Consider the following 57,671-nt stretch of genomic DNA (forward strand, 5'->3'; position numbering starts at 1 on the left):
ACCCCCCCCCCCCCCCGCCCGCCCCCCCGCCCCCCCCCCCCCCCCCCCCCCGGGGCCCCCCCCCCCCCACGCTCCTACGAACGGCGAAGTGATTGTGGGTGGTTGGTGGGGGCTCGTCATCACATCGGCGTATGACTTGGACGCAATCGGCCGCTCGCGTGCAGGTCGTCGCCGAGGCAGCGACGGCGCCGTTACCGTTGACGAACGATGCACCACATCCACGTAGGAGCGTGGCGGCGCGCGACGAGGCTTTATCGGTAACGCCCGGGTCGCGCGCAGGCACGCTCCTACGAGGGGCTCAGCGATCCTGTGTGGTAGGCGCGGGCTCGCCGTCCACATCGGCCTTGACGTCGGCTTCGAACAGATTCATCAGATCGGCGCGTGCGTCGCGCGAGGTCTGTATCACCTTGGCTTCGTCGTCGTAGACCAGGTGCTGGCGATGCAGCAACTCTTCGTCGTGCTGGCGGAAGCGTTTGACGTGATCCTTGGCAACCGCCTCGCCCAGGCCGAGCGAGGTCAGCACGCGTTCGCTCAGTTCCAGGCTGGAGGCGAACACCTCGCGGAACGGTTCGGCGCCCAGGTCCATCAGTTTCCAGGCGTGCTGGCGATTGCGTGCACGGGCCAGCACCGTGGCCTGCGGGTACAGGCGGCGGATCAGCCGCACCGTCTTGATGTTGGTGTCCGGGTCGTCCACCGCGATCACGAACACCTTGATGCGGTCGGCGCCGGCGGCGCGCAGCAGTTCCGGTCGCGTGGGGTCGCCGTAGTACAGCTGGCTGCCGAAGCGGCGCAGATCTTCCACGGTGTCCGGGTTGTGTTCCAGGGCCACGAACGGCACATGCCGCGCGGTGAGCAGGCGCGCGACCACCTGACCGAAGCGGCCCATGCCGGCGACCAGCACCTTGGGCGTCTGCGCATCGATGGTGTCGAACGGGCGGTCGGACTTGGGCGCATGCAGCCGCAGCGGCCCGTTGAGGATGCGCTGCATGCCCAGCAGCAACAGCGGGGTCAGCGCCATCGACATGCCGACGACGGCCACCAGCCGGTCGTGGTTGGCGCGCTCCAGCAAGCCGACCCGATCGGCCTCGTTGAACACCACGAAGGCGAATTCGCCACCCAGCCACAACACGCTGCCCAGCATCAGGCTGCTGCGCAGCGGCAACTTCGCCACGCTGCCGATGCCGACCAGCAGCGAGAACTTGACCACCAGCAGGATCGCCACGCCGCCGGCGATCAGGCCTGGCTCGGCGACCACCCGGTTCAGATCGATGCCCATGCCGACCGAGATGAAGAACAGCCCCAGCAGCAATCCTTCGAACGGCTCGATCTGCGATTCGAGCTCATGGCGGAATTCCGAATCGGCCAGCAGCACGCCGGCGATGAAGGCGCCCAGGCTGGCGCTCAATCCGGCTTCCTGCATGATCCAGGCGGTGCCCAGCACCACCAGCAGGGCGCTGGCGGTGAACACTTCCGGCATGCGCGTGCGCGCCACCACGTTGAACAGATGGCGCAGCACGAAGCGCCCGCACAGGATCACCAGCGCCAGTGCCGCGACCGCCTTGGCCACGTCGGGCCATGCCAGCGTGGCGTTCTTGCTGCCGCCGAGCAGCGGAATGGCCGCCAGCAACGGAATGGCGATCAGATCCTGGAACAGCAGGATGGCGAACGCCAGGCGCCCGTAGTCGCTATTGAGCGCCTTGCGCTCGGCCAGCAGCTGCAGGCCCACTGCGGTGGACGACAACGCCAGCGCCACGCCGACGATCAACGCGCTCTTCCAGCCCAGGTTGCCGAGCATCAGCAGACCGCCCAGGATCAGCGTGGTCACCACCACCTGGGTGGCGCCGGCACCGAACACCGAATGACGCATCACCTTCAGGCGGGCCGGCGACAGTTCCAGGCCGATCACGAACAGCAGCATCACCACGCCGATCTCGGCCGCGCCGCTGATGCGCTCGGCATCCTGCACCACGCCCACGCCATCGGGCCCGAGCACCACACCGGCGACCAGATAGGCCAACACCGCGCCCAGGCCGAAGCGCTTGAACACCGGCACCGCCACGATGGCGGCCAGCATCAGCACCAGAGCCAGTTCCAGACCACCGCTATGCATGCACGTTCTCCGTTGAGGTTCGCATTATGCCGCCCGCGGTCGGCTGCTGGCCTGGATCGGCGTGCGCTGCGTGCAACTGTGTGGATTGGCGGTGTGCTCTGGTCCGGTGATGCAAGCCGGCAGCACCACATCGCGGGCAGCAATGCGCCACGTCGTCCGCATGACTGAGCCGCATGTCGCCACGTCGTTCCGCATTGCATGCGTGCACGCAGCCGCCGTTGCAGGCAATGACCCACGGTCCTGGTCGGTCGCGCACGGCTGGTCGTCGGGTGCAGTGCAGGCGCTTGTCGACATGACAGGCCCGGCGTTGTGGCGTCCGCCTGGACGCCCGCTGAGCATGGCCTGCGCAGGGCATTGACCAAGCGGGCGCAGGCGCGCAGACTGCGCCGCGCTGCCGCCCGGATCACCGGCCGGTACGCACTTTTCGGAGCCCTTACTCATGTCCAGCGACAGTCACCCTAGACCCGGGTCGATGACCCAGCTGGCGCACGCCTGAGGCTCAGGTTCGCCGGCTGTCATCGACGACGGTCGTCACCAGGCGAACCACCATGTACAACGAAACCCTGCGCCTTGCCCAAGGCGTCGATGCCTTGATCGCACCCATCGCCGACTTCAACACGGCCGATGCGGTGGAATACCTCAACACCCTCGACCGCGACGAGGCCGCACAGGTGCTGGCCGCGCTGCCGCAGCCGCGTGCGGTGAAATTGCTCGAACAGCCCGAGCTGCATGCCGCCAGCGCGCTGGTCGCGTTGCTGCCGGCCGAGCAGGCCGCCTCCCTGCTCGGGCAGATGGCCGACGACCGCGCCACCGACATCTTCCATGGCCTGGATGCCGAGCAGCGCCAGCCGCTGCTGTGGCTGCTCAGTGCCGAGGCGCGGCTGTCGATCCAGGCGTTGATGCGCTACCCGCCCAATACCGCCGGCGCGCTGATGACCACCGAGTTCGTGGCGGTGCCGGCCGACTGGACGGTGGGCCGCACGCTGCAGCACATCCGCGAGGTGGAGCGCAGCCGCGAGACGGTCTATGCGATCTATCTGCTCGACCCGCACAGCCGCGTGCTGACCCAGGTGGTCACCATGCGCCGGCTGATCACCGGCGCGCCGGTGGCGCCGATCCTGGACGTGGCGCAGGTCAACCCGCCGGTCACGGTGGACCCGGCACTGGACCAGGAAGAAGTCGCCCGCCTGATCCGCCGCCACGACCTGCTGGCGATCCCGGTGGTGGATGCGCACGGCCATGTGCTCGGCATCGTCACCGTGGACGATGTGCTGGACGCATTGATCGCCGAATCCACCGAGGACGTGCACAAGTTCGGCGGCATGGAAGCGCTGGACAAGCCCTACATGCAGATCGGCTTCGGCCAGATGATCAAGAAGCGCGCCGGTTGGCTGAGCGTGCTGTTCCTGGGCGAAATGCTCACCGCCAGCGCGATGCAGCACTTCGAGGACGAGCTGTCCAAGGCGGTGGTGCTGACCCTGTTCATTCCGCTGATCATGAGCTCGGGCGGCAACTCCGGCTCGCAGGCCACCTCGCTGCTGATCCGCTCGCTGGCACTGCGCGAGCTGCGCCTGGGCGACTGGTGGAAGGTGGCGCTGCGCGAGCTGCCGACCGGGCTCACCCTGGGCACCATCCTGGGCCTCCTGGCGATCGTGCGCATCACCATCTGGCAGACCGCCGGCCTGTACGACTACGGCCCGCACTGGCAGATGGTGGCGCTGACCATCGGCGCGGCGCTGATCGGCATCGTCACCTTCGGCTCGCTGTCCGGCTCGATGCTGCCGTTCGTGCTGCAACGGCTCGGCTTCGACCCGGCCAGCGCCTCGGCGCCGTTCGTGGCCACGCTGGTGGATGTCACCGGGCTGGTGATCTATTTCAGCATTGCCGCGGCGATCTTGAGTGGCACGCTGTTGTAATCGGTTGCCTTGGAGGCCTGGCGAGCAGTCGCCAGGCCTCTATCCATGCCGGACGTGTCTCGACTGACCGGAAGGGTGAATGCCTGCGTCCTTGGCGCATCAGGTGCATCGGCCTGGCGCATCGCCGACTCTAGCGATGCCTCTGCACCCCGGTAAGGGTGGTGACCCCGGCGTGACACACTCATGGTGCACAGCGCGCCGATGCCTGGATCCATCAGTGCGTGTACCGTAGCGCGATGGCATTGTTCTCTTCCGCACGATGAGTACCTACCACCTGCAGCAGGTCTTTCGTCCCACCACCGTGGCGGTGGTCGGCGGCAGTCCGCGCGATCGCTCGGCCGGGCGGGCGGTGGTGCGCAACCTGCGCGCGGCCGGGTTTCCCGGGCAGATCGGCTGGGTGAGCCCGCGTTACAGCGAGATCGATGGCGTGCGTACGGTGGCGCGGCTGACCGATCTGCCCTGGGTGCCGGACCTGGTGGTGATCACCGCGCCGGCGCGCATTGTGCCGCGCATCGTGTCGATCGCGGCGCGGCGCGGAGTGGCTGCGGCGATCATCCTCACCGCCGGGCTGGGCAGCGGCCCCGGCTCGCCGGCCGCGCGCATGGAGGCGGCCGCGCGCGCCAAGGGCATGCGCATCCTCGGCCCGCACTGCCTGGGCGTGATCGCCCCGCATGCGCGGCTCAATGCCAGCATCGCCGCGCATTGCCCGCAGGCCGGCGACCTGGCGCTGATCTCCGAATCCAGCGCGATTGCCGCAGCCTTGGTGGAATGGGGCGTGGCGCGCTCGGTGGGGTTCTCGGCGGTGGTGTCGCTGGGCGATACGCTGGATGTGGATTTCGGCGATCTGCTCGACTACTTCGCCACCGACTACCGCACCCGCGCGATCCTGCTGTATGTCGAACGCATCGGCGATGCGCGCAAGTTCATGTCGGCTGCACGCGCCGCCGCGCGCGCCAAGCCGGTGGTGGTGGTCAAGTCCGGGCGCCAGTTCCGCATCAATCCCAATGCCGACACCCACGCGCAGGCGCTGGCCGGCTCGGACGCGGTGTACGGCGCGGCATTCGCACGTGCCGGCCTGCTGCGGGTGGGCGCGCTGGACGAATTGTTCGCCGCCGCCGAAACCCTGGGCCGGCTCGGCAGTTTTCCCGGCCGGCGGCTGGCCATTCTCAGCAACGGCGGCGGGGTGGGGCAGCTGGCGGTGGACCAGCTGGTGCTGCGCGGCGGCACCCTGGCCGAGCTGTCGGCCAAAACGCTGGAGCGGCTGGATCAGTCGCTGCCGCAGGGCTGGTCGCGCAGCAATCCGGTCGACATCATCGTCGATGCCGACGGGCCGCGTTATGCGGCGGCGATCGAAGCCCTGCTGGACGACCCGGAGAACGACGCGCTGCTGGTGGTCAACGTGCCCACCGCGTTCACCTCCTCGGCCGATGCGGCCAAGGCGCTGACCCGCGCGCTGGACCAACGCAACCGCTACCAGCGCGAAAAGCCGGTGTTCGCGGTGTGGCTGGGCCAGGACGATGCGGCAATCGCCGCGCTCAATGCCGCGCGCGTGCCCACCTATGCGACCGAATCGGACGCGGTGCGCGGCTTCACCCACCTGGTGCGCTACCGCGAGGCGCAGGCGGCGTTGATGGAGACCCCGCCCAGCCTGCCGGAAGATTTCGTAGTGGATGCCGGCATCGCCCGGGCGGTGGTCGACGACGCCCTGGCCGCCGGTCGGCGCTGGCTGGACCCGGTCGCCACCAACCGCCTGCTGGCCGCCTACGGCATCCCGATCGTGCCGCTGCAGGTGGCCGCCACCGCCAACGAGGCCGCATTGCTGGCCGACCCGTTACTGGCCGTCGGCCGCACGGTGACCTTGAAGGTGCTGTCCAGCGACATCGCGCACAAGTCCGATGTGGATGGCGTGCGCCTGAACCTGTCCAGCGTGGCGGCGGTGCGCGAAGCGGCGACCGGCATCCTGGCGCGTGCGCGCGCCGCGCACCCCAATGCGCTGATCGAAGGAGTGATCGTGCAGCCCACCGTGCTGCGGCCCAAGGCGCGCGAACTGATCGCCGGGATCGCCGACGACCCGGTGTTCGGCCCGGCGATCGTGTTCGGGCGCGGCGGCACCGCGGTGGAAGTGATCAACGACCGCGAGCTGGCGTTGCCGCCGCTGGATTTGCGCCTGGCCCACGAGCTGATCGGGCGCACCCGGGTGTCGCGTATCCTCAAGGCCTACCGCGACGTGCCGGCCGCCGACGAGCGCGCGGTGGCGCTGGTGCTGGTCAAGCTGGCGCAGCTGGCCGCCGACATCCCCGAGATCACCGAGCTGGACATCAACCCGCTGCTGGCCGACCGCGACGGCGTGATCGCGCTGGACGCGCGCGTGGCGGTGGCGCCGGCGCGCAAGCTGCACAAGGGCCGCGGCCATCCACGCTTTGCGATCTTCCCGTACCCGAAGGAATGGGAGCGCCAGATCGGGCTGGGCGATGGCACGCATGCGCTGGTGCGCCCGGTGCGCCCGGAGGACGACGCGCTGTTCCGCGCGTTCTTCGCACGGGTCACCGACGAAGACCTGCGGCTGCGCTTCTTCCAGTCGGTCAAGCATTTCAGCCACGAATTCATCGCGCGGCTGACCCAGCTCGATTACGCGCGCTCGATCGCGCTGGTGGCCATCGACCCCAAGACCGGCGACATGCTCGGCGCGGTGCGGCTGCATGCCGACGCCGACTACGAGCGCGGCGAATACGGCATCCTGATCCGCTCCGACCTCAAGGGCCACGGCATCGGCTGGCAGCTGATGCGCATCATGATCGAGTACGCGCGCTGGCTGGGCCTGAAGCAGATCGAAGGCCAGGTGCTGCGCGAGAACCGCACCATGCTGGCAATGTGCCAGAGCCTGGGCTTCGGGGTCCGCCCGGATCCGGACGATGCGACCCTGATGGCGGTGACACTCCCTATAATGGGCGAGCCACGCCCGGCCTGACCCTGCGTCACGCCGCGGTCCCCCATCCTCCACCGCATGCCGGATCTGCCGGGCCTCACCCTGGCCGGTTGCTTCGGCTGTCGTCTCGGCCCGCCTGGGAGTGTCAATGTTTCGCGAGTTCAGAATGTCGTTGTTAGTCGCCGCCGTCTGCCTGGGCGTTGCCGCCTGGTGGGGCCACACCACCGCAATGGGACTGTGGCAGGCGCTGTGGCTGTGCCTGGTGCTGAGCGTGCTGGAGGTGTCGTTGTCGTTCGACAACGCGGTGGTCAACGCTGGCGTGCTCAAGCACATGAACGCGTTCTGGCAGAAGCTGTTCCTCACCGTCGGCATCCTGATCGCGGTGTTCGGCATGCGCCTGGTGTTTCCGATCGTGATCGTGTCGGTGGCTACCGGCATGGGCCTGGTGCCGGTGATGCAGATGGCGCTGAAGGAGCCGGACCGCTACAGCCAGGTGCTGACCGACAACTACCCGTCCATTGCCGCCTTCGGTGGCATGTTCCTGTTGCTGGTATTCCTGAACTTCCTGTTCGACCAGGAGCGCAAGCTGCACTGGCTCGGCCCGGTGGAACGGCTGGTCGGCAAGCTGGGCAAGGCCGATGCGATGTCGGTGATCGTGGCGGTGACGGTGCTGCTGTGCACCAAGCTGTTCCTGCCCGAGGCCATCTTCCAGAGCGTGCTGTTCGCCGGCCTGGGCGGCATCCTGCTGTACCTGCTGGTCGGCAGCGTGGATGCCTTGTTCGAGTCCGAAGAGAGCGAAGACGGCATGGGCCCGGCCAAGCGCTCGGGCATTGCCGCCTTCCTGTACCTGGAAGTGCTGGACGCCTCGTTCTCGTTCGACGGGGTGATCGGCGCGTTCGCCATCACCCGCGATGTGGTCATCATCATGCTGGGCCTGGCGATCGGTGCGATGTTCGTGCGTTCGATGACGGTCTATCTGGTGCACAAGGGCACGCTGGACGAATTCGTGTTCCTGGAGCACGGCGCCCATTACGCCATCGGCGTGCTGGCGATCATCATGCTGGTCGGCACCGTGTACCACGTGCCGGAAGTGCTGACCGGCCTGATCGGCGTGGCCTTCATCGCCGCCTCGGTGTGGTCGTCGATCCGCTACCGCAAGCGCCACCACATCGGCCCGACCGAGATCTGAGGCCGCGCAAGGCGTCACGCCATCCACTCAGCGCCTTTGTGGCCATCTGTGGCTTGGCTGCAGGGCCCTTGCCCGCCCACCCTCGCAGGACACGCCGCAAGTACGTCCTTGTAGGCTCTTACGCGGCATCCATGCCGCGTAAGGTCCCGCGACGGTGGGCGGGCAAGGACCAGTCGAGCTGGTCGGCGCGCATGGTTTTCAGCAAAGCGGCCGGCAACCGGTGCGTTGTCCTCGCCAGGCTCTCGACACTGTGAATTTGCTGCAGGGCCCTTGCCCGCCCCTCGCGGGACACGCCGCAAGTACGTCCATGTAGGCTCTTACGCGGCATCCATGCCGCGTAAGGTCCCGCGACGGTGGGCGGACAAGGACCAGTTGAGTTGGCCGGCGCGCACGGTTTTCAACAAAGCAGCCGGCAACTGTCTTGCGCGGTGTCCTCGCCGATTGCGGGACCGTGTGGAGTCATGGATGCCGCCAGCGAGCTCCCAGGGACGGGTTCACGGCGTATCCCGCGAGCGGTGAGGGCGCCGCGCCCTCGACCCGATGTCGGCAGCGGCGAGTTCCTCCCATTGCCGGTGTCAGGGCAGGCCCCCCAGGCGTGCGGTGCCACCTGAGGCAGTCACGGCCAACCGTGACCGGCTTCAGTCTCGATGGGTGTCGCAGCCAACCCAACCGGACCCAACTGATCGACAGAATTACCGGTTTGGGCCTTGACTGCGCAGTCCAATTGGACGGGTTCGCAGCCTCGCGCCGACCGTTCGTCAGACAGTGCTTTGTGCTGTAAGGGTTTTCGGGATTTTCCTACATTTGGTGTTGACCCCTCCGGGGGACCCCACTATCTTGGGGGAGTCGGTGGTTGGTCGCCCCAAGGCGTCCGGACCAGTGAGAGCATGATTTGCAGCAGGTTGCCAATCAAACGCCTCTCCGCGGCGGCAGCAACGAACGATCACAGCCATCCGGGCGTCGCCTGGAGCAGGCGGCGTGGTCTCGTTGCGCCGCGGTTGTTTCGCCACCGACCACTGCGCGACAGCACACCGCGCGGTGGCGGCCGTGGAATCTCCGGGAAGGAGATGGCTGGTGAAGGCGATGCCGCCGCAGACCGTGGGTCTTGCGTGCTGGTCGTCGCGCACCGCCATCGCTGTCCAGGGAATCCGGATCCGGCCGCAACCCGTCCCCAGCCGGGTTCGTGTGCCTACGCATGGAGGACGCATGACCACCAACGACACCCTTGCCGCGATCGCCACCGGTACCGCAACACCCACCAGCGTTCCTGCCAGTGTCAGCGCGCCCGGTTGCGGCGCGCCGGAATTGACCGACCCGTCGGACATCGTGCCGCCTCCCCGCCAAGCCATTGCAATGCACGCACAGACCATCGAAGAACAAGCCGTCGCCACCTGGATCACCAAGGAAGCCGGCAACCGTCGGATTCCGTTCGAGCCGGAGCGCCTGGAGCGCGCCATTGACCAGATCCATGCCGAATTCCCGCAGCTGGACGTGGCCGACTACAAGCGCTCGGTGTTTGGCTTCGTCGACCGCAAGGACAGCGTCAACGCTGACGACCTGGTCGACCACCTGATCCGCGAGGCCGAGGCCCGCGTCGATCTGACCACCCCGGAGTGGGAGCACTTTGCCGCGCGCCTGTACCTGCGCCGCCTGTACAAGCGCGCCAGCCGCAACCGTTTCTACGACGCCAGCCAGAAGTACGGCTCGTTCGTCGGCCTGCAGGAGAGCCTGGCCGACCGCAATGTCTATTCCAACGACATCCTGCGCCGCTATTCCAAGGACGAGCTGATCGAAGCCGGCAAGATGATCGAGCCTGAGCGCGACAAGCTGTTCGCCTACAACGGCCTGTACCTGCTGGCCACGCGTTACCTGGCCACCGACAACTCGCGCGGCGTGTTCGAGCTGCCGCAGGAGCGTTGGCTGACCATCGCGCTGTACCTGATGCAGGACGAGATCGGCAACGGCAAGGGCAGCCGCGAGCGCCGCATGCAGTTGGTCGGCGAGGCCTACTGGGCGCTGTCCAACCTGTACATGACCGTGGCCACCCCGACCCTGGCCAATGCCGGCAAGGTCGGCGGCCAGCTGTCGAGCTGCTTCATCGACACCGTCGACGACAGCCTGCAGGGCATCTACGACTCCAATACCGACGTGGCGCGCGTGTCCAAGCACGGCGGCGGCGTGGGCGCGTACCTGGGCTATGTGCGTTCGTCCGGTTCGGCGATCCGCGGCGTGTCCAATTCCTCCGGCGGCGTGGTGCCGTGGATCAAGCAGCTCAACAACACTGCGGTGTCGGTGGATCAGCTGGGCCAGCGCAAGGGCGCCATCGCGGTCTATCTGGACATCTTCCACCGCGACATCGAGGCGTTCCTGGATCTGCGCCTGAACAACGGCGACCAGCGTCTGCGCGCGCACGACGTGTTCACCTCGGTGTGCATCCCCGACCTGTTCATGGAAGCGGTCGAGCGTCGCGGCGACTGGTACCTGTTCGATCCGCACGAAGTGAAGCGGATCAAGGGCTGGTACCTGCAGGACTTCTACGACGAGAAGAAGGGCGACGCCAACAGCAGCTTCCGTCGCAAGTACGAGGAAGTGGTTGCCGACGAGCGCATCACCCGCAAGACGGTCAAGGCGATCGAGATCTTCAAGCGGATCATGGTCAGCCAGCTGGAAACCGGCAACCCGTTCATGTTCTATCGCGATGAAGTCAATCGCAAGAACCCGAACAAGCACGAGGGCATGGTCTATTCGTCCAACCTGTGCACCGAGATCCTGCAGAACATGAGCCCGACGCGGATGATGCAGGAGATCATCAGCGGCAATCAGATCGTCACCACCAAGAAGGCCGGCGACTTCGTCGTGTGCAACCTGTCCTCGATCAACCTGGGCCGTGCGATCACCGTGCAGGCAGACCAGGCCGATCTGCTGGGCGCCGACGTGCTGGAGCGCTTGATCCCGATCCAGGTGCGCATGCTCGACAACGTGATCGATCTGAATCAGTTGCCGGTGCCGCAGGCCACCATCACCAACCAGAAGTACCGCGCCATCGGCCTGGGCACCTTCGGCTGGCACCATCTGCTGGCGCAGAAGTCCATCCACTGGAATGCCAAGGAAGCCGAGGACTACAGCGACGAGCTGTACGAGCGCATCAACTATCTGACCGTGCAGGCGAGCATGGAGCTGGCCAAGGAAAAGGGCACCTACAGCGTGTTCCGTGGCAGCGACTGGCACACCGGCGAGTACTTTCGTGCGCGCGACTACAACAGCCCGCAGTGGCTGGAGCTGTCCGCGCAGGTGGCCGTCAACGGCGTGCGCAATGCCTGGATGCTGGCGGTTGCGCCGAACATGAGCACCGCGCAGATCGCCGGTTCCACCGCCTCGATCGACCCGATCTACAGCGCGTTCTACTACGAAGAGAAGAAGGACTTCCGTCGTCCGGTCGCCGCTCCGGGCCTGTCGCTGGAAACCTGGCCGTACTACGAAAAGGGCGCCTACAAGGTCGACCAGTTCGCCAGCGTGCGCCAGAACGCGCGTCGCCAGCGGCACGTCGACCAGTCGATCAGCTTCAACTTCTACGTGCCCAGCACCATCCGTGCGAGCACCTTGCTGGACCTGCACATGACCGCCTGGCGCGAAGGCCTGAAGACCACGTACTACGTGCGCTCCAACGACATCGACATCAGCGAATGCGAGTGGTGTTCGAGCTAAAGCGCATGCAGTAGCTAAGCGCATTCGCGCTTCGCTTCCACGGTTCGCGTTGCGAACCGTGGACCCTGCTTCACCAGCTCCCACACCCCCGCGCCCTCGGCGCGCCTCCTGACTCAGGGGGCTTTCCTCCAGATTGATTTGTTGCGCCGCCGTACGCGCGACGCCTGAAACACGAGTAGAAACCCATGTCCGCAACATCGCTTGAGCGCATCAAGATCCTGGAGCCGCGTCACCCGAACCGCTCCACCGCCATCATCAATGGCCAGACGTCCGGCATCCTCAACTGGAACGACATCCCGTACCCGTCCTTCTATCGGGCTTACAAGGAGCTGTCGACCAACTTCTGGATCCCCGACGAAGTGGACATGAAGGGCGACGCGCGCCAGTACAACGAGCTGTCGGCGCGCGAAAAGAACGCCTACGACTCGATCATCGGCCTGCTGGCCACGCTGGATTCGCCGCAGACGCGCTTCATCTACAACGTCGCCGAATACATCACCGACCCGGCCGCGCATGCCAATGCCGCGATCATCGGCCAGCAGGAAGTGATCCATAACGAGAGCTACAGCTACGTGCTGGCCTCGATCACCGGCCTGGCCGATCAGAACCGCGTGTTCGAGATCGCGCGCACGCATCCGACCATCATCAAGCGCAATGCGCCGATCATGGGCGCCTACGAAGACTTCATGCGCGACAAGACGGCCGAAACGCTGATCCGCGCGTTGATCCAGTCCTCGATCCTGGAAGGCATCAACTTCTATTCCGGCTTTGCGTATTTCTACAATCTGGTCCGCCAGAACCGCATGACCGGCACCGGCAAGATCATCAGCTTCATCAACCGCGACGAGCTGGCCCACTCCAAGTTCATCAGCGAGCTGATTCGCGCCATCATCGGCGAGAACCAGGCGCTGCAGGGCGACCAGCTCACCGATTACGTGCACAAGGCCTTCGAGCACGCGATCGACCTGGAAACCCAGTGGACCGCCGAAGTGCTGGACGGCATCGACGGCATCGATGTCGACGAGATGATCCGCTACGTGAAGTACCGCGCCAACAAGATGGCCGGCATGCTCGGCATCGAGAAGCTGTACGAAGGCGCCAACGACAACGTGATGCCGTGGATCAAGGCCTACGCCGACAACTTCACCGAAACCAAGACCGACTTCTTCGAAATGCGCAATGCCTCATACAAGAAGACCAACTCGGATAACGGCTTCGACGATCTGTGAGGAGCCGGGATTAGGTATTCGGGATTTGAGATTCGTCGCAGCCGCATCGATGCGCTTTACGAATCATCAAGATCCGGGATTGGAGAGTGGGTAGGTGGGATTTGCAACAGCAACTTGATGTGCTTTGACGAATCTCCACTTCGACTCTCCAATCCCTGCTTTAGACGAATCCCTAATCACGACTCCCGAATCCCCGCCCCATGAACATCCTGCTCGCACTGGCCTCGTTGAGCGGCAACACGCGCGATGTCGCGCGCAGTGTTGCACTGCGCTGCGAAGCGGCCGGGCATGCGGTGACTTGGGTGGAAACCGATGTGCAGACGCTGGCGCAGGTGCCGCATGCGCCGGGGCAGTACGAGCTGTTTCTGCTCGGTAGCTGGACCGACAACGGCGGCCGTACGCCGGCAGAGATGAAACGCTTCATCGTCGAGTTGGTCGAGACGCTGGGCAAGCCGCCGCGGGTGGCGGTGTTCGGCACCGGCGAAACGCAATGGGGCGAGGACTATTTTTGCGGTGCGGTGCATCGCATCGCCCAGTTCTTCGCCAGCCCGTTTCCACGTTTGACCATCGAACAGATGCCCCACGGCCAGCGCGACGCGCAGGCCATCGCCGCCTGGACCGACGAGGTCCTGGCCCAATGCAAGAACGATCCCCATGATGCAGACCATTACCGTCACGTCGCCTGAGCACTACACCGCCGCCCTGGCCGCGCATCCGCGCCTGCTGGTCGACTATTACAAGGACAATTGCCCGGGCTGCAAGATGCTCGACATGTCGCTGACCAAGTTCGCCGCGAGCGAGGACGCCGCGGGCGTCGCACTGCTCAAGGTGAAGCTGGAAGTGGTTGGCGAGGAGTTCTTTCGCAGTCTGGGCCTGCGGCAGACGCCGACGTTGGCCTTGTTCAAGGACGGTGCGGAAGTGACACGTCTCCCCGGTTTCCAGTCGCCGGCGCAGGTCGAAGCGGCGGTCCGTAGCGGGCTGTGAGCGCGCCGGAAGTCCATCGCAACCGCGCAGGCTTCCGGCGATGAACGCCACCGTCACCATCGTCGCCTGGAGCTTCCTGCTGGCGGGGCTGGGGTTGTTGACCGGTGCGGCGCTGTTGCCCGATCAGGCGCGCTGGATCTTGTTGCTGCTGGGCGTGGCGTTCGGCGGCGTGGGGGGCGGCATCCTCGGTTATCGCGTCTGGCATGCGCGGCGTGCTGCGTGGTTGCGCCGGCATGGCACGGTGGTGGAAGCCCGCTTCGTGTGCGTCGAACGCAATGCGTCCTTGCAGGTCAACGGCGTGCACCCGTTCCGTATCCTTGCCCATCGCCAAGACCGCACGCACAACACCCTGACTGAGTATCGCAGCGACAACCTGTGGATCGATCCGCAGCCGTTTCTGGTCGACGGGCAACCGCTGCGGGTCCTGGTCGATCCACGACGCCCGGCGCGCTACCACATGGACCTGAGCTTCCTGCCGACGCTGCGCAGCTGATCTGGCTGGCTTTCCTTCCTTCTTCCGGTACCGCCTTCATGAGCAGCTCCACCACCGTTGCACCGACCGAGGCCCGCATGGCCGAGATCGTGTTCCCCAACCACACTAACCACATGGGCACGCTGTTCGGTGGGCAGGCGCTGGCATGGATGGACAAGGCCGCTTTCCTGGCCGCCTCGCGCTATGCGCGCCGTGCGGTGGTGACCGCGCGCTCGGACCAGGTGGATTTCAAGCTGCCGATCCGCCAGGGCCAGATGGTGGAAACCATCGCGCGGGTGGTCTCGGTGGGGCGCAGCTCGATCAAGGTGGAAGTGGAACTGATCGCCGAAGACCTGCTCAGCGGCGCACGCGAGCTGTGCACCCGCGGCCACTTCGTGATGATCGCGCTCGGCGACGACGGCAAGCCGACCACGGTGCCGCCGCTGCCCGCTGTCAGCAGCTGACGGCGCTTATTCCTCGACCTCGCGGTCCTCGCGCTTGGTTTCCGCCATCGCCTCGGGCTCCAGCTCTTCGGCGCTGCGATTGAGTTTGACGAATACGCCCCAGGCGATCAGCAACAGCGCCGCGCACAGGCCCACCGCCGCCGCATACGGCAGCTTGGCCGGGTCGTCGTGCATCAGCTCGAAGATCGACACCAGCGTTTCGATCGCCAGCGCAATCACGATCACCACGAAGAACCGCGACAGGTAGCGGCGTACGCGCGTGGGGCCGCTGACCTTGACGTCGCGCAGGATCTCTTCTTCGAAGATGGTCTGGCCCAGCTCCAGCGTCACCAGCGCCACGGTGAGCAGGCCGATCGCCTCCAGCACCACGTTGAAGCGGTCGCGCACCACCATGTCGCCGCCCGGTGTAAAGCCATGCCACAGCTCCAGCCCGGCCATCGCCACCAGACCCGCCGCGCACAGCACGAAAAACGCCAGGATCACGAAATGACCGGCACGGAACAGGTGGCTGAGCGCTTTCATCGGCGGCGACACGGGCAAGGGGGACGCAGAGCATCGTGTGCACCGCGTCGTTGCAGCGCGAAGGCAATGGCAATGCCCATGTCGGCGGTGGCGCGTTGCGGCAGATGTCGCCTTGCAGTGGTCGTGCGTTGACACTGCAACGCACGCGCCCGATCGAAGCAGGCATCAGGAACCGGCTTCTTTGCGAAGACCGCTTCAACGATCAGTGCCGAAAGGGCGCCAATCAGCTGCAACAAGCGTGGAGGTGCCAGAGAGGCGGACGGCGCTACACGAGAAGCCGTCTGCTCCAGGTCGCAGCCCTTCCCCCGCCGGGGAAGGTGCCCGAAGGGCGGATGGGGGTACGGTCGACACGCACTCCTGCCGCACCCCGCACCCCAAAACCCTCAGCTATGCCGCAACACCTGATACGCCTGCAGATGCACATTCGCCGCCATCAGCAGCGGCGCGTTGCGCCCTGTCTCGCGCACCCGCTTCAACATGTCGCCGACGATCTGCGCCGCTTCCACGTCCTGGCCGGCTTCCAGATCGCGCAGCATCGAGGCCTTCAGCGGCGAATCCACCTGCAACAAGGTCTGCAGCGCCTTGGCGCGCGCAGCTTCCGGAATCGGCTGCCCGGCCGCATCGGCAGCCCACAGGCATTCGTTGTACAGGCCGTTGATCAACGCGCGGCCGTCGTCGGTGGCGACGATCGCCCCGACCGGCGCACGCATCAGGCAGGTGGCCGCCGCCAGCGCGGTGAGGAAGCTGTACTTGACCCACTGCTCCTGCGCGATCTGCTCGCTGGCCACATGATCGATGCCGGCCTGCGCGCAGGCCGCCGCAAATGCCTGCACCCGTGCCGATGCGCCGTTGCCATCGCGCTCGCCGAAGGTCATCGCCGCCGGCTTGCCCAGGTGCAGGATTTCGCCGTGCTCGCCCTTGGTCGCGCTGATGAAGCACAACCCACCCAGCACCCGCGCCGCACCGAAACGCTCGTCCAGAGTCGCGTAATGGCGCAGGCCGTTGAGGATCGGCAGCACCGTCGTGTGCTCGCCCACCGCCGGCGCAATCGCCTCGATCGCGCTATCCAGGTCGTAGGCCTTGCAGCTGAGGATCACCAGGTCGAACGGCCGCTGCGCCGCCACCAGGGCCGGCAGGTCCTGCGCGGTGACATGCGCCACCGGCAGATCTGCATCGCCCAGCGGGCTGCGGATGCGCAGGCCATCGGCCTGCAACTGCGCCGCCCGTGCAGCGCGTACCAGAAAGGTCACATCGACCCCGGCCTGCGCCAGGCGTCCGCCGAAATAACCGCCGGTGCCGCCGGCGCCGAGGATGAGGATACGCATCGCCATCGTCATCAGCTCCGCAAACCCACGCCACGGCGCAGCAGCCACAGCGCCAGCGCGCTGAGCACCGCGACAAAGCCCAGCATCAGCGCGTAGGCGACCCAGATCGGCACATCCGAGCTGCCGAGCAGGCCGTAGCGGAACGCGTTGACCATGTAGAAGATCGGGTTGGCGTGGGTGGCCGCTTCGGCCCACGGCGGCAGCAGCTTCACCGAATAGAACACGCCTCCCAGATAGGTCAGCGGGGTCAGGATGAAGGTCGGCACGATCGCCACGTCGTCGAACTTCTTGGCGTACACCGCATTGACGAAGCCGGCCAGCGAGAAGATGGTCGCGCCCAGCAGCACCGTGGTCAGCGTGACCAGCGGATGCGGGATGCGCACCGGGGTGAAGAACATCGCGATGATCAGCACCAACGCGCCGACCATCACCCCGCGCAGCACCGCGCCGGAGACGTAGCCCCACAGGATCACCCAGTTGGGCATCGGGCTGACCAGCAGCTCCTCCACATGCCGGCCGAACTTGGCGCCGAAGAAGCTGGAGGAGATGTTGCCGTAGCTGTTCTGGATCACGCTCATCATCACCAGGCCCGGCACGATGAACTGCATGTACGAGTAGCCGCCCATGTCGCCCACGCGCGAGCCGATCAGCCCGCCGAAGATCAAGAAGTACAGCGTCATGGTGATGGCCGGCGGCACCAGGGTCTGGCCCCAGATGCGCAGGATGCGCTGCACTTCGCGGCGCACGATGGTGCCCAGCGCAGTCCAGTTGCGGCGCGCGTTGGTGGGTTCGGTCACGGTGCGGATCTCGTTCATGGCTGGCCTCCGCTGCGCGGCTGCGCGGGCGGTGTGCCGTTGGGGGCGACGGGCGTGGGGGCGGTGGCCGGTACCGGGGCGTCACCGGTCAGGCGCACGAACAGCTCTTCCAGGCGATTGCTCTTGGTGCGCATCGAGCGCACCCGGATGCCGGCGCTGCCGAGCGTGGCGAATACGCGGTTGAGGTCCATCGCGCGCGGCATGTCCAGGTCCAGCGTGTGGCCATCGATGGCGGTGAGCGTGGTGCCTTCGATCCCCGGCAGTTCGGCCGGCAGGACACCGTCGATATCGAACAGGAAGCCTTCCACGTCCAGCTTGGCCAGCAGTTCGCGCATCGGCCCCTGGGTGACAATCTGGCCGTGGTTGATGATGGCCAGGTTGCGGCACAGGTGCTCGGCTTCTTCCAGGTAATGCGTGGTCAGGATGATGGTGGTGCCGGCGGCGTTGATCTCCTTGAGCACACGCCACATGTCGCGGCGGATCTCGATGTCCACGCCGGCGGTGGGCTCGTCCAGGATCAGCAACCGCGGCTGGGTCATCATGGCGCGGGCGATCATCAGCCGGCGCTTCATGCCGCCGGACAGCGTGCGGCTCATCACCTGGGCTTTTTCCCACAGGTGCGAGCGGCGCAGCTCGGCTTCGGCCAGCGCGGCGGCCTGCTCGCGCGGCATGCCGTAGAAGCCGGCGTAGTTGACCAGGATGTCGAAGGGTTTTTCGAACAGGTTGAAGTTGACCTCCTGCGGGACCAGGCCGATCAGGCGCATCGCATCGCTGCGTTGGCCGACCAGGTCGGTGCCGAACACTTCCACCTGGCCGGCGGACAGGTTCACCAGCGAGCTGATGATGCCGATCAGGGTGGATTTGCCGGCGCCATTGGGGCCGAGCAGGGCGAAGAAATCGCCTGGCGCCACGTCCAGCGAGACGCCCTTGAGCGCCTGGGTGCCGTTGTCGTAGGTCTTGCGCAGATCGCACACACGCAACGCGGGTGCGGTGATCGGAGATGGAGAATTCAAGATATTCCTTCGCGTCAGCGTGACGGCGCAGCGAGTTGCAGGCCGTTATTATAGAAGCCCGCGGGGGCAAGCCCCGATCACAGACTGTCCCAAATACGTTCGTGCCCGTTCAATTCCCCCTCAAGCTTGTCGACCGGCGCATGATTGCGCCCACCGTGGCCCACTGCCAGTTCCTGCGTGACGACGGGCAGCCGCTGGATTTCCAGCCCGGGCAGTTCATCCAGATCCATTTCGATGCCGCCGACGGCACGCCGACCAAGCGCAGCTATTCGCTGGCGACCATCCACGACCATGCGCTCGGACCGGGCGAGGCGGTGGATATCGCGGTGAGCTTCGTGCCCGGCGGCTCGGCCACCGCGCTGTTCGAAGGCCTGCAGATCGGCGACCAGTTGCAGGCCAGCGGGCCCTACGGGCGCTTCTGCCTGCCGCCGGGCGACCACAACCGGCGCTATGTGCTGATCGCCACCGGTACCGGCGTCACCCCGTACCGCTCGATGCTGCCGCTGCTGGCCGAGGCGATCGCCACCCGTGGCGTGCAGGTGCTGCTGCTACAGGGCGCGCGCACGCCGGCCGAGCTGTTGTATGGCGACGACTTCCGCGCGTTTGCCGATGCGCATCCGCAGTTCCGCTACGTGCCGTGTTTTTCGCGCGAGCTGCCCGAGCAGCCGCATGCCGATGTGCGGCACGGTTACGTGCAGCAGCAGCTAGCCGAATGCGTGCCCGACGCGCAGGGCGATATCGCCTACCTGTGCGGCAACCCGGACATGGTGGACAGCTGCATCGAGGCGTTGAAGGCAGCCGGCCTGCCGAACGCGCAGATCCGCCGCGAGAAATACGTCAGCCCGGCTCCGGCGAAAACCTGAGCCAGTCGCACGGTGCCGGGCTGGCTTGCTCGGTACCCGCCGATCGCGCCCGGTGCGCGGGTCCCGACGCGTTCAAGGCCGCTCGACAGCATTGCGATGCTGTCCCGGGCATCCTCCCCGCCCACTGTGCGCTGCTGCAGTCGCATCCTGTGCTCCGGCGCGTGGTGCAACTGGAGCCACTGCTGCTCGGGCTGGCATTCTCGCTGACCGCTTCCGCGCTCACTACTGCAGGGCGCCGAATGCAGCGCGCCGCCGAATCGTCAGGCTGCAGCCCGCATCGCTGGCGGGCGCTGCAGCTCGACGGTGATGTGCACCAGTTCTTCGTGGATCTGCAGGGCAGCGCGGACCAGGTCCGCATCGATGTCGGCTGCCGTGACCAGACTGACGACGCAGGCATAACGATCGCTGCCCACGCGCCAGACATGCAGGTCGCCGATGTCGATGGCATGCGGCAGCTCGGCGATGACCTGCTTCACTTCTTCCACCACCGGCGCATCCATCTCCGCATCCAGCAGCACGCGGCCGGTACTGCGCAGCAGCCCCCACGCCCACACGGTGACCAGCACCGCACCAAGCATGCCCATGATCGGATCCAGCCAGGTCACGCCCCAGTACATGCCGGCGAGCAGCGCGACGATCGCCAGGACCGAGGTCGCCGCGTCGGCCACCACGTGCAGATACGCGGCACGCAAGTTGAGATCGGCATGCCCATCGTGTTGATGACCATGACTATGACCGTCATGCGCGTGGTCGTGGTGATGACTATGCGCATGGCCGTGCGAGTCGCGTAACCACCAGGCGCAGATCAGGTTGACCAGCAGGCCGATGACGGCGATGACGGTGGCTTCCTGGTACTGGATGGGCTTGGGCGAGAACAGCCGTTCCAGCGACTGGAATGCCATCAGGCCGGCCACGCCCAACAGCAGGATGGCGCTGGTATAGCCGCCCAGCACTTCGACCTTCCAGGTGCCGAAGCTGAAACGCAGGTCGTTGGCATTGCGCCGCGCGAAGCGGTAGGCGAACAGTGCCAGCCCCAGCGCCAGTGCGTGCGAGCTCATATGCCAGCCATCGGCGAGCAGGGCCATGGAATTGAGCGTCCAGCCGCCGACAATCTCCACCACCATCATGACCACGGTCAGGATGACGGCCTTGCGGGTGCTGCGCTCGGCGAGCGGGTTGGCACTGGCGAATGTGTGCAACTGCGCGCAATGCGGCGCGGCGTGCGTGATCGACATCGGAAGAGGCTCTGGCTACGATACCCCCCAAGGGTATCTCATATACCCCCAGGGGGTATATGGCAATGGCACATCTGAATCAGGACAAATCCAAACTGCTTGCCCGCGTGCGCAGGATCCGTGGGCAAGTGGAGGGGCTGGAGAAAGCCCTAGCGCAGGACGTGGACTGCACCGCGTTGCTGACGCAGGTGGCGGCGTTTCGTGGCGCTGCGCAGGGCTTGATGGTCGAGCTGCTCAGCGAGCACTTGAAGCACCACGTCGCGGCACCGGAGGCGCTGGGCGAGCGCGAGCTGGCGGTCGACGACATCACCGCCATTCTCAAGACCTATCTCAAGTAAGAGCGGTCATCAAAACGACTGCGCTCACCGTCAGGTGGGCGCGGCCGGTGCTTGGAATGGGCATGTACCGCTCGTGCACTGCGGTTCCTCCGCGCTGTCTGCACCCGCTGGTCACTGCGCGCTACGTTTTGTTTGCCGCTTCAAGTCCTGCACATCGGGTCCAAGCGATCACGCCGATTCGCTTTTCACCTTGTGCGCTGCGCGGACTGAGCGACGGCCCAGCGCGCTGGACCTTGATGATGTCGTGCCTGCAGTGTCCTGCGGCGATGCGCGCGACGTGCCGCAACGCACGCGTGACGCATCCGATGTTGCGAACGATGCATGGTCGGGACATCGCGCCGAACTGCGCGCATCGTTGCGCGCACGCAATCCACCCACAACGCCTCGCCTGATTGCAGTCGCAATGGCGTGTCGGGCGCTCAGCGCGCCGATGGCTCCAGCGTCATCAGCACCACATCGTTGCTGCCCATCGGCACGCGGATCTCCACCACGCCATCGGCGCCGACGCGCACGCGCCGGTCCTGCTCGGGCGTGTCGCGCGTGGCTTGCTGCAACTGCGCCAGCTGCCGCGGCGCCAGGTCCTTGGGCATGCCCATGTCGATGTACAGCGACAGTGGATCGTTGCGCCGGTAGCCGGTCTTGCGCACCTGCAGCCTGTAGTTGCCGGCCGGCACGTGCGCCAGGCGGAAGACCAGCGCTGCGCTGTCGGTGCTCGGCACCTGTTTGGTATAGAACGGGGTATTGCTCACCGCCTGCACCGGCTGCTGCCAATCCCAGGCCAGCGCGGCGATGCGCTGGCCATCCACCGCCGCAAATGCGTGCGCATCGCGCAGCGGAATATCGCGGCCCTTGAGCGCGTTCAAGTACTTGTAGGCAAACCACGCCGGCTTGCGGATGCCCTCGCGATTCATCAGCCCGAAGCCGCCGTGGAAGGGCGTGGGCGGCGGACCGGGTTCTTCGAACAGGTCGGTGTAGGTCCAGTAGCTCATGCCCTGCACCAGGCCTTGCACCTGCTTGAGCTTGGTCAGGATGTAGGGCGCGTTGATGTAGCTGTCGTGGACGAAATCGCGCGGCGTATAGCTGCTGCTCCACTCGGTGAAGTACAGCGGCAGATCCGGAAATGGCGAGGCCTGGATCTGCGCACGCACGCGGCGCACGTCGCCGACGATGGCATCCGGCGATGCCGACAGCTTGACGTCCTGCTTGCCATCTTCATCGAGAAAGCCGCCCTCCACGCCATAGGTATGCGTGGTGACGAAGTCGATCGGCAGTTTGTGCTTGGCAACGAAGGCCAGCAGTTCCGGCACCCAGTCCGCCCCGGCGGTGGACGGGCCACCGACGCGCAGCTGCGGATCGATCGCCTTGATCGTGCGTGCGGTGTTCGCATACAGGTCGAAGTAGGCCTGTTGGTCGGCGTTTTCCCAGAAGTCCTTGAGGTTGGGTTCGTTCCACACCTCGAAGTACCACTGCCGCACCTCGTCGGCACCGTAGCGCGCACGGATGTGGCGCACGTACGCATCGATCAGCTGCGTCCACTTGGCCGGGTCCGGATGCGAGGTGTTGCCCTTCCAGTAAAAGAGCGTCTGTTCGGAGGTCTTCATCGCGGCGGGCGTAAAGCCCAACTCCACGAACGGACGGATGCGCTTGGCCAGCAGCGCATCGTAGAGCTGATCCAGTTTGGTCCAGTCGTAGACGAGCGTGCCGTCGACGTCTTTCACCGTGCCGAGCACGTCATGGAACACGTCGTGGAAGCGGATATAGCGAAACCCCAGCTCCTGCACCGCCGGAACCAGTTGCGCCTGGCTGTCGCTGCGGATCAAGGTGCCCGGAAAGTCCGAGCCGATCGACAGGTCGTAGAACCGGTCGACCGGCCCGGCGGCGCTGGCCAGATCCAGCTCGATCGTGCGAGGCGCCGCCTCCTGCGCCATGGCAGAGCTCGCCATGCAGCCGCTCAGTGCAATTGCCCACCAGATCTTCAGACGCATCACCGCTCCCGCCAATGTTCGATCGCGGAGCGTAACCCAGCTCCGGCCCGGTGCTGCGGACGGGCGTGCTTGGTCTTCCTGCTGCCAGCGTTGCGTGGCGATGGGCAGGGATTGCACGCGGTCGAGTGTGTAAAGGGTGCTTGACAGCCGGCCGCGCCCGGCGCATCGTGCCTGTCAAGTTGACTTGACAGGCGAAGGGAATGCGTCAGCAGCATCGGCAATGGGAGTGCATACCGGCGTGGTCGGCGCAGCGGTCGCTGCGCAGCGATACCGGGATGGAGGGCACTGACCTGCCAGTGCGTCCATCGGACCGCGCGAGGCAACGCGCATGACCCGCTGCAGACGCAATGCGCTACTGGCGCTCTGCCTGGGAGCCGGCCTGCTCGCCGTCAGCGCGCTCGGTCGTTGGCAACTGCTGCCGCTGAGTGCCCACCTTGCCGGGCTCTGTGCCGGCGCGGGCGTGTCCTGCCTGGTGCTGTCGCTGCTGCTCTTGCTGTCGCGCGGCAGCCTGCGCGACAGCACACGGCCGGCATTGGCGCGGCGCTATTACCGCGAATTCGGCGTGCCGATGGGCTTGTATGTGGTGGTGATGCTGTTCTGGAGATATTTGCTTGCGCATGTGGATCCGAGCTGGGCACGCGTGCTGATCGCCTTGTTGCCGGCCGTGCTGGTCGCCCTGGTGATCCGCGCGGTGGCGCGCTACGTGCGCGACTCGGACGAAATGCAGCGGCGCATCGAATTGGAGTCGATCGCCATTGCCGCCGGCCTGGTCAGCGGCGCGTACATGACCGGCGGGTTCCTGCAGGCCGCCGAGCTGATCGACATCCCCGCGACGGTGGCGATGTTGTGGGTATTTCCGATGTTGTGCGCCATCTACGGCATCACCAAAAGCATCAATGCCCGACGGTTCGAATGAATAGCCGGGTGCGCGAATTGCGCGAGGCCAGCGGCTGGTCACAGGGCGAGTTGGGCGAACGCCTGGGCGTATCGCGGCAGACCATCAATGCGCTGGAAACCGGCAAGTACGATCCCAGTCTGCCGTTGGCATTTCGCATCGCGCGTCTGTTCGGGGAATCGATCGAGCACGTCTTTCTTTACGAAGACGGGCAGTAGCCGCGCCGGTCACACCCGACCGGATGCGGCGTCAGGGGACAGGAACTATCAGGAGAGATGGTGAACATGGTGAAGCAACCCACACTGGTGGCGGCGCTGCTGATCGCATTGCTGGCAACCGGATGCCAGCCTGCGGACCAGCCGGCTGAAAACACGGCTGCCACGACCAAGACGGGCGCAGCCACGCCCGGCCTCGCGCAGCCGCAGGCCAAGCCGCAGACCGGCACCGCCGCAGGCAATCGTTACGGCACGCTGCAATTTGCACCGTGCACGCTGAGTTCCGGCAGCGCGGCCGGCAATATCGAGGCGCAATGCGCCAGCCTGCGCGTGCCGGAAAACCCGGCCGCACCGACCGGGCGCAGCATCGATCTGAAGATCGCCTGGCTGGAAAGCGAGGCCGGCGCCGGCAGCACGCCGGATCCGGTGTTCTTCATTGCCGGCGGACCGGGACAATCGGCCACCCAGGTCGCCGCGATCGTGGACATGGGGCTGCATGAAGTCCGCAAACGGCGCGACATCTTCCTGGTCGACCAGCGCGGCACCGGCGGTTCGCATCCGCTTGCGTGCCGCGATGCCGCCGGCAAGCCGCTCGTACTGGAAAACAGCAGCGCCGCCACCGCCGAGCAATTGACCGATTACGCACGCCAATGTGCACAAGGGCTACGCAACGATGCCGATCCGCGCTATTTCACCACCAGCGAGGCGATTGGCGATCTGGATGCGGTGCGCGCCGCACTGGGCGTGCAGACGCTCAACCTGATTGGCGGCTCCTACGGTACCCGGGTCGCACAGCACTATGCGGCGCGCTATCCGCAACACACACGCACGCTGGTGATCGATGGCGTGGCGCCGAACGATCTGGTGATCGGCGGCGAGTTCGCGCGCACGTTCGAAGATGCGATCGCGTTGCAGGCCACCCAATGCCGCAAGGACGCGGCATGCGCCAAACGCTTTCCGGTGGACACGCGCACGCAGCTACGGCAGGTGGTGGAGCGCTTGCGTCAGGCGCCGGTGGCCGTGGATTACCGCGACCCGCGTACCGGTGAACTGCACCACGAGCAGGTGACGGCCGATACCGTGGTCGGCCTGGCGTTCGGGTTTTCGTATGTGCCGCAAACCGCCTCGTTGTTGCCGCTGGTGCTGGACGAGGCGGCGGCAGGGCGTTACGCCTCGCTGATGGCGTTGGCGCAGATGAGCGCCTCGGACATGTCCGACCAGATGAATCGCCCGATGCAATGGTCGGTGCTGTGCAGCGAAGACGCCGGCCGCTACACGCCGCCAGCCGGCAAGGACGACACCTTGCTGGGAGCGGAAGTGGCGCAGATGTTCTTTGCGCCCTGCAAGGCCTGGCCGACCAAGCCGACCCCGGCTGCGGACGCCGCACCGTTCAAATCCAACCTGCCGGTGTTGTTGCTGTCGGGCGAGCTGGATCCGGTGACGCCGCCGCGCTATGCCGAGCGTGTGCTGCAGGGCCTGCCCAATGGCCGTCACCTGGTGGCGCCGGGGCAGGGCCACGGGGTGTTTCGACTGGGCTGCATGCCCAAGGTGCTGGGCCAGTTCCTGCAGACCGCCAATGCCAAGGCACTGGATGCGCAGTGCGTGGCCAGCCTCAACAATGTGCCCGCGTTTACCTCGTTCAACGGATGGGAACCATGAGCCGCACCGACCACGCCACGGAGGCGCACGCATGATCGTCGTCGACAAGCTGCACAAGTCGTTCAAGACCAAGACCGGGCTGGTGAAGGCGGTCGATGGGGTCAGTTTCAGTGCTGCCGATGGCCAGATCACCGGCCTGCTCGGTCCCAATGGCGCCGGCAAGACCACCACCTTGCGCATGCTCTACACGCTGATGTCGCCCGACCAGGGCAGCGTCCTCGTGGATGGCGTGGATGCCGCCCGCGACCCGGTGACCGTGCGCCGCGCGCTGGGCGTGTTGCCGGATGCGCGCGGCGTCTACAAGCGGCTGACCGCGCGCGAGAACATTGCCTACTTCGGTGAGCTGCATGGCCTGTCGCGTGCGCGGATCGCCGAGCGCACGCGCCTGCTGTCGGCCGCGCTGGACATGGACGACATTCTCGACCGTCAGACCGAAGGCTTCAGCCAGGGCCAGCGCACCAAGACCGCGATTGCGCGCGCGCTGGTGCACGACCCGCGCAACGTCATCCTCGACGAGCCCACCAACGGGCTGGATGTGATGACCACGCGCGCCATGCGTGGCTTTCTGCAGCAACTGCGTGCCGAGGGGCGTTGCGTGATCTTTTCCAGCCACATCATGCAGGAGGTGGCGGCGTTGTGCGATCGCATCGTCATCGTCGCCAAGGGCACGGTGGTGGCCTGCGGCAGCGCCGACGAACTGCGCGCCAGCACCGGCGAAGACAATCTGGAGGACGCCTTCGTCAAGGCGATCGGCTCGGACGAGGGACTGCACGCATGAGCACCACATCGTTGTTGTCCACGCTATGGACGGTGCTGCGCAAGGAGTTGCGCGACATCGGCCGCGATCGCCGCACGCTCGCACTGGCCTTGCTGCTGTCGCCATTGCTGTATCCGGTGCTGATCCTGGGCATGGGCGCATTGAGCGAAAGCCGCGTGCGTACGCAGATCGACAAGCCATTGGAGATCCCAATGCTCGGCCGCGAGAACGCGCCCAATCTGGTGCGGTTCCTGGCCGCGCAGGGGCTCAATGCGGTCGATGCGCCGGCCGATCTGACCGCCGCGATCCGCAATCAGGATGTGGATGTGGCACTGCGCATCAGCGACAGCTACGCCGACGATTGGCGCGCCGGGCGCCCGGCCCTGGTGGAGGTCATCAAGGACAGCACGCGGCGCGAGGCCGACGTGCCGAGCCTGCGCCTGCAGGCTGCGCTCGGCAGCTATAGCCAGCAGGTGGGTGCACTGCGCCTGCTGGCGCGCGGTATCGATGCGCAGGTGGGCAGGCCGCTGGAAATCGCCGCGCAGGATCTGGCCACCGCCGACGCCAAGCGCGGGCAGATGATGGCGATGCTGCTGCCGGTGCTGCTGGTGATCACCTCGTTCCTGGGTGGCGCCTCGCTGATCCTGGATGCCACTGCCGGCGAGCGCGAACGCCAGTCGCTGGAACCCTTGCTGGCCACCCCGGCGCCGCGCAGTGCGATCGTCAGCGGCAAGATCGCCGCCGCCTGCGTGATCGGCATGGTGTCGCTGTTGCTGACCTTGCTGGCCTTCAAGTTGAGTGCGCAGTTGTCCACCTCGAACCTGGGCCGCCAGCTCAACGTCGGCTTCGTGCCGATGCTGCAGATGCTGTTCATCCTGGTGCCGATGCTGTTCATCGGCACCTCGCTGTTGACCTATCTGGCCGCCGCCGCCAAGAGCATGAAGGAAGCGCAGGGGCATATGACCTGGCTGTTGCTGCTGCCGATGCTGCCGGGCTATGCGCTGATGGCGTATCCGCTGAAGACGCAGCTCTGGCATTTCGCGGTGCCGTTTCTGGCGCAGAACCAGATGCTGCTCAAGGTGATCCGCCACGAGCAGATCAACGCGCAGACCTGGGCGGTGTATCTGCTGGCGGGCTTCGGTGTGGCGGCGGTGCTGTGGTACGCGGCAGTGCGGCGCTATCACCAGGAGCGGCTGGCGATTTCCGGCTGATGTTCCTTCTCCCCCTCGGGAGAAGCTGCCCGCAGGGCGGATGAGGCTAGGGGTCACCAGCAAACAAAAAGCCCGCAGCGATGCGGGCTTTTTGTTTGGTGCCCGACATTCGCCGGGAGTGCAGTGCATCGATCATCGGCAGCCATCAGCCATCAGCCATCAGCCATCAGCCATCAGCCATCAGCCATCAGCCAGCAATCAACAAACGATCGACCAATCAAGCGATCAACGACCAAGCAACCAAGCAACCAAGCAACCAAGCAACCAATCAAGCAACCAATCAAGCAACCAATCAAGCAACCAATCAAGCAACCAAGCAACCAACAGACTCACTCACTCAGCCGCATGCAGATGCACTCGATCGCCCAACGCACCACTCAACCACCGGGGTTGAACGACAGCGTGCGCCGCGTGGTCACCGGTGCGGCCACCGGTTCGAAGCGCCAGCGCTTGACCGCATTGAGCGCTTCGCGGTCGAACACGCGCGGTGGGGTGGCGCGCAGCACGCGCGAGGCGGTGATCGAGCCATCGGTGCCGACGGTGATCTCCACCAGCACTTCGCCGGAGGTGCCGGCGCGCAGCGCCTCGGGGGGATAACGCGGTGCCGGGGTGCTGATCGGGCGCAGCGACTGCGCGGCCGGTGCAGCTGCGGCAGTCGCCGGGGCCGGGCGCGGGGCGGCCGGGGTCGGAGCAGGCGTCGGGGTCTCGGCCTGACGGCGCGCCGCAGCCTGGCGTTCGGCCTCTGCGCTCTGCTGGCGGGCGGCTTCCTGTTGCGCGGCGATCTGCTGCGCAGCGGCCGCCTCGCGGGTCTGCTGCTCGGCCAGACGCTTCTGCTCGGCCGCCTGCTTGGCCTTGTCTTCGACCAGCTTCTTGGCCTGCTCGGCATCCTGCTCGGAGCGGCTGGCGGCGGTCTTCATGCCGGTCTCCAGGCCGCTCTTCAGGCGCGGCAGTGCCGGTGCCTTGGGGTCGACCTTTTCGATCAACGCGATCAGGCGCTGCGCTTCGGGGAATTCTTCGCGGCTGATGCCCTGTTCGGCGGCGATCAGCGTGTACGGCAGCAGGTCGGTCAGCGCGCTGTTGACGGTGGCGTCCTGCGGCTGCTTTTCACGCAAGGCCAGGTAGTACTCCACCGCGTTGTCGCCGGCCGGGGCGTACATGCGATTGTCCTGCAAGGCCTTGGTGGCCGATGCGCGCAACTGGTCGGCGGCCATCGATTGCACCTGCGGCGACACTGCGGTGGCCGGCGTCGGCGCGGCGGCAGGTGCCGCAGGCGTGGCGCCGGTGGCAGGCGCGGTGGCGGCGGCCTTGTCGTCCTGCTTGGAGCAGGCGGCCAGGCCGACCAACAAAATGACCGGCGCGATCCGGCGTGCCATACGGCCCTGTGTCAGATCCAACATGCGTCCCCCTTACCCCGATTGCGAAAGATGCTGCGGCGAGGCCGGCCATTGTTCCCGCAATGGACGGCAAAGCGGCAATCTAGCATTGCTGGGGCGGTCTAAGCCAAGGGGGGCGCCTGCCGGGCGCGAAATTCATCGCGCTCCGGTGGCCAGTGCGGCGTTGGCCGGCAGCCGCGTGGCCGGCTCGGGCAGCGGCGGCGCAGGGCAGTAGCGGCGCAGGAAGTCCGCATGCGCAGGCAGCCGCGCCAATGCGGCATCGACCCGCGTGCGGATGGTCTCCAGGAAATGACGAAGCTCGGCATCGCCCATCAGGTCGGCCACCGGGTGGTGCTGCTTTGGTGTGATGCCCTGGCCCAGCATCACCTGCACCCAGGAATTTTCGGCAAACAGCTCGTTGGCCTGGTGGAATACCCGCCCGCTCTGGCGGAACAACTCCACCCGGTGCCGCAGCGTGTCGGGGATGTCCATCGCCGCGCAATCGCGCCAGAACGGCGTGTCGCGGCGGTCGGTGGCGTGGTAGTGCAGGATCACGAAATCGCGGATATGGGTGATTTCGGCGGCGGCCTGGCGGTTGTACTCGGCAATGTCGACATCGTTGATGACCTGCGGAAAGGTCTGCATCAGCCGGATGATGCCGCGCTGGATCAGATGGATGTTGGTCGATTCCAACGGCTCCAGAAAGCCGCTGGCCAGGCCCAGCGCCACGCAGTTCTTTTCCCAGACCCGATGCCGCTGATTGGGCGTGAAGCGCAGTGCGCGCGGCTGGGTCAGTGCGCGGCCGCTGAGATTGCGCTGCAGTACCTGCGCGGCGCTGTCCTGATCCATGTAGCGGCTGGAGTACACGATGCCGTTGCCGACGCGGTGCTGCAGCGGAATGCGCCACATCCAGCCCGCCTGATCGGCGCGCGAGCGGGTGTAGGCCACCGGCGCGCCGACCGATTCGGTCTGCACCGCCAGCGCGCTGTCGGCGAACAGCCACTGCGACCAATCGTCCGTGCCCACACCCAGCGTCTTGCCGATCAGCAGACCGGCAAAGCCGGTGCAATCCAGGAACAGATCGCCTTCCACCCGCGTGCCGTCGTCCAGCGTCAGCGCGGTGAGATAGCCGCTGTGCGCGTGGGTCTCCACGTTGCCGATACGGCCTTCGATACGCTGCACGCCGAAGCCTTCGCTGAAGCGGCGCAGGAAGCGCGCGTACAGTCCCGCATCCAGGTGGTAGGCGTAATTCATGCCGCCATTGGGCAGATGCGCAAAGCGGCCTTCCTGCGCGGCACGCAGTTCCAGGCAGTAGTCGCCGAAGTCGCGCGCCAGGCCACGCTGCCGGCCCTTCAACCAGAAATGCTGGAAGCCCGCGCTCCAGTGATCGGTGCCGGTGTGGCCGAAGGAGTGGATGTAATGCCGGTCCACATCGCGCCAGTGTTCGAAGCCGATGCCCAGCTTGATGGTGGCCTGCGTGGCGGCCATGAACGCGGCCTCGTCGATCTCCAGCAGGCGGTGGAAGGTGACCAGGCTGGGAATGGTGGCTTCGCCCACGCCCACCGTGCCGATCTCGTCCGATTCCACCAGGGTGATCTGCAGGTGCCGGCCCAGCACTTTGGATAACGCGGCGGCGGCCATCCAGCCGGCGGTGCCGCCACCGGCGATGACGACGCGGCGTACCGGGCGCTGTTGTGGGTCGGAAGGGGCGGTGGCGGTCATGGCGTCAGATCCTCAGCGATTCAGGCGTTGCAGCAACCGCGCGCGCAGGCTGCGGGCACGGGCCTCGTCCATCGGCGCCAGGACGCCGCGCGCAGACTCCGGCATATGTGCGGCGGTGTCCGCATCGGCATCGAACACGTAATGGTCGAACACGTCCTGCCAGATCGCGCGTTGTTCGGCTGGCAGGTCGCGGAGGGTGAGCAGCGCCAGCATCAGCGCGTTCATCGGCGAATCCATGTAGGCCGGGCTCTGCCGCCACCAGAAATTCACCAGCACGTTGAACGGTGTCAGCGCTTCGACGTGATGCCACCACATGCTGGGAATGAACAATGCATCGCCCGGTTCCAGCTCGGCCACCAGCGCGTGTTCCAGCGCCTGCGCATAGCGTGGAAAGCGCTGCAGGTCCGGCGCGGCGATATCCACCAGGCTGACCGGCTGCCCGGCCGGGGTGAGATCGAGCGGGCCGATATACAGATTGGCCAATTGCTGCGGCGGAAACAGGGTGAAGCGGCGGCGCCCGGCGACCACGCAGGCCAGGTTGTCGGGCAGGTCCTGATGGGCGGCGATGCGGGTGCGGTTGCCGATCCAGATACTGGCCAGCGGCTCGCGCTGCGGCAGCGCGATCGGGTTGTGCGCGCGCAGGCCGGGCAGGTAGGTGTCCAGCGTGGTGGAGCCGACGTAGATCGCCGGTGGCTGCGGGTTGTGCAGATCGCGCAACAAGGTCTCCAGCACCACGCCCAGCGGCACGCGCTCGGGACGGAAATTGAAGCCGCTCATGTCCGCGTTGTAGAAGAAGCGCCCGCCGATGTCCGGCGGGCCGACCTGTGCCACCACCGCTTCGCCGCGATCGAAACCGCGCAGGTAGGCCGCCGCCGCCTGCGCCGAGGTGGCGCCGGCCTGCGCCAGTGGCCAGTCGCGCACCAGCCCGCGCAACACCAACGGCGTGGTGGAGCGCAGCACGGCCGGGTCCAGCTGCTGCGGGTCCAGCCCGTGCCGTTCTTCGATGGCGCGCGGCTCAGCCAGCATGACGGCGCTGCATGCGGTCGAGCAGATGGCGGAACTGCGCGACCGAGGCCACCGCCATGTACAACGGCTCCAGATCGCCGTGCCGGTGCAGATTGAGCAGGGCCGCATCGTCGAGTGCGCGCAGGCGTTCTTCGTGCACCGCGTAGAGCCCGGTCAGACGGCATTCCAGGCCGTTCTGCAGCGTGGCCTCGAACACGAACGGTTCGAGCAAGTCGTAGCCAAGCAAGCGGTCGACGAACGCCTCGCTCGCGGCCAGGCCATCATGCAAGGTGCGCAGCACCTGGCTGATGTGGTCGAGAAATTCGGTGGTACCGCCGTGTTCGCGAAACAGCACCTCGCCTTCGCTGCGGCTGATACGCGGGCTGTCCAGGTCCACGTGCACCATCGGCCCGTCCTCCTGTTCGCCGATCAAAAACGGTTGCCGCTGGATCGCCAGAGGCACGTACGGCGCATCCCAGCGCGCACCATCCAGGAACAGGTTCTCGCCCAAGCGTAATCCCAGCAATGCCAGCGGCTGAAAACTGCGCTCGCCGCTGCGATGGAACACGATCGGGTACTGCGCCTGCAGTTGGCGGAACTCCTGCGGAAAGGTCGCGGCCGACATCACGTCGTCGCCGTAGGCGGCGCCGTGCGTGGTGATCACGCGCAGGTCGCGGTGATCGAGGTTGTTCAACAACACGGCATTGGTCATGGGGGGAAAGACACATCACGCGGGGCGCGTGGCCCATGCTTGGACAGTTGCTTCGGCATGGCAAGTCCCGGATGCGACACATCCGGGAAACGCCACGAGAGCGCCGTGCGAAACGCCCTGGCAGACTCGCTGCCGGGAGCGCTTAAAAGAACATCACTGCATGACCAACGCGCTGCATCACCAGAACTTGTAACGCACGCCCAGCATGTAGCGCGGGCCGGTCTGGGTGGCGTAGATGATCTGGTTCGGGTGACGGCCGTGCTGGCGCTGCACCTCGTCGGTGAGGTTGATCGCCTCCAGGCTCAGCGACAGGTTCTCGGTCCACTGGTAGCCGATGCTCAGGTCCAGCTGGCCATAGGCTTCGGTGTAGACCGGGTTGGGCTGGCCGCTACCGTCGAAACGTGCAGCCAGGAACTCGTCGCGCCAGTTGTAGGCCGCACGCACCTGCCACTTGTCCCTGTCGTAGAAGCCGACCACGTTGGCCGAATCGCTCAGCCCTTCCAGCGCGAACTGCTCGCCGATCACATAGTTGTCGTAGGTCAGGCCGGAGTCGACCTTGGTGTAGTTGGCCGACACGCCGAAGCCGCTGTCGCCGAACATGTGCTGCAGGTTGAATTCCCAACCGTCCAGCGAGGCCGAGCGCTGGTTGGCCGGCGCGGTGATGGCGAAGTTGGCCACCGGATCGCCCGGCTGCCCGCTGATCACGCCGGTGGCATTGCCATTGGCATCGGCCCCGCGCACCACGCCGGGCGCGCCGTCGCGGTTGCGCAAAATATAGTTGCGGATGCAGGTCAGGTCGGCCGAGGCGCAGCCGTTGCCCAGCGCTTCGTTCCAGTACGCGCCGCCAATCGGGGTGTTCAATCCCAGCGAGGTGTCATTGCGCGTGGTCACGCCGATATAGTTGTCGATGTTCTTGCGGAAGAAGCCCACCGAGGCGTAGCTGGCATCGCTGTAGTACCACTCCAGCGAAAAATCGATGTTGTGCGAGAGCAGCGGCTTGAGGCCGGGATTGCCTTCCTGGCCGGTGCCGCCCTCCAGGCGCGCGATCTCGCTGAGCGTCTGCCCGCCCTGGATATCGCCCCAGCCGGGCCGGCCGATGGTTTCGCCGTAGCTGCCGCGCAGCACCAGATCCTCGGTGAGCTTGAAGCTCAGGTCCAGGCTGGGCAGCCAGTACTCGTATTTGCCGCTGCCGCTGGCGAACGCCGAGTTGGCCACACGGATCGGCAACTCGTTGTTGGCGACCCAGTCGATGCCCACCGCCACCGGCACCAGTGCCTGTGCGTCCACCTTGGTTTCTTCGTAACGCACACCGGCGGCCAGGCTGATCGGCACGCGCAAATCGTCCCAGCTGTTGTTCCACTGCAGGTAGGCGTTCTTGGATTTTTCGGTCACGCGGCGGTCAGTGGTGAACACCGGCGAGGTGCGGTACAGCGCATCGTCGCCGGCCACCTGCGCGGCCGCCTGGCGGGCGCGTTCGAAGTCGAACAGGAACAGCTGGTTGAACTGCGCCGGATTGCCGCTGCCGTCGATCGCATCGAAGTACTGCGCAAACGAGCTGGGGATCCACAGATCGTCAGGATAATCGGCCGCGGTGCCGTTGCCGTTCCAGGTATCGCGTTGCACGTTGGAGAACGCCGAGCGGTTCTTGACCTCGGTGCTTCCGATACCGAACTTCAACTGCGAATAATTTTCGAAGGTGAAGTCGCCGTTGACCTGGGCCTGGTCGATCTCCGACTTCATGTAGCTGTTGCGGAACGCCGAGCCGGTGACCAAGGTACGCGACGGATCCAGCCCGGTCAGGCCAAAGCCCAGCTGCTGCTGCAACACCGGGAAATCCTTGCTGAAATCTACCACCGAGGTGCCGCGGTAAAAGCCGGACACGCCCAGCGAATTGCTGGAACCGAACGGGCTGTCCGCACCGGCTTCTGCGGTGGAGCGGTGGATGTCGAAGTTGAGCTTGAACTGGTCATTCACTGCCCAATCCACGTTGAAACCCAGCGACTTGTTCTGGTTGCGCGTGGCCGCATTGGAGCCGGCGGTGGCCAGATCGCTGGTGGGCGGATTGACGATTTCCGAATAGCTCACCGGCCCGGCGACCGGGCCATTGGTCCAGGCGCTGGCCGACGGCCCATAGTTGAACCACACCGACATCTCGTTGCGCTGCTGCTGGATCTTGTTTTCCGAATAGGTGTAATCCAGCGTCGTGGTGACGTTGTCCAGCGGCTTGTACTGCAGCGTCAACTGGCCGTTGGTGCGCTGGCGCTCGACGCCGACCACACGGTAGTTGAGGTTCTGCGGCACCGAATAGATGTCATTCGGGCCGGGGCGGTTGACGATGTTTTCCGAGCCCGGCGCCCCCGGCTGCGGGATGGTGCCGTAGGCGGTGGAATCGCCGCGGAACGAACGCCAGCCGTTGGGCACGCCGACCTGGCTATAGCCGAAGTCACGTTCCTGGTAGCTGCCGCTCAGCGATACACCGAAGCGTCCATCGGCCGAGGTGTTGCTGAAGATGCCGGAGATTTCCGGGGTCAGCGCATCGCCCTGCAGGCGTCCGGGCAGATTCTCGTTGGAGCTGTCGTGCACGCCCTTGAGGCCGACGTTGGCATGCAGGCCCGGGTTGTCCAGTGGCCGGCTGGTCTTGATGTTGATGGTCGCACCGATGCCGCCGGTGGGCGTGCTGGCGCGGCTGGTCTTGAACACTTCGATGCCGGAGATCGACTCCGACGCCAGGTTGGCGAAGTCGAACGCGCGCGAATTGGAGGCGTTGGATTCCTCGATGCTGGCGCCCGGCATCTGCCGGCCGTTCAACAGCACCAGGTTGAAGTCCGGGCCGACGCCGCGCACGGTGACGCGCGAACCCTCGCCCAGCGAACGGTCGATCGATACGCCGCTGATACGTTGCAGCGACTCGGCCAGATTGGTATCGGGGAACTTGCCGATGTCCTCGGCCACGATGCCGTCGACGATGCCTTGCGCATCGCGCTTGACGTTCATCGACGAGGTCAGGCTGCCGCGGATGCCGGTGACCTGCACCGCATCGAGCGTGGCGGGATCGGCCTGGCTCGCGCCGGGGACGGTGGATGCGGACTGCGGTGCCGGCGCGGTCTGCGCGGCCAGCGGCGTCGACAGGGCAAACAGCAGGGCAGACGTCAGACGCCGCGTGCGCGGCAGGGTGCGTGGCTCTCTCACAATGATTTCTTCCCCAAATGAAGATAGCCGGCCCCAGAGGGCAGGCAAAGGTCGATGACACAATCGTGCATTTGTGAGCGCAGGCTTAACCAAGTCAATTTGCACTGCAGCATCGGCCACGAACCAATCGCGTCACACATCGTTCCAGCCAGCACCACCGCACGCGCACGCACCGGTCGCGGGCTTGGTCGTACCATCGATCGCCAAGGCGCGCGCTGCGTGCCACCCCTTGCCGAACTGGAGCGCACGATGATCGACCTGTACTACTGGCCCACCCCCAACGGCCACAAGGTCACCTTGTTCCTGGAAGAGGCCGGGCTGGACTACACGCTCAAGCCGGTCAACATCGGCAAGGGCGAGCAGTTCGAGCCGGCCTTCCTGCAGATTTCGCCCAACAACAAGATGCCCGCGATCGTCGACCACGCACCGGCCGACGGCGGCCCGGCACAGAGCGTGTTCGAATCCGGCGCCATCCTGCTGTACCTGGCCGAGAAGACCAGCCGTTTCCTGCCGCGCGATGCGCGTGGCCGCATCGCCGCGCTGGAGTGGCTGTTCTGGCAGATGGGTGGACTGGGGCCGATGAGTGGCCAGATGGGCCACTTCAACGTCTACGCGCCGGAAAAGATTCCCTACGCGATCGAACGCTACAACGCCGAGGTGCGTCGCCTGCATGGCGTGCTCGACAAGCGCCTGGCCGAGCAGGCATTCCTGGCCGGCCCCGAGTACGGCATCGCCGACATGGCCAGCTATCCGTGGATCGAGGTCTACGCCGACATCCGCCCCGATTACGCCGAGCTCCCGCATCTGAAGCGCTGGCACGACGCCATCGCCGCGCGCCCGGCCACGCAACGTGCGTATGCGCTCAAGGAGCAGGTCAACCCCAACGCCGGCAAGCCGCTGAGCGAGGAAGAGCGCAAGCATCTGTTCGGTAAACGCTAAAGGCGCAGTAACAACAGCGCGGCACGCACGGCAGTTCCACACGGCGGCTGAGCCCCCTCCCCCCGGGAAGGGGTTGGGGTGACGGTACGGTCCGCGCGCCTTTACCGCGCGCACAAAGTGGCAGGACGTCCACGCGCGCCATCACCCGCCGCGCTTCTCAAACACCCCACGTGCCCGCATCCTGTGTGCTATCTCAAGACAGGATCTTCGATGCGCGCCCTGTTCGCCGCCCTTGCCCTCATGCTCAGCACGATCACCACCGCCCACGCCGAAAAACTAACCCTCGATGCCATCACCGGCCCATTGCCGTTGTCCGGCCCGACGCTGATGAAACCCAAGGTCGCCCCCGACGGCTCGCGCGTGAGCTTCCTGCGCGGCAAGGACAGCGACCGCAATCAGCTGGATCTGTGGGAGTACGACATCGCCAGCGGTCAGACCCGGCTGCTGGTGGATTCCAAAATCGTGCTGCCCGGCACCGAAACGCTCAGCGATGTCGAAAAGGCCCGCCGCGAGCGCCAACGCATCGCTGCCTTCGCCGGCATCGTCGATTACCAATGGGCGCCGGACGCACATGCACTGTTGTTCCCGCTCGGTGGCGAGCTGTATCTGTACGACCTGCGCAAGACCGGCGCGGCGGCAGTGCGCAAGCTCACCCACGGCGAAGGCTTCGCCACCGACGCCAAGCTCTCGCCCAGGGGCGGCTTCGTCAGCTTCGTGCGCGAGCGCAACCTGTGGGTGATCGACCTGGCCAGCGGCAAGCAGCTGCAGCTCACCAGCGACGGCAGCGAGACCATCGGCAACGGTGTGGCCGAGTTCGTCGCCGACGAGGAAATGGATCGCCACACCGGCTATTGGTGGGCGCCGGACGACTCGGCGATCGCCTTCGCGCGTATCGACGAATCCGGCGTGCCGGTGCAAAAGCGCCCGGAGGTCTATGCCGACCATACCGAGGTCATCAGCCAGCGCTATCCGCAGGCCGGCCAGCCCAATGTGGCCGTGCGGCTGGGTGTGATCGCACCGCGCGCCAACGCCGCCCCGCGCTGGATCGAGCTGGGCAGCAATCCCGATATCTATCTCGCACGGGTGGATTGGCGCGATGCGCAGCGGCTGACCTTCCAGCGCCAGTCGCGCGACCAGAAAACCCTCGAGTTGATCGAAGCCACGCTGGCCAGCGGCAAGCAACGCGTGCTGATCACCGAGACCTCGCCGACCTGGGTGCCGCTCCACAACGATCTGCGTTTTCTCAAGGACGGTCGCTTCATCTGGAACTCCGAGCGCAGCGGCTACGAGCATCTGTACGTGGCATCGGAAGATGGCCGCACGCTCACGCCGCTGACCTCCGGCGCCTGGGTGGTCGATGCACTGCTCGCCGTCGATGAGCAAGCCGGCACGGTGTATTTTTCCGCCAGCAAGGAATCGCCGACCCAGGCCCACATCTACGCCGTGCCGCTGGCCGGCGGTGCGATCAAACAACGTTCGACACCCCACGGCACGCACGCCGCCAGTTTCGCCAACAACGCCAGCGTGTATGTCGACAGCTGGTCCAACACCACCACGCCGCCGCAGATCGAGCTGTTTCGCGCCAATGGCGAAAAAATCGCCACGTTGCTGAAGAACGATCTGGCCGATCCGCAGCACCCGTATGCCAGATACCGTGACGCGCAGCGCCCGATGGAATTCGGCACGCTCACTGCCGCCGACGGCACCACGCCGCTGCAGTATCGCCTGATCAAACCGGACGACTTCGACCCGGCCAAGCGCTATCCGGTGATGGTGTACGTGTATGGCGGCCCCGCCGCGCAGACCGTGCTCGACGCCTGGCCAAGCCGTGGCGATGCGCTGTTCGATCAATATCTTGCGCAGCGTGGTTACGTGGTGTTTTCGCTGGACAACCGCGGCACCCCGCGACGCGGCCGCGACTTCGGTGGCGCGCTGTACGGCAGGCAGGGCACAGTGGAAGTGGACGACCAGCTGCAAGGCGTGGCCTGGCTCAAGGCGCAGCGCTGGGTCGATCCCACCCGCATCGGCGTGCAGGGCTGGTCCAACGGCGGCTACATGACGCTGATGCTGCTGGCCAAACACAGCGACGCCTACGCCTGCGGCGTAGCCGGCGCACCGGTCACCGACTGGGGCCTGTACGACACCCACTACACCGAGCGGTACATGGACCTGCCGGCCGGCAACGCCGCCGGCTACCGCGACGCACGCATCGCCACCCATCTGGACGGCCTGCGTGCCAAGTTGCTGCTGATCCACGGCATGGCCGACGACAATGTGCTGTTCACCAACTCCACCGCACTGATGAGTGCGTTGCAGGCGCGCGGCACTGCCTTCGAACTGATGACCTATCCCGGCGCCAAGCACGGCTTGTCCGGCAGCACTGCCTTGCATCGCTACAAGACCGCGGAGGCATTCATCCAGCGCTGCCTGATGCCCTGAGCGGCCGGCAATCGGTGCCGGGGAGACGGAACTGCAGTGGTAAACGACCGCCGATGCCTGGCATCGGCGACATTCACCAGAGCGGTCGGGCAGGAGATGCCCGTCGCAGCGTGGACGTGCACGGGCCGCGCGGCGAGGGAAGCCGGCGCCAGGCGGACGCCAGCCGCAAGCACGGGAGATGGCGCTAGCAAATGCTGACATTCGCCAGCAGACCGCCGATCCAATCAACCTGGTAGCCGACCCGCAAGCGCCGCCGCACTCCTGCCGACCATGACCTAAGACGCATTGCCGCAGCCGCCGCGGATGGGTAGGGTCGCGCTACTCAACTTGCGGATCCGCCCCATGAAACCACTCGTTCTCGCCATTGCGCTGGCGCTCGGTGCTTCGCTGCCATTGCAGGCACAGACCGGTAAAGCCGCGCAGGCCCAACCTGCCACGCCGGCCTGGGTGCAGACCAGCAACGGCTACGCACAGATCCTGCTGAACGCGCAGGCGCCGTTCCAGCCCGAATACGCCAGCTTCTTCGGCGTGCCCGGCTACGACGACCAGGTCATCGACCTGGGGCCAAACAACGCCGCGCGCTACCGCGATGCGATGAACAAGGCGCGCGCCGCGTTGCAGGCCAAGCTGGCCACCGAGCGCGACGTCAATGTGCGCCAGGACCTGCAGATCATGATCGCTGCGGCCGAGCAGAACATCGAAGGCAGCGAACTCAACGAGCGCTATCTGTTGCCATGGAACGATGCCCCGCAGCTGGTCTTCAGCGGCCTCAACGGATTGTTGTCTGACCAGACCGTGCCCGAGCGCCGCGCCAAGGCGCTGGACCGCCTCAAGCGTTACGTCGGCCTGGTGCCGGGCAGCACGCCGACCACCACACTGGCCCGCCAGCGCTACGAAGAGCAGCTTGGCAACACCACCTTGCTGCAGCCCACCCAGCGCGAAGTGGAGCAGGCGCTGGCGAACGTGGACACCTACGTCGCCGGCATCGGCGAGTTGTTCGCCAAGTACAAGATCGCCGGCGGTGACGAAGCGCTCAAGGCGATGTCCACCCAGTTGAAGGATTACGCCAACTGGACCCGCACCACAGTATTGCCGAAGGCACGCAAGGACACCCGCCTGCCCGAACCGCTGTATGCCTTCCAGCTCAAGCAGGTCGGCATCGATATCGCCCCGCAGCAGCTGATTCAGCGCGCGCAGCTGGAATTCATGGAAACCCGCTCGGCGATGCGTCAGCTCGCGCCGCTGGTGGCCAAGGCCAAGGGCGTGCAGGGCAGCGATTATGTACAGGTGATCCGTGCGCTCAAGGGCAACAAGATCGCCGACGACCAGCTGGAAACCCACTACCGCGGCGTGATCGACCAGATCGACCCGATCATCCGCCAGCAGCGCATCGTCGATGTGCCCAATCGCCCGATGCAGATGCGCCTGGGCAGTGCCGCCGAAAGTGCCGCGCAACCGGCGCCGCACTTCCTGCCAGCACCGCTGATCGGCAATACCGGCCAGCAGGGCCAGTTCGTGCTGCCGCTGGGCAACCCGACCGCCGATGGAGCCAAGAAAGAGCAGTACGACGACTTCAACTTCGGATCGGCCGCCTGGACGCTCAGTGCGCACGAAGGCCGCCCCGGACACGAGCTGCAGTTCACTGCCATGGTCGAACGCGGCGTGTCGCTGGCGCGCAGCCTGTTCGCGTTCAACTCGGTCAACGTCGAAGGCTGGGCGCTGTATGCCGAAGCCGAAATGGTCCCGTACGAACCGCTCGACGGTCAGCTGATCGCCCTGCAGTTCCGCCTGCTACGCGCCGCCCGCGCCATGCTCGACCCGATGCTCAACCTCGGCCTGATCGACCGCGAACGCGCACGCCAGGTGCTCGAAGACGACGTCGGCCTCTCGCCAGCGATGACCCGCCAGGAACTGGACCGCTACACCGTCCGCGCGCCCGGCCAGGCCGGCAGCTACTTCTACGGCTATACCCGCATCCTCGAACTGCGCATGCGCACCGAGCTGGTCCTGGGCAAGAAGTTCGACCGCCTGGCCTTCAACAACTTCCTGCTCGACCAGGGCCTGCTGCCACCAGACCAACTGGCCAAGGCGGTGGAAACACAGTTCATTCCAGCGCAGGCCAAATAGAGACAGAGCGGCTACAGGATTCAGGGCGCCTTGGCCCTGTGTTGCTCGATACCCTGGCGAGCTCTCCGCTAGCCGGGGTATTGACTATTTCAGTACCTGAGCATTGAAAGGTTCGGCAGTCGATGGAGATGCGTTTGCGCAGATATTCGTTAACGCGTCTGCGTCAACATCGCCTCTGGAGTAGCGAGGCGAGATTTCTGTTTCATACCGTCCGGATCGGAATCAATGCTTGAACGGCACCATGTCCGCAGGCTTTTTACCGGTCCACTCGCCCGTCTTATTCGCTTTCGGGCAGACACTTACGTATTGGAAATACGCCGTGAAGGCACGTTGTGACCAGCCTTTGCAGTAATTCGTATCCGCAGTCGTCGGAAACGGGCAATAGGGCACAACGGGCTTTATGGTGGCCTGGATTGGGTCCAGCGGTGCCCAGTGGTGGTCAGGGTCCGCACAGCCGTCTGAGCAGAAAAGGAAAGGATCGTTCATGCGGCATACCAGCGTCACGCCCTTGGTCTGCGCCGTCGCCTGTCCAGCAAAGCATCCCGCCAACATCAACATCCCTATCCAGCTTTTCATGGCTATTCCTTAGGTGATTGAGATCAAGGGTTGCGCTTTGCCAAGTGCGAGTGATGTCTTGCGAGTCAGCAGCAACCCTTTAGTGAACCATCGCCTGGCCGGCTCGACCTGTCTGCCGGCGAAGGATACTGCATCCGATTTGGCGTTTCACTACAAGACGGCCTAGGGCGCTGTGTGACTAAAAAGCATCAACGAAAGGGCTAGCCCCCCGTCCGGTGCTGGATTGATGCTAGTCGAAATCCCCCGCATTCAAGTCGATCGGTTCACTGCCCCGGCGGCGAGCGAGCGGCATCCCTGGCCCCCGCCGGCACCCAGATCGCCATGCCGGCCGCACGCTTCTGGGTGGTCGGGATGCCGATGCCCAGGCCACCGCCGACCCGGCCGCCGTAGCTGCCGCCGCCGACCGACAGGCCGCCGCCGGAGCGTTCCGAGCCCACGCCGACGATGACCACGCCGTTGGCGCCCAGCTTGGCGGCTTCGCGCTTGAGCCGTTGCACGGCCGCATCGGTCTGGCCCTGGGTGCCGAAACCGGCAGCGCTGGTGGATTCGAGCTGGGCGATTTCCACCGAGCCGACCGGTGCATTGGAGTACACCTGCACCAGTGACGGGTCGATCGGCGCGCGCGCCTGGCCCAGCATCACCTTGGAACTGCTGGCGCAACCGGCCAGCAAGGCAACGGTGGCAGCCGCGATGGCGGCATTCCTGATCAGCGATTGCATGTACATGGTGGAACCCCCTGTGGGTAATGGCAACGATGATCCGGCGCCCGGACTGAATCGCTCTGGACTTTGCCGCACCCTAGCCATGCCCACGTGAGGCTACCGCCAAGCCGCCATTGGTCAGGGTGACCATCTGCCCACAGCGCATTGGCGGGCGCGGCGCTAAGCTCGGGGCTTCTTTGAATGGCGAGGTGGCACGTGGGATTGATCAGCCTGCTGTGGGGCATTGTGGCGCTGCTGTGGATGGTGCTGGCCTTCATCCCGTTGCTGGGCTGGGGCAACTGGTTCCTGATCCCGTTTGCGGCGTTGGGCGCGCTGATCGCGGCGATCGCGCTGCTGTTCACCTCGGCCGGCAATCGCGGACGTGCCAAGACCGGTCTGCTGCTCAACGGCCTGGTGATCGTGGTCGGGGTGATCCGCCTGAGCCTGGGCGGCGGCGTGATCTAGCACGCGGCGTCGCCTTCCAGGCAGGTCGCGCGAGTTCGGAGGGCCGTGCGCCGGCTGGCGATGGAGAAGATCGACGCGTGGCACCGCCGCCAGCCGGGCACGTTCCCTGTGGGGTGAGCTGACCGCGTGGTCCAAGCGGATCACGCTTGCATTTGCATTGATCACGGCGTGATCCGGCCCGTTGCACCGCTGCGACACAGCGTCGCAGCGCGTCCGGCGGCGGGTCGCGGGCGTAAACTTGCGGGCTGCTGACAGGAGCCCACGATGGCCCATCCCCATTACCGTCCCCGCCGCATGCGCCACGATGCGTTTTCGCGCCGTTTGATGCGCGAAAACACGCTGACCACCGATGACCTGATCTGGCCGGTGTTCGTGCATGAGTTGTCCGGCCGCGCGCCGATCGCGTCCATGCCTGGCGTCGAGCGCCTGTCGCTGGACGAATTGATGCGCGAAGCCGAAGCGGCCCTGGAGCTGGGCATTCCGGTGATCGACCTGTTCCCTGTGATCGACCCGGCCGGCAAGAGCCTGGACGCGGCCGAGGCCTGGAATCCGGACGGCCTGGCGCAGCGTGCGGTGCGCGCACTGAAAGCGCGGTTTCCCGAACTCGGCATCATGACCGACGTGGCGCTGGACCCGTACACCACGCACGGCCAGGACGGCATCATCGATGCCAAGGGCTATGTGCTCAACGAGATCACCGTCGAGGCGCTGGTCAGGCAGTCGCTGTCGCATGCCGAAGCCGGTGTGGACATCATCTCGCCGTCGGACATGATGGATGGCCGCATCGGTGCGATCCGCCGCGCGCTGGATGCGCAGGACCATCTCAACGTGCGCATCATGGCCTACTCGGCCAAGTACGCCTCGGCGTTCTACGGCCCGTTCCGCGATGCGGTCGGCAGTGCCGGCAATCTGGGCAAGGCCGACAAGACCACTTATCAGATGGACCCGGCCAACAGCGACGAGGCCATGCGCGAGATCGCGCTGGACCTGGAAGAGGGCGCGGACATGGTGATGGTCAAGCCGGGCATGCCGTATCTGGATGTGGTGCGGCGGGTGAAGCAGGAATTCCGCGTGCCCACCTTCGCCTATCAGGTCAGCGGCGAGTACGCGATGCTCAAGGCCGCCGCCGCCAATGGCTGGCTGGACGAGCGCAAGTGCGTGCTGGAAGCACTGATGGCGTTCAAGCGCGCCGGCGCCGACGGCGTGCTGACTTATTTCGCACCGCAGGTGGCGCGTTGGTTGCGGGAAGGCTGAGTGCGCTGAGGCGGTGCTATGACGCCTTCCAGGCCGCAATCGGCGTTTGCAGGCTTGGCTCGATTCGAAAACCCAACGATCTCGCAGGCCGCGTTCTCTCGCGGCCTGCGCTGCGTGCGGCGCGCGCCATCCTTCCGGATGGGGAGGGAAGGTGTGGCGCAGGCAGCTTGATCAATCTGCTTCCCGCGGACCAATGAGTACCGGCGTTGCTGCAACGATCGAGTGACACAGCAGTCGCTGTCTGACGGCGTTGCGTCAACGGCGCGAGCCTCCAAAACCCCACGCAAACTGCGATAACGATTCTCATCTACAATGGCGAGCCCACTATTTGCGGCTGCTCGCGCGTGCTCAAGACCGTCCTGTTCCAATTGCACTGGCTGCTCGGCATCACGGCCGGGCTGGTGCTGTCGGTGATGGGGCTGACCGGCGCGTTGATGTCCTTCGAAAACGAGATCGTGCGGTTGGCCAATCCGGCCATCGCGCAGCTGGCACAGCGGCATGCCGCAGGCGAGCGGCCATTGCCGGTGGATGTGCTGCTGCGCCGGCTGGACCTGGATCAGCAACAGGCGGTCACCCGTATGCTGATCGATCCGACTGGTAAGCGTCCGTCCAATGCACGCCTGGCCGGCAAGGGCGGCGGCCGGGTGTATTTCGATCCGTATACCGGCGACAAGGTCGCCGCCCCGCGGCTGAGCGGCGCGTTTGCCTTCATCGAGGACCTGCATCGCCATCTGACCGCCGGCAAGCGGGGCCAGGCGGTGACCGGTGCGAGCACCCTGATCCTGCTGTTCTTCTGCGCTTCCGGCCTGTATCTGCGTTGGCCGCGACGCTGGTGGAGTCTGCGCACCTGGTGGGCAGTGGAATGGCGGCGGCAGGGGCGCAGTTTTCTGTGGAGCCTGCACGCGGTGTTCGGCACCTGGTGTCTGATGGTGTACCTGCTGGTGGCGCTGACCGGGCTGACCTGGTCCTACAACTGGTACCGCGACGGCATGGTGGCCTTGCTCGGCACCGAGCCGGCGATGCGTGGCGACGGGCGCGATCACCGCCCGGCCACGGTGGATTTTGCAGCCGTGCAACGCACCCTGGATGCCATCCCGGCCACACACAGCGCGGCACTGGATCTGCGTATCCCGCCGCGTGCGGGGCAACCGCTGAGCGTGCGGTTCCTGCCCGACCATCCCGATCACGATCGCGCCTACGACAATCTGGAGATCGAGCCGGGCAGCGGTGCGTTGCTGCGTCGCCAGGACTATGCACTGCTGCCGCGCGGGCAGCAGTTGCTGGTCAGCATGTTTCCGCTGCATTCGGGCAGCTTCTTCGGGCTGCCGGGCCGCATCGTGGTGATGCTGGCCAGTGTCGGCATGTCGGTGTTCTTCGTGACCGGCTGGATGTTGTACCTGGATCGCCGCCGCAAGAAGCGCGCGCTGCGTGCCGCGCGCGATGTCCTGCACGGTGCCCCGGCGGCCTCGCAGGCCGAGCCGTGGTTGATCGGGTTCGCCAGCCAGAGCGGGTTTGCCGAACGGCTGGCCTGGCAGGCGGCCGGGCATCTGCAGGCGGCCGGTCTGCCGGTGCAGGTGCGCTCGCTGGCACAGCTCACCGCGCAGCATCTGCAGGGCACACGGCATGCCTTGTTCGTGGTCAGCACCTTTGGCGATGGCGAGCCGCCGGATACCGCACGCAGCTTCGAGCGCGAACTGTTGCGTCAGCGCATGACGCTGTCGCAGCTGACCTATGCCGTGCTCGCCCTGGGCGACCGCCAGTACGCGCAATTCTGCGGGTTTTCCCGACGCATCGAGCAGTGGCTGCAGGCGCAGGGCGCGCAGCCGTTGTTTCCGGCAGTGGAGATGGACAACACCGATCCGCAAGCCCTGGCGCAATGGCATGCGCAATTGGCCCAGATTGCCGGTGCGCCGGTGGCCGCCGTGCCGCTGGCACGCCCGACGCTGCTGCACTGGACGTTGTCGGCGCGTACGCATCTCAACCCGGGCAGCGAGGGAGCACCGATCTGGCAGATCGATCTGCTGCCACCGCCCGGCACGCTATGGCAGGCCGGCGACATTCTCGAAGTGCAGCCCGCGCACGCCTACACGCACGTGCGTGCGTGTCTGGCCGCCTGGGGCCTGCCGCCCGACGCGCTGGTGCATGTCGATGCGCAATTGCTGCCCCTGCAGCAGGCCGTCGCCGAGCGCGTGCTGCCGGAGCCGCCCACGCGCCCGCCCACGCCGCATCCGGATCCGCAGACCTGGCTGGACGCCTGCGCCTGGCTGCCGACCCGCGATTACTCGCTGGCCAGCGTGCCGGCCGATGGCGTTGCGACCGCGGTGGTGCGCCTGACCACAGGCGCCGACGGCAGCCCCGGCCTCGGTTCGGGCTGGCTGATCTGCCACGCACCCATCGGTGGGCAGATACGCGCGCGGTTGCGCACCAATCCCGGATTCCATCGCATCGAACAGGCGCCGATGGTGTTGATCGGCAACGGCACCGGTATCGCCGGTTTGCGCAGTCTGCTACGCGAGGCCGAGCTGGCCGGCGTGCACGGACATTGGCTGCTGTTCGGCGAACGGCAGGCCGCGCACGATGGTCTGTTTGCCGACGAACTTCAGGCCTGGCACGCGCGTGGCCATCTGCAGCAGCTGGACCGGGTGTTCTCGCGCGACCAGGCGCACAAGCGCTACGTGCAGCATCACTTGCGCGAGACCGGCGACACCCTGCGCCACTGGATCGATCGCGGTGCGGTGATCCATGTCTGTGGCAGCCTGGACAGCATGGCGCGTGAGGTCGATGCCACGCTGCGCGAATTGCTGGGCGAGACGCGGCTGGAGTCGCTGACCGCAGCGGGACGTTATCGGCGCGATGTGTATTGAGCGCGGTCATGGCCACTACATCGCTGGGTTGGAGCGGCTAGTAAAACGTGGCGTGCGGTCGTCAAGCGGGTGCGAACGGTTTGGGAAAATCCCGGTGAACGACGGAGACATGCTGCGTCCTAGCAAGCATCGACCGCGCCCTCCTTGCAGCGTGTACGGTGGTTTTGTTAGCTGCCAACCATGGCGGCGTCTAAGCGCGATCCGATGCTTGAATCAAAAGCCCGGTTGGTCGAGGACGCGATGCCCTCACCACGTCCGGGACACGCCGTGAATCCGTCCATGGAGGCTCCGTGGCGGCTCCATGACGCCACGGGTCCCGGAACCGGTAAGGACATCACGCCTGCGAAGTCGGTCGTGCGCTGATGGAACCGCACAAGCGGGATGACTCAAGCGAGACGACTTAACGCAGCGGTCTGGTCGCTTGCATGCATGTGTGGATGACCATTAGCGATAGGGGGCAAGCCCAATCCACTTGCTGCCCGCTTTCGACGGGCAGCTTTGGAAATCAGACCACGTCGGCCAGATCAAAAGGAGCACGGAACCACCGCTGCGTCTGACCCATCGGTCGCCGCTCCCGCTTCTGACCATGCACACCGACCATCCCGGCTGGCCCTTGTCCGCCTACCGTCGCGGGACCTTACGCGGCATGGATGCCGCGTAAGAGCCTACAAGGACGTACTTGCGGCGTGTCCTGCGATGGTGGGCGGGCAAGGGCCCTGCGACCAAGCCTCAGATCAGCAGCCCTGCAGCCGAGCCTTAGTACAGCCAAACCGCAAACCAGCGCTCTGCAGCGTGACCCAGATCATCCGCTCTGCAATAGCTTGGCGTGAAGTCGTATCCCAGGCAGCCCCTGGCAAGAGTCTGCGCACCCACCCACACTCAACGGCAGCTCGTATCCCCCTTCACCGCCGGCGCCTTCATCCGGTAGATGTCCAGCTGCCCCGCACGCGGTGCGCGCGCACTGCCGGTCACCAGCAACTCGCCTGGCTTGGCCGCATCCACCACCGCACCGAAGGTGCGTTCCTGCGGCCCGTTGAACGACAGCGGCACTGCCTGGCCCACGGTGTAATGGCCGTTGCTGCAGGTCGCCAGCAATAACTGGCTGGGACCATTTTGCCGGCCGCGTGCCCATACCAGCCCCCGTCCATCGCCAAGCCAGGCCGCATCCAGCTCGTCGTCGGCGCTGTCGATATCGCTCAACGCCACCGGCGCGATGAAGGCCTGCCCATCCCAGCGCGCCACGAACATGTCCATGCCGCCTGCGCCACCGTGGCCATTGCTGGCGAACAGCAGGCGGGTGCCGTCCAGCGACAGTGTCGGGGAGCGCTCGTCGCCGCGGCTGTTGATCGCCGCGCCCAGCGATTGCACCGCACCGATCCGGCCCTGCGCATCCACCGGCGCGCGATACAGGTCGGCGCCGCCGGCACCGCCAGGGCGGCTGGAGGCGAACAGCAGCCAGCGGCCATCGGCACTGAACAGCGGGGAGGTCTCGTCCTGCGCCGTGTTGATCGGCAGAACTTCTGCGTCCTGCCAGCGCCCGCCGTTCAACCGGGCCTGCCACAGATCCCAGCCCCCGGTGCCGCCGGCGCGGTCGCTGGCCCAGACGATGCGTTGCCCGTCCGGACTCAGCGTGGCGCGCGCTTCGTTGGCCGGCGTGGAGACCACGCCCATGCCTTCGATGCCGAATTCGGCAAGCCCCGACGCGACCGGGACGCAGAGTAAACTTGCCGCCAGCGCGAGCAGTGTCCATCGAAGTTGCATGCGGGGTTCCTGCCTCAAGTCGCGCACAGTCTAGTCAACCAGAGAGCGTTTCATGCCCGTATCCCGTTATGCCGTGTTCGGTCACCCCGTCGCCCATTCGCTGTCGCCGGCCATCCATGCCGACTTCGGGAAGCAGACCGGCATCGCGCTGGACTACACCGCCATCGACGCACCGCCGGAAGAGTTCGCTGCCGCGCTGGAGCGCTTCGCCGACGAAGGCGGCAAGGGCGCAAACGTCACCCTGCCGCTGAAGGAAGCCGCCTGTGCGTTATCGGCCAGCCTGAGCGATCGCGCGCGTCTGGCCGGTGCGGTCAACACGCTGGTGCGCAACGACGGCCAGTGGCAGGGCGACAACACCGATGGCGCCGGTCTGGTACGTGACCTCACCGACCGCCACGGGCTGGATCTGCGCGGTCGCCGTGTGCTGCTGCTCGGCGCCGGTGGTGCCGCGCGCGGCGTGGCGCCGGCGCTGCTGGAAGCGGGCATCACCGAAATGGTGGTGGTGAACCGCTCGCCCGAGCGTGCCGATGCCTTGTGCGATGCGCTCGGCGAGCCGGGGCGGGTGGTCTCGCGCTACATCGAAGACCTGCGCGATCTGGGCGACTTCGAACTGATCGTCAATGCCACCGCGGCTGGGCGCGATCGCGACGCCGGTGCGTTCGCCATGCCGCTGGGCCTGGTCAACAGCCTCACCGCGGCGGTCGATCTCAATTATGGCCCCACCGCCATCGCCTTCCTGGCCTGGGCACGCGCGGCGCAATGCCGCTACGCCGTCGATGGCCTGGGCATGCTGGTGGAGCAGGCCGCCGAGAGCTTCGCGCTGTGGCACGGCGTGCGCCCGGACACCGACCCGGTCTACGCCGCGCTGCGCGCGCGCGAGGCCCTTCTGGTCAGTGCCGACTGAGGTGGGCAGCGTCACCGCCACCGATATCCTGCTGACCCTGGTCACCAGCCTGCTGTCGCGCGTGCCGATGCTGATCGCGTTGCTGCTCGGGCTGGTTCTGCTGTGGCGTGCCTCGCAAAGCCCGTTGCGGCGTGCCGGGCTGGCCGCGCTCTGGTTGCTGCTGGGCTGCTTGTTTGCCGAGGTTGCCTTCCAGGCGATTCCGATGCTGTTGCTGCAGCAAGGCAATGTGCGTCAGATCAGCATGGTGACCAGCATCGCCCACTTCGTGCTGATGGCGATGCAAGGCGTGGGCATCGGCGTGCTGGTGTGGACGCTGGCAGGCAGCCTGCAACGCGTGCCGCCCGCCGCCGGCCCGCGCCCATGATTCCGCTCAAAGCCATCGCGTTGGTGGTGGTCGGGCTGGTCAGTGCCGGGCAGGGCGGGTGGACGCTGCTGCATCCGCAGGCGCTGGCTGCGGTCAATCGCGGCGGCCTGCTGTATGAGCGCTTTGGGCCCACTGGCGTGGGTGCCGGCATGTTGCTGATGGGCGTCGCAATGGTGGTCATCGGGCTGGTATGGGCGCGCCATGCATGGCCGCCGCGGACGCAAGGCCGCTGACAACGTGGAGCGACGCTGCCTGCTCGTTGCAGGCAGCGCAGGGTGATTGGGCCGGCATCCGTTGCGCGACCCTCCGGGTCAGAACTTGCGGCCAGCGCCCGCCGACGATGAGCGGATCCGACGCATGCAGTGGCCGTGCAGCGTGCGTACCTGGGACCAAGATGGCGGTGGCGCCGCCCCGCGCCAGCAAACACGTTCAGCCGAGTGCCACGCCGGTCGCAGGCGCTGCGCCGGTCCGTGCGAAAATAGCGCGATGAATGAAGTCGCCCCACCGGCCGCGCCGTCGGCGCCGGTTCCCACCCAGCGCGTTCTGACCGACCCGATCAAGGCCGGCATCCGCGAGGCCTACGCCAAGCTGCAGGCCAACACGCCCGGCTTTGCCACACGGCGGGCGCAGAGCCAGATGATCGGCCTGGTCTCGCGCGCGCTGGCCACCTCCGGCGGCATCGGCATTGCCGAGGCCCCCACCGGCGTCGGCAAGAGCCTGGGCTATCTCACTGCCGGCGTGCCGATCGCCCTGGCCACCAAGAAGAAGCTGGTGATCAGCACCGGCACCGTGGCGCTGCAGTCGCAGTTGGTGGAGCGCGACATCCCGGCCTTCCTCAAGGCCACCGGGCTGGAAGCCACGGTCGCACTGGCCAAGGGCCGCACCCGCTACCTGTGCACGCGCAACGCCGCCGAGCTGCAGGGCGAGACCAGCCAGGAAGGCATGTTCGACGACGAACAGGTGCTCTACGATCGCCCGCTCAGCCCGGCCGACGCGGATCTGGCCAAGCGCCTGGCCACGGCCTACGCCGAGCGCAGCTGGAACGGCGATCTGGACGATGCGCCCGAGCAGGTCTCGGTGCCGCTGCGCCTGCGCATCACCACGCCGGCCTCCGGCTGTGCCGGCCGCCGCTGCAGCTACGCCGCGCAATGCCCGGTGCTGAAGGCGCGCACCGACGTGCGCGAAGCGCAGATCGTGGTCACCAACCATGCATTGCTGCTGTCGTCGCTGTCGCTGGGCGATGCCGAGAATGGCCAGCCCTTGATCGCCCCGCCCGCCGACATGCTGCTGGTGCTCGACGAAGGCCATCACATCGCCGGCGTGGCGATCGACCAGGGCGCCGCCAGCCTGCCATTGGACGAGATGGCCAAGCGCACCGGCCGGCTGCAGATCCTCATCGCCGCCGCCTACCGCGCGGTGGACAAGGACAAGATCGGCAACCTGTTGCCCAACGAGGCCATCGAGGTGGCCGCGCGCGTGTCCAAGCTGCTCAAGGCCTTCCACGCCGAGGTCGAGCGCGTGTGGAAGCCCGAGCCCGGCGAGCGCGATCCCTTGTGGCGTGCGGCCAACGGCAAGCTGCCGCCGCAATGGGGCCCGGCCATCGAAGAACTCGGCGAAGAAACCCGCGCGTTGTTCAACTGGGTGCATGCCGCGCACAGCGCGATCGCCAAGGGCAAGCAGGACGACTCGGCGCGCGAACGCCTGCAGCGCAGCCTCGGCCTGGCCCTGGAGATGGCCGAACAGCAACACAATCTGTGGAGCGGCTGGCGGCGCGAAGACAAGGAAGGCCAGCCGCCGATGGCGCGCTGGATCACCCTCTCGCGCGACGGCGATCTGATCTGCCATTGCTCGCCGGTGTCGGCCGCGCAGGTGCTGCGCACGATGATCTGGAACGAAGTGGATTCGGTGGTGATGACCTCGGCCACACTCACCGGCGGCGGCGATTTCCAAGCGTTCGCGATCGACAACGGCCTGCCCGATCACGCCGAAATGGCCTCGCTGGCCTCACCGTTCGACCTGCCCAATCAGGCCGAATTGATCGTGCCCAATTTCCCGGTCACCCCAGACGATCGCGAAGGCCACCCGAAGGAAGTTGCGCGTTACCTGGTGCGCGAACTCGACTGGACCGCCAAGGGCAGCATCGTGCTGTTCACCTCGCGCTGGAAGATGGAAAAGGTCGCCGACCTGATGCCGCTGGCGCAGCGCAACCGCGTATTGGTGCAGGGCGAGGGCAACAAGTCGCAGCTGATCACCGAACACTTGCGCCGTATCGCCGCCGGCGAGGGCTCGGTGCTGTTTGGCCTGAATTCCTTTGGCGAAGGCCTGGATCTGCCCGGCGATGCCTGCACCACGGTGGTCATCACCCAGGTGCCGTTCGCGGTGCCGACCGACCCGCAGACCTCGACCCTGAGTGAATGGCTGGAAAGTCGCGGCCATAACGCCTTCAACCTGATCGCCATTCCGCACGCGCTGCGCACGCTCACGCAGTTCGCGGGCCGCTTGATCCGCAGTTCCAGCGACCACGGCCGCGTGATCATCCTCGACTCGCGCCTGCTGACACGTCGCTACGGCAAACGCATCATCGACGCGTTGCCACCGTTCAAGCGGGTGATCGGGCGCTGATATTGGCATTGCGCGTGCCGTGCAGCGACAAAGCGCGCAACGGGTGAATAAGTCACCCGTTGCGCGCGTATCAACACTACACTGCTGCTGCACCACACCTGCCCGCCCAACTTACTGGCCCGCCAAGGGGAGCCATGAGCACTCGTTTTTATGCCTTGGAACTGTTCCTGATGCTCTTGGCGCATGCAGGCAGTGGCATGACCACGGTGCCGGATCGCTTTGTTGGTCAGTGGGCTGGGAGGGCCGAGCCTTGCGGGTCGGACGCAGACGATTTGATGCTGCGCATTGCGCCTGGGCATATCACCTACTGGGAGAGTGACGGCCCAATCAAGGCGGTTGTGGTTCGGGGAGATGCGGAGATTGCGTTGATCGTCGAGCTCTCGGGTGAGGGCGAGACGTGGCTGTCAACTGCACAGTTCACGCTGTCCCCAGACGGGATGCAGTTAGCGGACACGGTGACCATGCCAGGGAAGACATTTGGTTCGTTACAAGTGCCCAGATGCCGTGCGCACGCCGCCTGAGCGTGTGTCGGAGCCACGTCTGCTTCGTGAGCCGGCTAAAGTGAGGCATTGAATAACACTTCAAGCGCCAGCGTTGCATTGCAGCATCGGTGCATCGCATTCGGCAGTTTCGTCATGCATTGCAGACATCGATAACGCAGCGCCGCCCAGGAAAGCGCTGTTATCTGCAACACGATGCCACATCGAAAGCGATGCTTATCACGCAACGCAGTCATCATCATGTTCGCCTATCGCAGCGATCATAACTAACGACTTCTCACGCTTCGGTCCGCTGGCCATGATTCAGCTCCCTCAAACGAGCTGACGCCATGCGCCCTGGATCCCTCATGGTGCTAGCCCTGCTAGCCCCGACGCTGATCGCACCGCCGGTCTTCGCCCAATCCGTCCTGACCCGCGACAACGGCGCCAAGGTCGGTGACAACCAGAATTCGCAGACCGCCGGAGCCGATGGCCCGACCCTGCTGCAGGATGTGCAGCTGATCCAGAAGCTGCAGCGTTTCGATCGCGAGCGCATCCCCGAGCGCGTGGTGCATGCACGCGGCACCGGCGTCAAAGGCGAGTTCACCGCCACCGCCGATCTGTCCAGCCTGACCAAGGCCAAGGTATTCAGCGCCGGCGAAAAGACCCCGGTCTTCGTGCGTTTTTCCTCGGTGGTGCACGGCAACCACTCGCCGGAAACCTTGCGCGACCCGCATGGCTTCGCCACCAAGTTCTACACCAGCGAAGGCAACTGGGATCTGGTCGGCAACAACTTCCCGACCTTCTTCATCCGCGATGCGATCAAGTTCCCCGACATGGTCCACGCGTTCAAGCCGGACCCGCGCACCAATCTGGACGACGATTCGCGCCGCTTCGATTTCTTCTCGCACGTGCCCGAGGCTACACGCACGCTGACCCTGCTGTACTCCAACGAAGGCACCCCCGCCGGCTATCGCTTCATGGATGGCAACGGCGTGCATGCCTACAAGCTGGTCAATGCGCAGGGCGAAGTGCATTACGTCAAGTTCCACTGGAAGACGCTGCAGGGCATCAAGAACCTCGACCCCAAGCAGGTCGCTGCCGTCCAGGCCAAGGACTACAGCCACCTGACCAACGATCTGGTCGGTGCGATCAAGAAGGGCGACTTCCCGAAGTGGGACCTGTACGTACAGGTGCTCAAGCCGGAAGATCTGGCCAAGTTCGATTTCGATCCGCTGGACGCCACCAAGATCTGGCCCGACGTGCCGGAGCAGAAGGTCGGCCAGATGGTGTTGAACAAGAACGTCGACAACTTCTTCCAGGAAACCGAGCAGGTCGCGATGGCGCCGGCCAACCTGGTGCCGGGCATCGAGCCGTCGGAAGACCGTCTGCTGCAGGGGCGCATCTTCTCCTACGCCGACACCCAGCTGTATCGCATCGGTGCCAATGGCCTGAACCTGCCGGTCAACCGTCCGCGTGTGGCCGTCAACAACGGCAACCAGGATGGCGAAGGCAATAACGGCCACACCACCAGCGGCGTGAACTACGAGCCGAGCCGGCTGGAGCCGCGGCCGCAGGACACCGCTGCGCGTTACAGCGCGTTGCCGCTGTCGGGCACCACCCAGCAGGCCAAGATCACCCGCGAGCAGAACTTCAAGCAGGCCGGTGAGTTGTATCGGTCCTACAGCAAGAAGGATCGCGCCGATCTGGTGCAGAGTTTTGGCGAGTCGCTGGCCACCACCGACACCGAGAGCAAGCATCTCCTGCTGTCGTTCCTGTACAAAGCCGACCCCGAGTACGGCGCTGGCGTGACGCGTGTCGCCAAGGGCGACCTGGCCCGGGTCAAGCAGCTGGCCTCCAGCCTGCAGGACTGACCCACCCACGGCATCGCGGCCTGTGCCGCGGTGCCGTTTTCGCTATCGGGAGAGCCATATGCGCACCCTGCTGTTTCTGATGCTTGGCACCCTGTCTGCAGCTGCCAATGCTGCCTCGCCCGCGCCGATGTCCGCCAGCGCCACCGCTGCCGCCGCCGACCCGGCGCAGATCAAGCTGCAGTTGCGCGAGTACTTCTTCGACGCGGCACGCGAAGGGCGGCAGGACATGCTGGCCGAGTTCATCCGCTCGCACTACGACCTCAATACCCGTGACGAGAAGGGCTACACCGCCCTGATCCTGGCGGCCTATCACGGCCAGCGCCCGGCAGTGGAGCAACTGCTCAGCGCCGGTGCCGACCCCTGCGCGCAGGACAAGCGCGGCAACACCGCGCTGATGGGCGCGATCTTCAAGGGCGAGCTGGGCATCGCCAAGCGGCTGATGCAGGCCGACTGCGCGCCGGACCAGCGCAACAATGCCGGTCAGACCGCCGCGATGTACGCAGCGCTGTTCCAGCGCACCGACGTGCTCAAGGATCTGGCCGCCAAGGGCGCAGACCTCAGCCTCAAGGATGGGCAGGGCAACGATGTGACCAAGCTGCAGCGCGGCGAGTTTGCGACGACCCCGGCGCGCTGAGCGCGCCTGTCATGCGTGGCGGGGCAGGTATGCGTGACGCCAGGCGTCAGCAGGTTCGCACCGGCGCCATGCGGCCGATACCGACGTGAGCCGACGGCGATGCGTGCTGCAGCGTGCCGTACCACGATGCACCTGATGCACAGGCCAGTCGCCTGCAGCCCGCAGCCGGGTGGATTGCACGCATAGCGCTCGGCCGTCTTCGAAGCGCTGTAGGTGGTTGCGACGGCAGCTCCATCCCGGTGGCCGTCGGATGAGTCGCTGATTGGTATCGCCCGAGTCCTGCACCTCGATACCCGGAGCCTCGACGGCCTCGCCTGCAGCACTCCATCGCGCGTGCTGACGCCACCGGTGCGTACTGGCGACACCCGCTCAGTTATGACCACCGACGTGGTTCGGGAGGTAGCCGTTGCGTACCGAGCGCACCGCATGCTCGCTCTTGGATCGACTGGCCGCGCGGTGACTTACTCAATCTGCCTTCATCACCTGCCGAGAGGCGCAACCACCGCCTCAGCCAGGTTCGGAGGTCAATCACTGTGCACCGAGCGCAGTGAGTCGTCGCTCCCGGGTCGGCCAGTGGCTCGCCGACCTGCTCGATTTGCCTCCACGACCCGCTGGAAAACGCAGCCACCGCCTCCGCCGGTTTTCCGCCGCAGGCGCGTTGGATCTTTGGCGGCGGTGGTGATTTTTGTGCCACTGCGTCAGGAGTCCCCTGACATGGAAACCTTTGTGCGCCAAGGGTTTGACATAAGTCTGAGTGCGCGCTGACTTGCCTGAAATTTGTTCGGAAAAATCGCAAAAAACAGTTCAAGAAAGCGCTGCGAACGCCGATGCTTCCGCTATCGCACACTGGAACCCCCGGACCATGAAGCTCGATCCCTCCATCCCTTTCCTGATGTCCCTGCTGGCGATGGTGCTGTGCACCGCCACCGCCGTGGTCGCGCTGGTGTTCGGTCAGGTACACGTGCTGGCCACGTCGTGGAGCTTCTACACCGTGCTGGGCACCGCCCTGATCACCCTGGTTGCCTCGTACCATGCGCTCGGCAAGCCGTTGAGCGCCGAAGAGCGTGTGGGCTTCCGCAACCCGTAACTGCAGATCCTGTCCAGGCGCAGTGCACGACGCCAGCACTGGACGACACAAGCTCCGCTCGTCATTGACGATGCACCGCGTTCGCTCGACATGGGCGAACGCCCAGGCACTGCGCATCCTGCAGCGATGCCGCCCGATAACGCGCGCACTTGGCGTGCGAGGGCAACGACAGCAGCGCCGGCACGGTGTCGTTCGTCTCTTTCGATGGCAGCGATAGCCGCGATACCGGACGCCCAGGCGCGCCGCCAGCGGGTTCCATCAACGCGCGGCATGCCGACCTTCGCCAGCCCCTATGGGTCAATCACATGGCGCAGTGAACCGGCGATCGATCAGCGGGCTCCGGCAGGTCGGCCTCGCAGGATGCCATGCCGCGCTGCGGCAGATTCATCGACACCCGTGTAAGCTGTTGATCCTGCTCCGCATTCCGATGGCTGCCTGCTGCGGCCACATGTCGATGACCGCTTCCGCCGATCGCTACGCCGCCTCCCTGCGCCTGTCCGTCGCCCCGATGATGGATTGGACCGACCGCCATTGCCGGGTCTTCCATCGCCTGCTGGCACCCTCGGCACGTCTGTACACCGAGATGGTGCACGCCAATGCGGTGATCCATGGCGATCGCACGCGCCTGATCGGGTTCGATCCGGTCGAACACCCGCTGGCGCTGCAACTGGGCGGCAGCGAGCCGGCGCTGCTTGCGCAGGCGGCGGCGATCGCGCAGGAGTGGGGCTACGACGAGATCAACCTCAATTGCG

Annotated in this window: 46 protein-coding genes and 1 other RNA gene (1 of these 47 running past the window's edge); 32 read left to right on the forward strand and 15 right to left on the reverse strand. The window is 65.9% G+C overall.

The features are described from left to right. Nucleotides 1–298: 298 nt before the first annotated feature. Nucleotides 299–2,110 carry a monovalent cation:proton antiporter-2 (CPA2) family protein gene (locus tag AC1KVE_RS15825; protein WP_481093068.1) on the reverse strand — a complete coding sequence of 604 codons (1,812 nt, stop codon included), beginning with the start codon at nucleotides 2,108–2,110 and terminating at the stop codon, nucleotides 299–301. A gap of 548 nt (nucleotides 2,111–2,658) precedes the next feature. Between AC1KVE_RS15825 and mgtE the strand changes: the two genes are divergently transcribed. From mgtE to AC1KVE_RS15870, 9 genes are all read left to right on the forward strand, one after another. Continuing rightward, nucleotides 2,659–4,026: a magnesium transporter gene (gene mgtE / locus AC1KVE_RS15830; RefSeq protein ID WP_481093069.1), complete on the forward strand. Its 1,368-nt coding sequence runs from the start codon at nucleotides 2,659–2,661 to the stop codon at nucleotides 4,024–4,026. A gap of 259 nt (nucleotides 4,027–4,285) precedes the next feature. Further along, nucleotides 4,286–6,994, forward strand: coding sequence for a bifunctional acetate--CoA ligase family protein/GNAT family N-acetyltransferase (locus AC1KVE_RS15835; protein WP_039521122.1), 2,709 nt, complete (start codon nucleotides 4,286–4,288; stop codon nucleotides 6,992–6,994). A gap of 106 nt (nucleotides 6,995–7,100) precedes the next feature. Then, nucleotides 7,101–8,141, forward strand: coding sequence for a DUF475 domain-containing protein (locus AC1KVE_RS15840; protein ID WP_102252509.1), 1,041 nt, complete (start codon nucleotides 7,101–7,103; stop codon nucleotides 8,139–8,141). Between the two features lie 1,206 nt (nucleotides 8,142–9,347). Next, nucleotides 9,348–11,846 carry a ribonucleoside-diphosphate reductase subunit alpha gene (locus tag AC1KVE_RS15845; RefSeq protein WP_046345023.1) on the forward strand — a complete coding sequence of 833 codons (2,499 nt, stop codon included), beginning with the start codon at nucleotides 9,348–9,350 and terminating at the stop codon, nucleotides 11,844–11,846. Nucleotides 11,847–12,031: 185 nt separating this feature from the next. Beyond that, nucleotides 12,032–13,075, forward strand: coding sequence for a ribonucleotide-diphosphate reductase subunit beta (locus tag AC1KVE_RS15850; protein ID WP_046345022.1), 1,044 nt, complete (start codon nucleotides 12,032–12,034; stop codon nucleotides 13,073–13,075). A 200-nt stretch (nucleotides 13,076–13,275) separates the two neighbouring features. Continuing rightward, the gene (locus AC1KVE_RS15855) at nucleotides 13,276–13,761 is read left to right on the forward strand and encodes a flavodoxin (protein WP_039521114.1); all 486 of its coding nucleotides are present in this window, start codon (nucleotides 13,276–13,278) and stop codon (nucleotides 13,759–13,761) included. Then, nucleotides 13,733–14,059, forward strand: a complete 327-nt coding sequence (locus AC1KVE_RS15860; protein ID WP_024940689.1) for a thioredoxin family protein — start codon at nucleotides 13,733–13,735, stop codon at nucleotides 14,057–14,059. Before AC1KVE_RS15855 ends, AC1KVE_RS15860 begins: the two co-directional genes overlap by 29 nt. A gap of 40 nt (nucleotides 14,060–14,099) precedes the next feature. Beyond that, on the forward strand, nucleotides 14,100–14,552 hold the full coding sequence (locus tag AC1KVE_RS15865; protein WP_167764360.1) for a hypothetical protein: 453 nt from the start codon (nucleotides 14,100–14,102) through the stop codon (nucleotides 14,550–14,552). A 38-nt stretch (nucleotides 14,553–14,590) separates the two neighbouring features. Continuing rightward, nucleotides 14,591–14,995, forward strand: a complete 405-nt coding sequence (locus AC1KVE_RS15870) for an acyl-CoA thioesterase (RefSeq protein ID WP_054591206.1) — start codon at nucleotides 14,591–14,593, stop codon at nucleotides 14,993–14,995. A 6-nt stretch (nucleotides 14,996–15,001) separates the two neighbouring features. On the opposite strand, the gene AC1KVE_RS15875 is transcribed toward AC1KVE_RS15870, so the two are convergent. The 4 genes from AC1KVE_RS15875 to AC1KVE_RS15890 form a co-directional block, all read right to left on the reverse strand. Next, nucleotides 15,002–15,517, reverse strand: coding sequence for a hypothetical protein (locus tag AC1KVE_RS15875; RefSeq protein WP_024940686.1), 516 nt, complete (start codon nucleotides 15,515–15,517; stop codon nucleotides 15,002–15,004). A gap of 383 nt (nucleotides 15,518–15,900) precedes the next feature. Next, nucleotides 15,901–16,848 (reverse strand): 2-dehydropantoate 2-reductase, encoded by a 948-nt coding sequence (gene panE, locus AC1KVE_RS15880; RefSeq protein WP_481093070.1) that lies wholly within the window; start codon nucleotides 16,846–16,848, stop codon nucleotides 15,901–15,903. A gap of 5 nt (nucleotides 16,849–16,853) precedes the next feature. After that, the gene (locus AC1KVE_RS15885) at nucleotides 16,854–17,657 is read right to left on the reverse strand and encodes an ABC transporter permease (protein ID WP_046345017.1); all 804 of its coding nucleotides are present in this window, start codon (nucleotides 17,655–17,657) and stop codon (nucleotides 16,854–16,856) included. Further along, on the reverse strand, nucleotides 17,654–18,670 hold the full coding sequence (locus AC1KVE_RS15890; protein ID WP_481093071.1) for an ABC transporter ATP-binding protein: 1,017 nt from the start codon (nucleotides 18,668–18,670) through the stop codon (nucleotides 17,654–17,656). The genes AC1KVE_RS15885 and AC1KVE_RS15890 overlap by 4 nt, the downstream gene beginning before the upstream one ends. 35 nt (nucleotides 18,671–18,705) lie before the next feature. Here AC1KVE_RS15890 and AC1KVE_RS15895 point away from each other — a divergent pair, with 35 nt between their 5' ends. After that, the gene (locus AC1KVE_RS15895) at nucleotides 18,706–19,533 is read left to right on the forward strand and encodes a ferredoxin--NADP reductase (protein WP_180969804.1); all 828 of its coding nucleotides are present in this window, start codon (nucleotides 18,706–18,708) and stop codon (nucleotides 19,531–19,533) included. A gap of 260 nt (nucleotides 19,534–19,793) precedes the next feature. On the opposite strand, the gene dmeF is transcribed toward AC1KVE_RS15895, so the two are convergent. Then, entirely contained in the window at nucleotides 19,794–20,768 is a 975-nt protein-coding gene (gene dmeF, locus AC1KVE_RS15900) for a CDF family Co(II)/Ni(II) efflux transporter DmeF (protein ID WP_481093072.1), read from the reverse strand. A 65-nt stretch (nucleotides 20,769–20,833) separates the two neighbouring features. Between dmeF and AC1KVE_RS15905 the strand changes: the two genes are divergently transcribed. Continuing rightward, nucleotides 20,834–21,106: a metal/formaldehyde-sensitive transcriptional repressor gene (locus AC1KVE_RS15905; RefSeq protein WP_039514053.1), complete on the forward strand. Its 273-nt coding sequence runs from the start codon at nucleotides 20,834–20,836 to the stop codon at nucleotides 21,104–21,106. Between the two features lie 62 nt (nucleotides 21,107–21,168). Beyond that, nucleotides 21,169–21,243, forward strand: a non-coding RNA gene (locus AC1KVE_RS15910) — sX9 sRNA. Nucleotides 21,244–21,525: 282 nt separating this feature from the next. On the opposite strand, the gene AC1KVE_RS15915 is transcribed toward AC1KVE_RS15910, so the two are convergent. Further along, nucleotides 21,526–23,091, reverse strand: a complete 1,566-nt coding sequence (locus AC1KVE_RS15915; RefSeq protein WP_481093073.1) for a GH39 family glycosyl hydrolase — start codon at nucleotides 23,089–23,091, stop codon at nucleotides 21,526–21,528. 328 nt (nucleotides 23,092–23,419) lie between these two features. Here AC1KVE_RS15915 and AC1KVE_RS15920 point away from each other — a divergent pair, with 328 nt between their 5' ends. From AC1KVE_RS15920 to AC1KVE_RS15940, 5 genes are read left to right on the forward strand one after another with little or no spacing between them, the layout of a single operon-like run. Further along, entirely contained in the window at nucleotides 23,420–24,007 is a 588-nt protein-coding gene (locus tag AC1KVE_RS15920) for a hypothetical protein (protein WP_167710015.1), read from the forward strand. Next, a complete protein-coding gene (locus AC1KVE_RS15925; RefSeq protein WP_016903655.1) occupies nucleotides 24,004–24,204 on the forward strand; it encodes a helix-turn-helix transcriptional regulator in 201 nt (66 codons plus the stop codon). The genes AC1KVE_RS15920 and AC1KVE_RS15925 overlap by 4 nt, the downstream gene beginning before the upstream one ends. A 60-nt stretch (nucleotides 24,205–24,264) precedes the next feature. Further along, nucleotides 24,265–25,860, forward strand: coding sequence for an alpha/beta hydrolase (locus AC1KVE_RS15930; RefSeq protein WP_481093074.1), 1,596 nt, complete (start codon nucleotides 24,265–24,267; stop codon nucleotides 25,858–25,860). A 31-nt stretch (nucleotides 25,861–25,891) separates the two neighbouring features. Beyond that, nucleotides 25,892–26,638, forward strand: coding sequence for an ABC transporter ATP-binding protein (locus tag AC1KVE_RS15935; RefSeq protein ID WP_104590278.1), 747 nt, complete (start codon nucleotides 25,892–25,894; stop codon nucleotides 26,636–26,638). Beyond that, a complete protein-coding gene (locus AC1KVE_RS15940; RefSeq protein ID WP_102251113.1) occupies nucleotides 26,635–27,828 on the forward strand; it encodes an ABC transporter permease in 1,194 nt (397 codons plus the stop codon). The genes AC1KVE_RS15935 and AC1KVE_RS15940 overlap by 4 nt, the downstream gene beginning before the upstream one ends. A gap of 377 nt (nucleotides 27,829–28,205) precedes the next feature. On the opposite strand, the gene AC1KVE_RS15945 is transcribed toward AC1KVE_RS15940, so the two are convergent. The 5 genes from AC1KVE_RS15945 to AC1KVE_RS15965 form a co-directional block, all read right to left on the reverse strand. Then, nucleotides 28,206–29,225 (reverse strand): energy transducer TonB, encoded by a 1,020-nt coding sequence (locus AC1KVE_RS15945; protein WP_047127581.1) that lies wholly within the window; start codon nucleotides 29,223–29,225, stop codon nucleotides 28,206–28,208. Between the two features lie 132 nt (nucleotides 29,226–29,357). Further along, nucleotides 29,358–30,923 carry a tryptophan halogenase family protein gene (locus tag AC1KVE_RS15950; RefSeq protein ID WP_481092592.1) on the reverse strand — a complete coding sequence of 522 codons (1,566 nt, stop codon included), beginning with the start codon at nucleotides 30,921–30,923 and terminating at the stop codon, nucleotides 29,358–29,360. A 12-nt stretch (nucleotides 30,924–30,935) separates the two neighbouring features. After that, complete coding sequence (locus AC1KVE_RS15955; RefSeq protein ID WP_065033441.1) at nucleotides 30,936–31,949, reverse strand: cupin-like domain-containing protein; 1,014 nt, start codon at nucleotides 31,947–31,949, stop codon at nucleotides 30,936–30,938. Continuing rightward, nucleotides 31,939–32,640, reverse strand: a complete 702-nt coding sequence (locus AC1KVE_RS15960) for a SapC family protein (protein ID WP_435012963.1) — start codon at nucleotides 32,638–32,640, stop codon at nucleotides 31,939–31,941. Before AC1KVE_RS15960 ends, AC1KVE_RS15955 begins: the two co-directional genes overlap by 11 nt. Before the next feature lie 177 nt (nucleotides 32,641–32,817). Continuing rightward, entirely contained in the window at nucleotides 32,818–35,829 is a 3,012-nt protein-coding gene (locus AC1KVE_RS15965) for a TonB-dependent receptor (protein WP_435012964.1), read from the reverse strand. Nucleotides 35,830–36,078: 249 nt separating this feature from the next. Between AC1KVE_RS15965 and AC1KVE_RS15970 the strand changes: the two genes are divergently transcribed. From AC1KVE_RS15970 to AC1KVE_RS15980, 3 genes are all read left to right on the forward strand, one after another. After that, nucleotides 36,079–36,768, forward strand: coding sequence for a glutathione binding-like protein (locus AC1KVE_RS15970; RefSeq protein ID WP_104553141.1), 690 nt, complete (start codon nucleotides 36,079–36,081; stop codon nucleotides 36,766–36,768). 210 nt (nucleotides 36,769–36,978) lie between these two features. Continuing rightward, nucleotides 36,979–39,207 carry a S9 family peptidase gene (locus tag AC1KVE_RS15975; protein ID WP_481092593.1) on the forward strand — a complete coding sequence of 743 codons (2,229 nt, stop codon included), beginning with the start codon at nucleotides 36,979–36,981 and terminating at the stop codon, nucleotides 39,205–39,207. A gap of 342 nt (nucleotides 39,208–39,549) precedes the next feature. Continuing rightward, nucleotides 39,550–41,334, forward strand: coding sequence for a DUF885 domain-containing protein (locus tag AC1KVE_RS15980; protein ID WP_166771856.1), 1,785 nt, complete (start codon nucleotides 39,550–39,552; stop codon nucleotides 41,332–41,334). 222 nt (nucleotides 41,335–41,556) lie between these two features. Here AC1KVE_RS15980 and AC1KVE_RS15985 read toward each other — a convergent pair whose 3' ends face one another. Continuing rightward, on the reverse strand, nucleotides 41,557–41,910 hold the full coding sequence (locus AC1KVE_RS15985) for a hypothetical protein (RefSeq protein ID WP_184616105.1): 354 nt from the start codon (nucleotides 41,908–41,910) through the stop codon (nucleotides 41,557–41,559). A 263-nt stretch (nucleotides 41,911–42,173) separates the two neighbouring features. Next, nucleotides 42,174–42,635 (reverse strand): hypothetical protein, encoded by a 462-nt coding sequence (locus tag AC1KVE_RS15990; protein WP_184616106.1) that lies wholly within the window; start codon nucleotides 42,633–42,635, stop codon nucleotides 42,174–42,176. A gap of 198 nt (nucleotides 42,636–42,833) precedes the next feature. Between AC1KVE_RS15990 and AC1KVE_RS15995 the strand changes: the two genes are divergently transcribed. The 3 genes from AC1KVE_RS15995 to AC1KVE_RS16005 all read left to right on the forward strand — a co-directional run bounded on the left by AC1KVE_RS15995 (nucleotide 42,834) and on the right by AC1KVE_RS16005 (nucleotide 47,194). After that, nucleotides 42,834–43,076, forward strand: a complete 243-nt coding sequence (locus AC1KVE_RS15995; protein WP_024939083.1) for a hypothetical protein — start codon at nucleotides 42,834–42,836, stop codon at nucleotides 43,074–43,076. Nucleotides 43,077–43,340: 264 nt separating this feature from the next. Next, nucleotides 43,341–44,330, forward strand: a complete 990-nt coding sequence (hemB, locus tag AC1KVE_RS16000; protein ID WP_481092594.1) for a porphobilinogen synthase — start codon at nucleotides 43,341–43,343, stop codon at nucleotides 44,328–44,330. A 344-nt stretch (nucleotides 44,331–44,674) separates the two neighbouring features. Next, on the forward strand, nucleotides 44,675–47,194 hold the full coding sequence (locus AC1KVE_RS16005) for a PepSY domain-containing protein (RefSeq protein ID WP_481092595.1): 2,520 nt from the start codon (nucleotides 44,675–44,677) through the stop codon (nucleotides 47,192–47,194). 879 nt (nucleotides 47,195–48,073) lie between these two features. Here the strand turns inward: AC1KVE_RS16005 and AC1KVE_RS16010 are convergent. Next, the gene (locus tag AC1KVE_RS16010; RefSeq protein WP_481092596.1) at nucleotides 48,074–48,955 is read right to left on the reverse strand and encodes a TolB family protein; all 882 of its coding nucleotides are present in this window, start codon (nucleotides 48,953–48,955) and stop codon (nucleotides 48,074–48,076) included. Nucleotides 48,956–49,007: 52 nt separating this feature from the next. Between AC1KVE_RS16010 and aroE the strand changes: the two genes are divergently transcribed. The 9 genes from aroE to dusA form a co-directional block, all read left to right on the forward strand. After that, nucleotides 49,008–49,859, forward strand: a complete 852-nt coding sequence (gene aroE, locus AC1KVE_RS16015; RefSeq protein ID WP_065033449.1) for a shikimate dehydrogenase — start codon at nucleotides 49,008–49,010, stop codon at nucleotides 49,857–49,859. Further along, a complete protein-coding gene (locus AC1KVE_RS16020) occupies nucleotides 49,849–50,223 on the forward strand; it encodes a hypothetical protein (protein ID WP_016902791.1) in 375 nt (124 codons plus the stop codon). The genes aroE and AC1KVE_RS16020 overlap by 11 nt, the downstream gene beginning before the upstream one ends. Beyond that, complete coding sequence (locus tag AC1KVE_RS16025) at nucleotides 50,220–50,456, forward strand: hypothetical protein (protein WP_024939078.1); 237 nt, start codon at nucleotides 50,220–50,222, stop codon at nucleotides 50,454–50,456. The genes AC1KVE_RS16020 and AC1KVE_RS16025 overlap by 4 nt, the downstream gene beginning before the upstream one ends. Before the next feature lie 253 nt (nucleotides 50,457–50,709). Next, complete coding sequence (dinG, locus tag AC1KVE_RS16030; RefSeq protein ID WP_184578122.1) at nucleotides 50,710–52,845, forward strand: ATP-dependent DNA helicase DinG; 2,136 nt, start codon at nucleotides 50,710–50,712, stop codon at nucleotides 52,843–52,845. A gap of 134 nt (nucleotides 52,846–52,979) precedes the next feature. Further along, nucleotides 52,980–53,366: a hypothetical protein gene (locus tag AC1KVE_RS16035; protein WP_184458410.1), complete on the forward strand. Its 387-nt coding sequence runs from the start codon at nucleotides 52,980–52,982 to the stop codon at nucleotides 53,364–53,366. Between the two features lie 326 nt (nucleotides 53,367–53,692). Next, nucleotides 53,693–55,198 carry a catalase KatB gene (gene katB / locus AC1KVE_RS16040; RefSeq protein ID WP_184458412.1) on the forward strand — a complete coding sequence of 502 codons (1,506 nt, stop codon included), beginning with the start codon at nucleotides 53,693–53,695 and terminating at the stop codon, nucleotides 55,196–55,198. A gap of 58 nt (nucleotides 55,199–55,256) precedes the next feature. Next, on the forward strand, nucleotides 55,257–55,832 hold the full coding sequence (locus tag AC1KVE_RS16045; RefSeq protein WP_054591226.1) for an ankyrin repeat domain-containing protein: 576 nt from the start codon (nucleotides 55,257–55,259) through the stop codon (nucleotides 55,830–55,832). A gap of 862 nt (nucleotides 55,833–56,694) precedes the next feature. Then, on the forward strand, nucleotides 56,695–56,919 hold the full coding sequence (locus AC1KVE_RS16050; RefSeq protein ID WP_016902784.1) for a hypothetical protein: 225 nt from the start codon (nucleotides 56,695–56,697) through the stop codon (nucleotides 56,917–56,919). 454 nt (nucleotides 56,920–57,373) lie between these two features. Next, nucleotides 57,374–57,671, forward strand: the start of a protein-coding gene (gene dusA / locus AC1KVE_RS16055; protein WP_065033495.1) for a tRNA dihydrouridine(20/20a) synthase DusA. It continues 707 nt past the right edge of the window; the window shows 298 of its 1,005 coding nt (coding positions 1–298); it begins with the start codon at nucleotides 57,374–57,376; its stop codon lies off the right edge, out of view.

The sequence above is a fragment of the Xanthomonas sp. NCPPB 2864 genome (assembly GCF_056675615.1).

Coding starts and splice junctions, on each gene's coding strand:
- AC1KVE_RS15825 (WP_481093068.1), bottom strand. CDS start 2,110: ATGCATAGCGGTGGTCTGGAACTGGCTCTGGTGCTGATGCTGGCCGCC.
- mgtE (WP_481093069.1), top strand. CDS start 2,659: ATGTACAACGAAACCCTGCGCCTTGCCCAAGGCGTCGATGCCTTGATC.
- AC1KVE_RS15835 (WP_039521122.1), top strand. CDS start 4,286: ATGAGTACCTACCACCTGCAGCAGGTCTTTCGTCCCACCACCGTGGCG.
- AC1KVE_RS15840 (WP_102252509.1), top strand. CDS start 7,101: ATGTTTCGCGAGTTCAGAATGTCGTTGTTAGTCGCCGCCGTCTGCCTG.
- AC1KVE_RS15845 (WP_046345023.1), top strand. CDS start 9,348: ATGACCACCAACGACACCCTTGCCGCGATCGCCACCGGTACCGCAACA.
- AC1KVE_RS15850 (WP_046345022.1), top strand. CDS start 12,032: ATGTCCGCAACATCGCTTGAGCGCATCAAGATCCTGGAGCCGCGTCAC.
- AC1KVE_RS15855 (WP_039521114.1), top strand. CDS start 13,276: ATGAACATCCTGCTCGCACTGGCCTCGTTGAGCGGCAACACGCGCGAT.
- AC1KVE_RS15860 (WP_024940689.1), top strand. CDS start 13,733: ATGCAGACCATTACCGTCACGTCGCCTGAGCACTACACCGCCGCCCTG.
- AC1KVE_RS15865 (WP_167764360.1), top strand. CDS start 14,100: ATGAACGCCACCGTCACCATCGTCGCCTGGAGCTTCCTGCTGGCGGGG.
- AC1KVE_RS15870 (WP_054591206.1), top strand. CDS start 14,591: ATGAGCAGCTCCACCACCGTTGCACCGACCGAGGCCCGCATGGCCGAG.
- AC1KVE_RS15875 (WP_024940686.1), bottom strand. CDS start 15,517: ATGAAAGCGCTCAGCCACCTGTTCCGTGCCGGTCATTTCGTGATCCTG.
- panE (WP_481093070.1), bottom strand. CDS start 16,848: ATGGCGATGCGTATCCTCATCCTCGGCGCCGGCGGCACCGGCGGTTAT.
- AC1KVE_RS15885 (WP_046345017.1), bottom strand. CDS start 17,657: ATGAACGAGATCCGCACCGTGACCGAACCCACCAACGCGCGCCGCAAC.
- dmeF (WP_481093072.1), bottom strand. CDS start 20,768: ATGTCGATCACGCACGCCGCGCCGCATTGCGCGCAGTTGCACACATTC.
- AC1KVE_RS15905 (WP_039514053.1), top strand. CDS start 20,834: ATGGCACATCTGAATCAGGACAAATCCAAACTGCTTGCCCGCGTGCGC.
- AC1KVE_RS15915 (WP_481093073.1), bottom strand. CDS start 23,091: ATGCGTCTGAAGATCTGGTGGGCAATTGCACTGAGCGGCTGCATGGCG.
- AC1KVE_RS15920 (WP_167710015.1), top strand. CDS start 23,420: ATGACCCGCTGCAGACGCAATGCGCTACTGGCGCTCTGCCTGGGAGCC.
- AC1KVE_RS15925 (WP_016903655.1), top strand. CDS start 24,004: ATGAATAGCCGGGTGCGCGAATTGCGCGAGGCCAGCGGCTGGTCACAG.
- AC1KVE_RS15935 (WP_104590278.1), top strand. CDS start 25,892: ATGATCGTCGTCGACAAGCTGCACAAGTCGTTCAAGACCAAGACCGGG.
- AC1KVE_RS15940 (WP_102251113.1), top strand. CDS start 26,635: ATGAGCACCACATCGTTGTTGTCCACGCTATGGACGGTGCTGCGCAAG.
- AC1KVE_RS15945 (WP_047127581.1), bottom strand. CDS start 29,225: ATGTTGGATCTGACACAGGGCCGTATGGCACGCCGGATCGCGCCGGTC.
- AC1KVE_RS15950 (WP_481092592.1), bottom strand. CDS start 30,923: ATGACCGCCACCGCCCCTTCCGACCCACAACAGCGCCCGGTACGCCGC.
- AC1KVE_RS15955 (WP_065033441.1), bottom strand. CDS start 31,949: ATGCTGGCTGAGCCGCGCGCCATCGAAGAACGGCACGGGCTGGACCCG.
- AC1KVE_RS15960 (WP_435012963.1), bottom strand. CDS start 32,640: ATGACCAATGCCGTGTTGTTGAACAACCTCGATCACCGCGACCTGCGC.
- AC1KVE_RS15970 (WP_104553141.1), top strand. CDS start 36,079: ATGATCGACCTGTACTACTGGCCCACCCCCAACGGCCACAAGGTCACC.
- AC1KVE_RS15975 (WP_481092593.1), top strand. CDS start 36,979: ATGCGCGCCCTGTTCGCCGCCCTTGCCCTCATGCTCAGCACGATCACC.
- AC1KVE_RS15980 (WP_166771856.1), top strand. CDS start 39,550: ATGAAACCACTCGTTCTCGCCATTGCGCTGGCGCTCGGTGCTTCGCTG.
- AC1KVE_RS15985 (WP_184616105.1), bottom strand. CDS start 41,910: ATGAAAAGCTGGATAGGGATGTTGATGTTGGCGGGATGCTTTGCTGGA.
- AC1KVE_RS15990 (WP_184616106.1), bottom strand. CDS start 42,635: ATGTACATGCAATCGCTGATCAGGAATGCCGCCATCGCGGCTGCCACC.
- hemB (WP_481092594.1), top strand. CDS start 43,341: ATGGCCCATCCCCATTACCGTCCCCGCCGCATGCGCCACGATGCGTTT.
- AC1KVE_RS16010 (WP_481092596.1), bottom strand. CDS start 48,955: ATGCAACTTCGATGGACACTGCTCGCGCTGGCGGCAAGTTTACTCTGC.
- aroE (WP_065033449.1), top strand. CDS start 49,008: ATGCCCGTATCCCGTTATGCCGTGTTCGGTCACCCCGTCGCCCATTCG.
- AC1KVE_RS16025 (WP_024939078.1), top strand. CDS start 50,220: ATGATTCCGCTCAAAGCCATCGCGTTGGTGGTGGTCGGGCTGGTCAGT.
- dinG (WP_184578122.1), top strand. CDS start 50,710: ATGAATGAAGTCGCCCCACCGGCCGCGCCGTCGGCGCCGGTTCCCACC.
- AC1KVE_RS16035 (WP_184458410.1), top strand. CDS start 52,980: ATGAGCACTCGTTTTTATGCCTTGGAACTGTTCCTGATGCTCTTGGCG.
- katB (WP_184458412.1), top strand. CDS start 53,693: ATGGTGCTAGCCCTGCTAGCCCCGACGCTGATCGCACCGCCGGTCTTC.
- AC1KVE_RS16045 (WP_054591226.1), top strand. CDS start 55,257: ATGCGCACCCTGCTGTTTCTGATGCTTGGCACCCTGTCTGCAGCTGCC.
- AC1KVE_RS16050 (WP_016902784.1), top strand. CDS start 56,695: ATGAAGCTCGATCCCTCCATCCCTTTCCTGATGTCCCTGCTGGCGATG.